The organism is Agromyces salentinus, assembly GCF_009749395.1.
In the GTDB taxonomy this organism is placed as follows: domain Bacteria; phylum Actinomycetota; class Actinomycetes; order Actinomycetales; family Microbacteriaceae; genus Agromyces; species Agromyces salentinus.
Window position 1 is genome coordinate 169,518 of the sequence record NZ_WBIR01000007.1, and the last position, 44,986, is coordinate 214,503.

The 44,986-nt window shown below is 68.3% G+C and carries 41 protein-coding genes and 1 pseudogene (1 of these 42 running past the window's edge); 10 read left to right on the forward strand and 32 right to left on the reverse strand.

From position 1 onward, the window contains the following. Positions 1–1,330: the 3' portion of a pectate lyase family protein gene (locus GQQ95_RS09415; protein WP_157427411.1), read on the forward strand. The gene continues 317 nt to the left of window position 1, outside the view; only the last 1,330 of its 1,647 coding nucleotides appear in the window; its start codon lies beyond the left edge, outside the window; the stop codon is at positions 1,328–1,330. 13 nt (positions 1,331–1,343) lie between these two features. Here GQQ95_RS09415 and GQQ95_RS09420 read toward each other — a convergent pair whose 3' ends face one another. The 11 genes from GQQ95_RS09420 to GQQ95_RS09470 form a co-directional block, all read right to left on the reverse strand. Beyond that, on the reverse strand, positions 1,344–1,925 hold the full coding sequence (locus GQQ95_RS09420; RefSeq protein WP_170297028.1) for a YdcF family protein: 582 nt from the start codon (positions 1,923–1,925) through the stop codon (positions 1,344–1,346). Between the two features lie 35 nt (positions 1,926–1,960). After that, positions 1,961–3,064, reverse strand: a complete 1,104-nt coding sequence (locus tag GQQ95_RS09425) for an acyltransferase family protein (protein WP_157427413.1) — start codon at positions 3,062–3,064, stop codon at positions 1,961–1,963. Next, positions 3,061–4,188, reverse strand: coding sequence for an acyltransferase family protein (locus tag GQQ95_RS09430; RefSeq protein WP_157427414.1), 1,128 nt, complete (start codon positions 4,186–4,188; stop codon positions 3,061–3,063). Before GQQ95_RS09430 ends, GQQ95_RS09425 begins: the two co-directional genes overlap by 4 nt. 16 nt (positions 4,189–4,204) lie before the next feature. Next, complete coding sequence (locus tag GQQ95_RS09435) at positions 4,205–5,290, reverse strand: glycosyltransferase family 4 protein (protein ID WP_157427415.1); 1,086 nt, start codon at positions 5,288–5,290, stop codon at positions 4,205–4,207. Continuing rightward, the gene (locus tag GQQ95_RS09440) at positions 5,287–6,423 is read right to left on the reverse strand and encodes a hypothetical protein (protein WP_157427416.1); all 1,137 of its coding nucleotides are present in this window, start codon (positions 6,421–6,423) and stop codon (positions 5,287–5,289) included. The genes GQQ95_RS09435 and GQQ95_RS09440 overlap by 4 nt, the downstream gene beginning before the upstream one ends. After that, entirely contained in the window at positions 6,420–7,409 is a 990-nt protein-coding gene (locus GQQ95_RS09445; RefSeq protein WP_157427417.1) for a glycosyltransferase, read from the reverse strand. Before GQQ95_RS09445 ends, GQQ95_RS09440 begins: the two co-directional genes overlap by 4 nt. A gap of 155 nt (positions 7,410–7,564) precedes the next feature. Continuing rightward, positions 7,565–8,539 carry a glycosyltransferase family 2 protein gene (locus tag GQQ95_RS09450; RefSeq protein ID WP_157427418.1) on the reverse strand — a complete coding sequence of 325 codons (975 nt, stop codon included), beginning with the start codon at positions 8,537–8,539 and terminating at the stop codon, positions 7,565–7,567. A gap of 13 nt (positions 8,540–8,552) precedes the next feature. Beyond that, complete coding sequence (locus GQQ95_RS09455; protein ID WP_170297029.1) at positions 8,553–9,044, reverse strand: acyltransferase; 492 nt, start codon at positions 9,042–9,044, stop codon at positions 8,553–8,555. Positions 9,045–9,046: 2 nt separating this feature from the next. Beyond that, the gene (locus GQQ95_RS09460) at positions 9,047–10,342 is read right to left on the reverse strand and encodes a polysaccharide pyruvyl transferase family protein (protein WP_212275371.1); all 1,296 of its coding nucleotides are present in this window, start codon (positions 10,340–10,342) and stop codon (positions 9,047–9,049) included. Positions 10,343–10,350: 8 nt separating this feature from the next. Further along, the gene (locus GQQ95_RS09465) at positions 10,351–11,994 is read right to left on the reverse strand and encodes a lipopolysaccharide biosynthesis protein (RefSeq protein WP_212275373.1); all 1,644 of its coding nucleotides are present in this window, start codon (positions 11,992–11,994) and stop codon (positions 10,351–10,353) included. Further along, positions 11,991–13,049: a glycosyltransferase gene (locus GQQ95_RS09470; RefSeq protein WP_170297030.1), complete on the reverse strand. Its 1,059-nt coding sequence runs from the start codon at positions 13,047–13,049 to the stop codon at positions 11,991–11,993. Before GQQ95_RS09470 ends, GQQ95_RS09465 begins: the two co-directional genes overlap by 4 nt. Positions 13,050–13,269: 220 nt before the next feature. Here GQQ95_RS09470 and GQQ95_RS09475 point away from each other — a divergent pair, with 220 nt between their 5' ends. Then, positions 13,270–14,586, forward strand: a complete 1,317-nt coding sequence (locus GQQ95_RS09475; RefSeq protein ID WP_157427420.1) for a UDP-glucose dehydrogenase family protein — start codon at positions 13,270–13,272, stop codon at positions 14,584–14,586. A 72-nt stretch (positions 14,587–14,658) separates the two neighbouring features. Here the strand turns inward: GQQ95_RS09475 and GQQ95_RS09480 are convergent, their stop codons facing one another. From GQQ95_RS09480 to galU, 4 genes are all read right to left on the reverse strand, one after another. Next, a complete protein-coding gene (locus GQQ95_RS09480) occupies positions 14,659–15,600 on the reverse strand; it encodes a nitroreductase family protein (protein WP_157427421.1) in 942 nt (313 codons plus the stop codon). A 71-nt stretch (positions 15,601–15,671) separates the two neighbouring features. Next, positions 15,672–16,574 (reverse strand): hypothetical protein, encoded by a 903-nt coding sequence (locus tag GQQ95_RS09485; RefSeq protein ID WP_157427422.1) that lies wholly within the window; start codon positions 16,572–16,574, stop codon positions 15,672–15,674. 120 nt (positions 16,575–16,694) lie between these two features. Beyond that, positions 16,695–17,525: an HAD-IIB family hydrolase gene (locus GQQ95_RS09490; RefSeq protein WP_157427458.1), complete on the reverse strand. Its 831-nt coding sequence runs from the start codon at positions 17,523–17,525 to the stop codon at positions 16,695–16,697. Between the two features lie 65 nt (positions 17,526–17,590). Continuing rightward, positions 17,591–18,484, reverse strand: a complete 894-nt coding sequence (galU, locus tag GQQ95_RS09495) for a UTP--glucose-1-phosphate uridylyltransferase GalU (protein WP_157427423.1) — start codon at positions 18,482–18,484, stop codon at positions 17,591–17,593. Between the two features lie 77 nt (positions 18,485–18,561). Between galU and GQQ95_RS09500 the strand changes: the two genes are divergently transcribed. Next, on the forward strand, positions 18,562–19,041 hold the full coding sequence (locus GQQ95_RS09500; protein ID WP_246205343.1) for a VanZ family protein: 480 nt from the start codon (positions 18,562–18,564) through the stop codon (positions 19,039–19,041). Here GQQ95_RS09500 and GQQ95_RS09505 read toward each other — a convergent pair. The 3 genes from GQQ95_RS09505 to GQQ95_RS09515 form a co-directional block, all read right to left on the reverse strand. After that, positions 18,977–20,107, reverse strand: coding sequence for a DUF418 domain-containing protein (locus GQQ95_RS09505; RefSeq protein ID WP_157427424.1), 1,131 nt, complete (start codon positions 20,105–20,107; stop codon positions 18,977–18,979). The genes GQQ95_RS09500 and GQQ95_RS09505 overlap by 65 nt on opposite strands. 55 nt (positions 20,108–20,162) lie before the next feature. Then, the gene (locus GQQ95_RS09510) at positions 20,163–20,666 is read right to left on the reverse strand and encodes a hypothetical protein (RefSeq protein ID WP_157427425.1); all 504 of its coding nucleotides are present in this window, start codon (positions 20,664–20,666) and stop codon (positions 20,163–20,165) included. Positions 20,667–20,760: 94 nt separating this feature from the next. Continuing rightward, a complete protein-coding gene (locus GQQ95_RS09515; protein WP_157427426.1) occupies positions 20,761–22,488 on the reverse strand; it encodes a DUF4012 domain-containing protein in 1,728 nt (575 codons plus the stop codon). A 578-nt stretch (positions 22,489–23,066) separates the two neighbouring features. Here GQQ95_RS09515 and GQQ95_RS09520 point away from each other — a divergent pair. The 5 genes from GQQ95_RS09520 (at position 23,067) to GQQ95_RS19810 (ending at position 28,800) form a co-directional block, all read left to right on the forward strand. After that, positions 23,067–24,284 carry an acyltransferase family protein gene (locus GQQ95_RS09520; RefSeq protein WP_170297031.1) on the forward strand — a complete coding sequence of 406 codons (1,218 nt, stop codon included), beginning with the start codon at positions 23,067–23,069 and terminating at the stop codon, positions 24,282–24,284. Between the two features lie 218 nt (positions 24,285–24,502). Further along, entirely contained in the window at positions 24,503–25,963 is a 1,461-nt protein-coding gene (locus GQQ95_RS09525) for a lipopolysaccharide biosynthesis protein (protein WP_157427428.1), read from the forward strand. A gap of 2 nt (positions 25,964–25,965) precedes the next feature. Continuing rightward, positions 25,966–26,874: a glycoside hydrolase family protein gene (locus GQQ95_RS09530; RefSeq protein WP_157427429.1), complete on the forward strand. Its 909-nt coding sequence runs from the start codon at positions 25,966–25,968 to the stop codon at positions 26,872–26,874. A gap of 92 nt (positions 26,875–26,966) precedes the next feature. Continuing rightward, positions 26,967–27,674, forward strand: coding sequence for a polysaccharide pyruvyl transferase family protein (locus tag GQQ95_RS09535; protein WP_170297032.1), 708 nt, complete (start codon positions 26,967–26,969; stop codon positions 27,672–27,674). A gap of 124 nt (positions 27,675–27,798) precedes the next feature. After that, a complete protein-coding gene (locus tag GQQ95_RS19810; protein ID WP_425482566.1) occupies positions 27,799–28,800 on the forward strand; it encodes a glycosyltransferase in 1,002 nt (333 codons plus the stop codon). Between the two features lie 56 nt (positions 28,801–28,856). Here GQQ95_RS19810 and GQQ95_RS09545 read toward each other — a convergent pair whose 3' ends face one another. From GQQ95_RS09545 to GQQ95_RS09580, 8 genes are read right to left on the reverse strand one after another with little or no spacing between them, the layout of a single operon-like run. Then, positions 28,857–29,858, reverse strand: coding sequence for a glycosyltransferase family 2 protein (locus tag GQQ95_RS09545; protein WP_170297033.1), 1,002 nt, complete (start codon positions 29,856–29,858; stop codon positions 28,857–28,859). Positions 29,859–29,872: 14 nt separating this feature from the next. After that, positions 29,873–31,123, reverse strand: a complete 1,251-nt coding sequence (locus tag GQQ95_RS09550; RefSeq protein ID WP_157427433.1) for a hypothetical protein — start codon at positions 31,121–31,123, stop codon at positions 29,873–29,875. Beyond that, complete coding sequence (locus tag GQQ95_RS09555; protein WP_157427434.1) at positions 31,120–32,184, reverse strand: hypothetical protein; 1,065 nt, start codon at positions 32,182–32,184, stop codon at positions 31,120–31,122. The genes GQQ95_RS09550 and GQQ95_RS09555 overlap by 4 nt, the downstream gene beginning before the upstream one ends. Then, positions 32,177–33,097, reverse strand: a complete 921-nt coding sequence (locus GQQ95_RS09560; RefSeq protein ID WP_157427435.1) for a glycosyltransferase family 2 protein — start codon at positions 33,095–33,097, stop codon at positions 32,177–32,179. The genes GQQ95_RS09555 and GQQ95_RS09560 overlap by 8 nt, the downstream gene beginning before the upstream one ends. After that, positions 33,094–34,566 (reverse strand): sugar transferase, encoded by a 1,473-nt coding sequence (locus GQQ95_RS09565; RefSeq protein ID WP_157427436.1) that lies wholly within the window; start codon positions 34,564–34,566, stop codon positions 33,094–33,096. The genes GQQ95_RS09560 and GQQ95_RS09565 overlap by 4 nt, the downstream gene beginning before the upstream one ends. Further along, the gene (locus tag GQQ95_RS09570; RefSeq protein WP_157427437.1) at positions 34,560–35,492 is read right to left on the reverse strand and encodes a beta propeller repeat protein; all 933 of its coding nucleotides are present in this window, start codon (positions 35,490–35,492) and stop codon (positions 34,560–34,562) included. The genes GQQ95_RS09565 and GQQ95_RS09570 overlap by 7 nt, the downstream gene beginning before the upstream one ends. Next, positions 35,482–36,093 (reverse strand): arsenate reductase/protein-tyrosine-phosphatase family protein, encoded by a 612-nt coding sequence (locus GQQ95_RS09575; RefSeq protein WP_212275375.1) that lies wholly within the window; start codon positions 36,091–36,093, stop codon positions 35,482–35,484. The genes GQQ95_RS09570 and GQQ95_RS09575 overlap by 11 nt, the downstream gene beginning before the upstream one ends. After that, complete coding sequence (locus GQQ95_RS09580) at positions 36,090–37,571, reverse strand: tyrosine-protein kinase domain-containing protein (protein ID WP_157427438.1); 1,482 nt, start codon at positions 37,569–37,571, stop codon at positions 36,090–36,092. The genes GQQ95_RS09575 and GQQ95_RS09580 overlap by 4 nt, the downstream gene beginning before the upstream one ends. A 57-nt stretch (positions 37,572–37,628) precedes the next feature. On the opposite strand from GQQ95_RS09580, the gene GQQ95_RS09585 reads away from it, so the two are divergent. Continuing rightward, positions 37,629–38,411, forward strand: coding sequence for a CPBP family intramembrane glutamic endopeptidase (locus GQQ95_RS09585; protein ID WP_157427439.1), 783 nt, complete (start codon positions 37,629–37,631; stop codon positions 38,409–38,411). A 76-nt stretch (positions 38,412–38,487) separates the two neighbouring features. Here the strand turns inward: GQQ95_RS09585 and GQQ95_RS09590 are convergent, their stop codons facing one another. The 5 genes from GQQ95_RS09590 to GQQ95_RS09610 all read right to left on the reverse strand — a co-directional run bounded on the left by GQQ95_RS09590 (position 38,488) and on the right by GQQ95_RS09610 (position 44,230). Next, positions 38,488–39,102: a thymidine kinase gene (locus GQQ95_RS09590; RefSeq protein WP_157427440.1), complete on the reverse strand. Its 615-nt coding sequence runs from the start codon at positions 39,100–39,102 to the stop codon at positions 38,488–38,490. A gap of 39 nt (positions 39,103–39,141) precedes the next feature. Further along, the gene (locus GQQ95_RS09595; RefSeq protein ID WP_157427441.1) at positions 39,142–40,305 is read right to left on the reverse strand and encodes a hypothetical protein; all 1,164 of its coding nucleotides are present in this window, start codon (positions 40,303–40,305) and stop codon (positions 39,142–39,144) included. Beyond that, positions 40,302–41,516 carry a sensor histidine kinase gene (locus tag GQQ95_RS09600; protein WP_157427442.1) on the reverse strand — a complete coding sequence of 405 codons (1,215 nt, stop codon included), beginning with the start codon at positions 41,514–41,516 and terminating at the stop codon, positions 40,302–40,304. The genes GQQ95_RS09595 and GQQ95_RS09600 overlap by 4 nt, the downstream gene beginning before the upstream one ends. Before the next feature lie 141 nt (positions 41,517–41,657). Then, complete coding sequence (locus GQQ95_RS09605; protein WP_157427443.1) at positions 41,658–42,713, reverse strand: Rv2578c family radical SAM protein; 1,056 nt, start codon at positions 42,711–42,713, stop codon at positions 41,658–41,660. Between the two features lie 194 nt (positions 42,714–42,907). Then, positions 42,908–44,230 (reverse strand): FAD-dependent oxidoreductase, encoded by a 1,323-nt coding sequence (locus GQQ95_RS09610; RefSeq protein ID WP_246205346.1) that lies wholly within the window; start codon positions 44,228–44,230, stop codon positions 42,908–42,910. A 95-nt stretch (positions 44,231–44,325) separates the two neighbouring features. On the opposite strand from GQQ95_RS09610, the gene GQQ95_RS09615 reads away from it, so the two are divergent. Continuing rightward, positions 44,326–44,670 carry an ArsR/SmtB family transcription factor gene (locus tag GQQ95_RS09615; RefSeq protein WP_157427445.1) on the forward strand — a complete coding sequence of 115 codons (345 nt, stop codon included), beginning with the start codon at positions 44,326–44,328 and terminating at the stop codon, positions 44,668–44,670. Positions 44,671–44,861: 191 nt separating this feature from the next. Here GQQ95_RS09615 and GQQ95_RS19645 read toward each other — a convergent pair. Next, a pseudogene (locus GQQ95_RS19645) lies at positions 44,862–44,986 on the reverse strand (IS481 family transposase); the annotation flags it as partial.

The window sequence follows — 44,986 nt, forward strand, 5'->3', positions numbered from 1 at the left end:
CGCATTCTGGCGCGACAAGACGACGAAGTGGGCGTTCTACCCGAACACGAGGCGACAGGCGTGGAGCCCGGCCGCGGGCGCCGTCGCGGTGACGCAGGCCAATCGTGCGACCGGCACCTCGGTCGGGGCGATCGTCAGCCTCGTGCTCAGCGACGGCGCGGTCTCGGGAGGCGGCGCGAACGTGGGGCTGATCTTCTGCAACCGCACCGCCGTGCGCCTCGAGAACGTCGTGCAGTACGGCGTTCGCGCCATGCTCTCGTGGACCGACTACTGCGACGGCAACATCCTCATCGGCTGCTACAACCGGTCGGGCGGACCCGAGGGGTCGGTGCTCGTCGAGCAGATCTCCAACGGCGACGGACTGCTCATGCTGGGCTGCAAGGCGGACTCCCCCGTCGGGCTGGCCCGCCTCAAGTACTGCCGCGGTGCCGAGTTCACCGCCATCGTCTCCGGGCGGATCGAGCTCGACGCGTGCTCCGGCATCCACCTCCGCGCGGTCCACGAGGAGGGCCAGAACGCGAAGGGGCCGATGCTCGTCATCCGCAACTCGCACGTGCACGTCGACACGTCGATCTTCTACACCCCGAGGACGACGGATGCCGCGGTCCATCCCTCGATCTCGATCGACGACTCGAGCGGGGAGTCCCACTCCGAGCTCACGCTCGAGCACTGCATGGAGATGCGCTACCCGAACTCCGGCGACCAGACGTTCGGCTCCTTCATCGGCATCACCGGCGCCATGCCGAACACGCGCGTGACGGCGCACGACCTCTCGGTCCAGCACGTGACCGCCGGCACGGCCGGCGTGTGGACGGCGACCGCGGGGCCGCGCATCTCGGGCGACGGCGACCTCGGCACGGCGCTCGCGGCGTCGAACGCGGCCGTGGCGAGCGGCTCCTTCTCGATCGAACGCCGGGGCGGCGCGTGGCGGGTCATCGGGCTCGACGGCGATCGCGGGCACGCGTCCGCCGCACCGCCCGTGCCGGCCGTCGAGGCGCTGAGCGGTGCGACCGAGGTCACCGGCGCGTCGATCGCCGCCGGCACGCGTCCGTCCTACCGGGTCGCGACCCGCAACGTCACCGGCAACCGCAGCGCGGCCTCGGCCCGGGCGAGCGCAGTGGTCTCCACCCGGGGCTCGGTGCGGCTGAGCGTCACGGCCGACGCAGCTCCCTGCGAGCTTCTCATCTGGCGGTTCGCGACCACCACCTCCACCTCGCCCCAGGCCTTCGTGAGCGTGCCCTGCGGTCGCCCCGAGATCTCGCTCCTCGACACCGGTGCCCGGATCAGCGGGTACGCCTGGCAGACCTCCGGGATCCCGTCCGTCTCCTGACGACGGCCGGGCCTCAGCACTCCGTGGTCGTCAGCACCTTCGCGAACGCGGCGGTCTGGTAGGCGTACTCCCTCGCCCATCCGGCGAGGGTGATCGGCTCACGCGAATCGATGACCGCGAGGTCGCCGTCGAAGCACCGGTCGAACAGCACGCGCGTCCGGACGATGTGCGGCGTCCGCGTGATGACGATGACGCGCTCCCACCCCTGCTCCGCGGCGAGGGAGGCGAGCATCCGGGCCTCGCCCCGCGTCGTCGACGGTTCCGCGTCCACGCACGTGACGTCGCCGCCCGGGAGGTTGCAGTTGCGGTATCGCCCCGTCTCCCGGGGAGACTCGAGGACGTCGGCCGGGACGGACACGACCATCCGGTCGACCACTCCGTCATCGATCAGCTGCCTGGCGAGCTCGAATCGCTCCGCACGGGCGGGACCGAGGATGAAGACCGCGTCGGCACGTTCCGGGACGGCCGCGACGGGCGGGAAGACGTACACGGGGGCCCCGATGCCGGCCACGAGCGCCGCAGCCCCGAGGAGCGAGACGAGTGCGATGAGCAGTCGACGCCGGATGACCGGGTTGCCCGTGGCTCGCACGCTCACGCGAGTGGGCGGCGGCGCCACGGCCGCCGAACCCCTCACGCACCCTCCCGCACGCGGCCGGCCGCCGGGTCACCGGGCGCGCTCGAGCGCGCCCGCCACGGCTTCTGGCCGAGGAACGCCCAGCTCACCCACCGGATGCGCCCGAGGGTCACCTCGAACAGGATCGGCAGGCCGAGCGCGGCGACCATGCAGACCACGAACACCGGGAGTTCGCCGTCGATGCCGAACCGGCCGAGCGCCAGGCGAGCCGCCGCGGACCCGAAGACGTGGAGCAGGTAGATCGCGAAGGCGAACTGTCCGAGCCAGGCCAGGAAGCCCACGCGTATCCAGTTGCGAACGAGGAGGAGGAGCAGCGTCGCGGCGAGGCCCACCGCGATCCTCGAGGCCCGCTCCGCGGCATCCGCCGGGTCCACCGCACCGACGATCTCGAGGACACGGAGCACGTAGGCCCCGACGAAGACGACCGCGACCGGAAGGATGATCCCGGCGGGCGCCGGGTTGGGGACGTAGCGGTGCACGCCGTAGCCGAGGAGGAAGAAGGGCAGCAGTCGGATGGCGCCGTTGACGCTGAACACGTCCCAGGCGTCGGGCAGCAGCACGAGGACGTAGAGCACGGAGGTCGCCGCCACCGCGATGATCCAGTTGCGTCGCGTGCGGAGCAGTCCCCAGAGGTCGAGCAGGCCGACCGCGAGGAAGATGAGGAAGATGGCCTGGAGGAACCAGAAGTGGCCGGTGCCGTACACGTAGACGCGCCAGATCTCGCTCGGAGCCCCGGCCCCGTTCGTGCCGGGCACCATCGACTGCAACAGGAAGAACGCGGTACCGACGGTCACCAATGGCACGAGGAGCCGGCGGACCTTGCCGGTGACCATGCGTCCGTAGCCCGGGCTCGTCGAGACCGGGCGGAACGCGTAGACGAACCCGGAGAGGGCGGCGAAGAGCGGCATCCGGATGTCCTCGAGGAACACGTAGGACAGGCGCCACGGGGAGTCGTCGGCGACGGTCATGCCGCGCGTGGCGTCGCCTCCGATGACGTGGCCGGCGACCATCAGCACGATCGCGAGACCGCGGAGCGACTCGATGGCGAGGTCGCGGCGGATCGCGGTCCGCGGGGACGCCGCGGTGCCGACGGCCGTCACGGGGTGTCCCCGGTGGGTCGCGCGGGCGCGGCCGTGACCGGTCGACCGGAGCGGTATCCGGCCGTCCCGGCCACGCGCGAGCCACGTCGACGGGTCATCCAGGTCGGCGGCACGTAGAGCCAGCGGGCGCGCGAGGTGAGCCTGGTCAGCAGGACGGATGTCGCGATCGCGACCGCCATCACCGCGAGCTGGACGAGGATGCCGACCCACCTCGGCACGTCGATGCCGATCGCCGCGATGATCGCGGAGATCACCACGATGACGTACAGGTGGAAGAGGTAGATCTGCAGGCTGGCCGCGCCGAGCGTGGACACGAACCCGAGGGGGCGCACCCGCACCAGGTAGGTGGACAGGAGGATGCCGAAGATCACCGCGGCGACCTGTCCGAGCAGGACGCCGCCGGGCACGGCGCGCAGGCCGAAGAGGATCAGGCCCGCGACGATTCCGGCGAAGGCCAGGAACGCCACGAGCAGCATCCACGGTCGCGCCCGGTTCACCAGCTCGAAGAGCTTCCTCGAGTACAGCGCGCCGACGACGAAGAAGACGAAGAGGCCGCCCACGCGGTTCCAGCCGATGTTGTTGGTGTCGAGGATGCCCGAGGTGACCAGCGCCGAGAGCACCGCGGCCGCACCGATCTGCAGGGCGGGCGGAACCTTCCGGAGCAGCCACACGCCGAGGGTGAAGAGGAAGAGCGCGTAGATGAACCAGTAGCTGCTGCTGGGCCAGACCGCGATGAGCAGCAGGCCGATGGGGTTCGTGGCCGGGAACTCCCCGAGCTCGCCGTTCACCCCGGGGACGACGAGGTAGAACACGAACCGGATCACCGACCACAGCACGTACAGGTACAGCAGCGGCAGGAGCCGGCGCCGCCACAGGTCAGCGAAGCCCCACGTGCCGAGCCGATTGCCGAAGAGCCCCGCGATCAGGAAGAACGCGGGCATCGGGAACAGCTCGAGGGGTGCCTTCACCAGCCACGGCGCACCGGCGATGCCGGCCGCCTGCAGGTAGAGGGCCGTGTGGTAGTAGACCACCATCACGATGGCCGCGCCCTTGGCGAAGTCGACCCAGGCGCGCTTGCCGGTATCGGGCGCGATGAGCCCTCGTCGCGGCGTCTCCGTGGTCATCGGTCCCCTCCTTCGATCACACTGCGGTACTGCCGGACACGAGTGATCGCGTCCGGCGGCCGTTGATCGCGTCGAGCCACAGGGACTCCACGCGCGGGAAGACGGCGCTCGCCGAGAACCGCTCCTCGAAGACCCGCGAGCCCTCGGCGGCGATGGCGTCGAGCCGCTCGGGGTCGCCGAGCACCGACCGGAGCGCCGCCGCGAGCGCGTCGGCGTCTCCGGGCGGCACGACGACGCCGGCGCCGTCGCGGAGCACCGCCTCGATGCCGCCCACGTCGGTGGAGATCACGCAGCAGCGTCGGGCGAGGGCCTCGAGGATGAACATCGGCATCGCCTCCTCGCGGGAGGGCAGCACGGCCACGAGGGACGTGTCGAGGAGCGTCATGAGCTCGTCGTGCGGCAGCGAGCCGACGAACTCGACGCCCTCGGCATCGCGGTCGACGAGGTGCTCGTCGCGAATGGGCCCGGCGATGACGAGCCGCCAGCCGCGCTTCGCGGCACCGAGGTCGGCCCAGGCCCGCTGCAGGACGTCGATGCCCTTGCGGTACCCGACGACGCCGCCGAACGCGACGATCGGCTGCTTCGCGCTCGGCAGGCTGCCGGCGATCGCGTTGGGCACCAGTTCGATGCGCTCGCGCTCCACGAAGCGGGCCGCCACCTCCGAGCTCTCCTCCGACAGCGAGATGACCCGGTCCGAGGCGCGCAGCACGCCGCCGACCACGCCGGGCCTGCGGTCGGCGAACTCCGCGAAGGAGCTCCCGTGCAGGTGCGCGATCGTGGGGATGCCGCGAGCCTTCGCCATGCGCAGCAGCGACCCCTCGCGCAGGAACGACCCGCCCTCGGAGAGATGGCCCACGATGACCTGCGGCGTCGAGCGTCGCATGCCCGAGATCTGGACCGCGGCCCTCGCCGCGAGACGGGCCGCCGCGACCGAGTCGCCGGGGTCGCCCCTGGTGACGATGACCCGGGTGTCGACGTGCTCGAACGGCCATTCGAGGTAGCCGTTCACGACCTGGGTCATGCCGCCGGCGACCTCCCCGCCGCGGCCGAGGTGGTGCACGATCGGCCGCGAGGCGGTCGAGGCTGCGGTGGCCGCGCTCACGGGAGCGCCATCTCCGTCGGAGCTGCGGCATCGACCGGAAGCCCGGCGGATGCCGCGCCGCGCAGCGTCTCCTGGACCTGCATCCGCCGCTCGACGAGCCGCGCCCGGGCGTCGCCGAGCCGCTCGAACATGTCCTCGCGGCGGGCGGCGATCGATTCGAGCGCGGTCACGATCTGCTCGGCCGACATGTCGCGGGTCGCCAGGGTGATGTCGGTGATCCCGATCGTCGCGAAGTGGCGTTCGATCTTGTCGGAGGCGTCGACGAGCGACCCCACCGGGATCGCGCCCTCGGTGAACGCGGCGATGATCACGTGCAGGCGGTCGCTGAGGGCGATCGCGGTGCGCCGGTAGAGCTCGCGGAGCTTGGCCTCCTGCACGTCGTGGCCGGAGAGCTCGTCCCAGGCGAGGACCTGGCCGCCCAGGTCGCGCGCGAGGCGATAGCTCGTCTCGTTGTCGACCTGCACCTGCGTGACCGCCCAGATCTCGAGCCCGTGGCGCTCGGCGTAGCCCCGCACGCCCTCGATCCACTCCGTGGTCGGGTAGGGACGTGCCGCGTCATCCGCTCGCATGGAGACGACCATCACGTCGCGGTCGCCGTCACCGGCCGCGAAGCCCGGGAGCAGGTCGTCGGGCGCGCCCTCGCCGAACGCGAGGTCGGGCATCGCCTCGCCGCGGCGCATGTAGGCCGCCGTCGTGACGTCGCGCCAGAGCGTGAGGTCGGACAGGGCGATCGAGGGTCCCATGATGGCCCGGGGGACGGGCGCGTAGTTGCGGGTGCCGACCCCGGCGCGGACCGCGCGACCGCCTCGGAGGCGGATCGTCGCGAGCAGCGGGAGCATGGAGACGTGCTCCTTCATGCCGATGAGGGTCAACTGGATCTCGCCCGGCTTGAAGACGTAGGACGCCTCGCCGGCCACGGCTGCGGCCATGGCCGCGCGGTACCAGGACGTGAAGGACCGGTAGACGACGTCGTCGGGCGCGAGCCCGAGTCCCTCGTCGTACCCCGCGGGCGAATGGCCGACGTAGACGTGGAGCTGGCCCAGCGGACGCACCCAGTCGAGCAGGGGACGCCGGAGGATGATGTCCCCCACGTTCTCGTACTGCCCACGGCCGACGGCGAAGATCTTGTTCATGCGGGTTCGAGGTCCTTCTCGTCGGCGGTGGTGGGCGGCATCGCGTAGTCCACGATGCGTCGTTCTGCGGCGAAGCGGATGGCCTCGGCATCGAGGCGGTCGACCTCGACGGCGTGGCCGACGCCGAGGCGGTTCACGAGCTCGGCGATCTGCAGCTGGTGGTCGTCGACGTGCTCGTCACGGTGCATCCGTCGTGGCACCATGACCGGGTGGATGCCGTTGCCGAGCAGCCCGATGAGCGTGCCGACACCGGCATGGGTGATGACGACGCCCGCCTCGCGCGCGTACTGCTCGAACTCGTGCGGCGCGATCTGGCCGAAGACCCGCCCCGGCAGGTCGCGCCGGGTGGTGGAACCGAGTTGCCACACGGTGTTCTCGTTCGCCGAGCCGCTGGCCAGCACCGCGTCGATCACCGAGTCGAACCGGTAGCCCTCGATGGTGCCGAGGGTGACGAACAGCCGCTGGGTGTCGGTCGGCACGTCGCGCGGCGCCGAGGCGTACGTCGCGAGCACGCTCGGCTGGCTGCGCCAACGTCGGCCAGACCAGGACTCGTGCTGGGTCCGGAGCGAGATGGACGGCACCGCCTGGAGCACCCGACCGGTGGTCGAGGGCCCGTCGACGCGGCACACACTCTCGATGTAGGTCGCCGGCATGCCGCGCATGCGGGCGACCGGCAGCACCGACAGGGCGATCGCGGCCCCCGTGCTGACGGCTCCGTCGAAGCGTTCGGCCCCCAGCGCCCGGTTCACGATGCCCACCGCACGGACGACGCCGACGTAGTCGCGGGGCCGGACGTAGGGCACGTAGAGCACACGACGCCCGGCGAGCAGCGATTCGCTCTGGGGCGTGCGGAACGTGATGAAGAGCGAGTCGTCGGATGCCGCGAGGAACGGCAACTGCCGGACGAGTTCGACCAGGTGACCGCCGGTCGACGCGGCCAGGACGAGCTTTCGGCCTGCGCGACCTTCTCCGGATGATGAAGCCATGGACGTCCCCCTGCTCACGATTTCGAGATCTTGATTCGGAATCGAAAGACGGCGGTGGCCTTCTCGCGATGAGACTAACCCGGGCCTTCAGCGGCCGTCTCGCGGTTTACAGAGACGTAACCCAGACTTCATGCGTGCGCTCCGCCGGCCCCGGGTCAGCGTTCGGCGAGCTGCAGCAGACGCCGGTAGACGGGCTTCGACCAGCGCGCGGAGGTGGCCAGCGCCAGGCGGCGGAGGTCGCGACGTCGGGCCAGGACGAGCAGGTCGCGGTTCGTGATGCGGCTGCGCATGCCCTCGTAGAGTCGGCGGCCCTCCGCCGGCTCGTAGGGCGCCAGCACCGCGTCCTTCGTACCCGAGAGCACGATGTAGCGGCACACGAAGTAGCGATGGTCCTCGCCCTCGACGAGGCTCGGCGAGGCCCGCCTCGCCGCGGCCGTCACCGCGTCGCCGACCAGGGCGAGCGATTCCGCACGCCGGCTGCCCGACGTGATGATGGATCCGCTGCGGAGCCGGTAGTCGTAGACGTTCGTGTCGAGGAATGCCACCGATCCCGCCCGGGAGAGGGCGTCCGCCACCATGGCGAGGTCGGAATGCACGCGCGCGGGCACGAGGGCGATCTGCTGCATCAGGTCGCGGCGGAACAGCTTGTTCCACAGGTGCCCGGTGATCCGGCCCGAGAGGAGCATCGACATGGCGCCGACGTTGTCGACGGGCGGCGAGTCCGGCACCGGGATGGGCCGGGTGGACGTTCCACCGTCGTAGACGAAGCGAGCGCCGGCGACCACGACGTCGAAGGGCCCGGCATCCGCCGCGGCCACCAGGTGCAGGAGCGCCCGCTCGTTCCATCCGTCGTCGGCGTCGATGAACCAGAGGTACTCGCCGCGGCTCTCCTCGACGGCCCGCCTGCGGGCGCGGGCCACTCCCCCGTTCTCGGGCATGCGGATGAGGCGCGCCCTGGGTTCGGTGCGCGTGAAGGCCTCGGCGAGCGCCGCGGTGTCGTCCCGCGAGCCGTCGTCGACGATGACGATCTCGATGTCCTCGAACGTCTGCGTGCGGGTGTGCTCGAGGGCCGAGGCGATGAAGTCGGCCGCGTTGTACACCGGCACGATGATGCTGACTCGGGGTGACATGCGTTCCTCTCGATCAGAGCGTGCGCAGCAGCTTGGCGGGGGTGCCGCCGTAGAGCCCGTCGGGCTCGCAGTCGCGGGTCACGACGGAGCCCGCCGCGATCACGCAGCCGTCGCCGATGTCGACGCCGCCGAGCACGATGACCCCGGCGCCGACCCAGCTGCCGCGGCCGATCCTGATGGGGGCGCTCGTCGTCGCCCCCGCGCGCTGCTCATGCTTCCCGACCTCGTGCGTCGTCGGGATGAGTTGCACGTTCGGGCCGATCGAGGCGCGTTCCTCGACGACCACGTCGGCGTTGCCGCCGACGAGCAGCCCGACGTTGATGAAGGCACCGGACTTCACGTTCAGGCGGCTGGGCGACCCGACGAAGCGCACGTAGGGCTGGATCCGCGCGTTGCCGGCCAGCCGGACTCCGGAGAACCGCAGGATCCTCCGGCGCACGGCATCGGACCAGATCGGGCTCCCGCCGACGAGGGAGGCGAATGCCGCGGCTGCGCGACCCGCCACGCTCAGGCCACCGCCACGTCGACGGCATCGCCGTCGGTGACCGCGACCGCGTCCGCCGCCGGCGCGAGCCCGGCCAGGTTGAGGCGGGCGAGGTCCTTCACGTGCGGGAGGGCAGCGGCGATCGCCGAGCGCACGGGCGAGTCGTCGGGCAGGACCTCGTCGATCACCCGCACGACCTCCTCGCCGAACCCGGCCTTGGGCTCGACGCAGAGGGCGGGGGTGCCGAGGAGCCGCATGAGCCCCTCGACCTTGCCCTGCGTGGCGAGCGTGATCGCCGGCTTGCCGCTCCAGATCGACATGATGGCCAGGTGCATGCGTCCGGTCACGACGACCGAGGCCCCGTCGGCGAGACCGCGGATCGAGGCCGGCGTGCCGAGCGTGCGGATGAATCGGACGGGCGTGCCGTCGAGCCGGGCGACGACGGCCTCGCAGGCGGCCAGGTCGTCGGCGTCGGGCCGGGAGACGTGCGGCAGGACGACGACCTCGAGGCCGCGGTCGACGAGGTGTCGGATGATGCGCACGTACTCCGCGCCCTGGTCGACCTGGCCGCCGATGAGCCCGCTGACGTTCACGATCGCGAACGGCCGGCCGAGTTCGCCGAGCCCGTCGAGGAGCGAGCGGTCGGAGGTCGTCGCCGAGAAGACGATGTCGGCGACCTCGCTGATGCCGACGACGCCGTCGCGCGCTGCGCGTTCGGCCGAGATCGGGTCGCGGAGCATGGGGACGGCGCCGTGGCGGCTGGCCTTGACGAGGGCGCGGCGGGCCGCGACGCGGGCCTGGCCGTTCCAGCTGAAGCCGAGGATGCGCGAGTCCACCCCCGCTGCCGCAGCGGCCCCGGCGAGCGCGGACCGCCGCACCGACGGACGGAGCACGTACCGCCCGTCCATGATGTCGGCGCCGACGACCGAGAGGCTCGCGGCCGTGCGCAGCAGCTCGCCGAACCTGGCGACGTCGGCCGCATGCGCGCCGCGGGCGCCGTAGACGAGGTCGGGCAGCTCGAGCACCCGCACCCGCCCGGCATGCGCGTCGGGCACCGCGACCTCGGAGGCCGACCTCACGATGACGGCGACCGGTCCGCCGGTGCCCTCCAGGAAGGCCTCGAACATGGCCTGGTCTCCGATGTTGCCGCCGCCCGGCGCGGCGAGCAGGACGTGCTCGCCATCGGCGGGGGCATCCGCCCGGCGCCCGGCGCGAGCGGTCCGCACGATGCGGGCGTGGTCGATCCTGGACGGCACGCCGCTCGTGAGGTAGGCCTCGCGCAGGACACGGCGGAGGCGGCGGATGGTTCGATCGATCATGGTTCCTCCTAGGACGGTTCGCGCGCGGCGACGGGCTCCGACGCGTCGGCATCGGCCCGAGTCGCGGATGTCACGGGGTCGGCGGATGCCGCAGGGCCGGCGGATGCGTCGGGTTCAGTGGGTGCCGCAGGGTCGGCGGATGCGGCAGGGTCGGCGGATGCGGCAGGGTCGGCGGACGCCGCACGGCGGCCGAAGTGCCGCCGCGCCTGGGCGAGGGTCACGAGGTCCACCCGGAACCTCGGCCAGATGAGCGCGATGAGCACGACCCACCCGAGCAGCGACGAGAGCCCGACGACGAGGCGCAGGACGATCGCGTCGGCGGGCAGGGCGAGGGTCGACGCCCACGAGACCCCGGCGCCGAATCCGAAGACGAGCAGCATGCGCACGCCGTTCAGGAACATCGCCTTCGCGGGCGCGTCGGAGACCCGGGCGATCCAGAGCAGGCCGACGGGCCAGATGAGCACGATCGACGCGGTGTAGGCCACGGCGACGCCGCCGACGCCCCAGTTCGCGCCGAGGATGATGAGCACGATCATCGCCGGCCGGGTCGCGAGCGCGTAGTGGAGGTTCGCCCTAGCGAGGCCTTTGGAGAGCATGACCCAGTACACGGCGTAGCTCGAGGCCTGGAAGAAGCCGGCGACGAGCAGCACCTGGAACAGCGGCACGACCTCGAGCCACTGGCGCCCGAGCGCGAGTTCCACGACGGACGACGCCTGCGCGCCGAGGAACGCGAACGTGAAGCTCACGGCCATCAGGAGGATGGACTGCCCGAAGGAGATGAACGCGTTGAACCGCTCCCGCTGGTCCTGCAGGCGCGACAGCACGGGCAGCGCGACGCGCGTCGAGGGCGCGTTCAGCTGCGTGAGCGGCAGCATCATGAGCTGGAAGGCGCGGTTGTAGAAGCCGAGCGCGGTCGCGCCGAACCGGGATCCGATGACGACCGAGTCGACGTTCGCCGCGGCGTAGCCGAGCAGCTGGGAGCCGAGCAGGTTCGCCCCGAAGCCGAGGAACTCGCGCATCGGGGTGCGCCGGTGCATCCAGCCGGGGAACCAGCCGGTGAGCACGAGCAGCATGACGAGCGCGATCAGGCTGATGGCGAGCTGCTGCGCGGCGAGCGCCCAGTAGCCGAAGCCGAGCAGCGCGAAGGCGACGCCGGCGACGAACCCCACGGCCTGCGCCACGCTGTCGACCAGGGCGAGCCGGACGAACAGGAGCTTCCGGGTGAGGTCGGCGCGGAACTGGGTCGAGATGCCGTTCAGGAGGAAGGTCGCCGAGAGCACGATCGTGAGCATCTGGAGGCGCTCGTCGCCGTAGATCGAGGCGACCACGCCCGACAGCGCGCAGGCGAGCCCGGTGAGCACGAGCCCGATGCCGGTGTTCAGCCAGAAGAGGTTGTCCTTCTGCTGGCGGCTCACGGACTTCGCCTGGATCGCGGCGCTCGACAGGCCGAAGTCGCGGAAGATCTCGCCGATGCCGATGATCGCGGTGACCATGGCGATGAGTCCGTAGTCGGCGGGCGTCAGCAGCCTCGCGAGCACGACGATCGCCGCGAGCTGGATCGCGAGGCGCACGCCCTGCCCGCCCATCGTGACGAGGGCCCCGCGCGAGGCGTTCGCGCCGAGGCTCCGCGACGCGGCGGCGCCCTCGGTCATGCCCGGAGCCGATCGATCGCCTGCACGTACCCGCCGAAGAGCTGCCGGCCGATGTGGTCCCAGTCGCGCAGGCCGAGCTCGGGCTCGACGCCCGCGGGGATGCGCCGGGCCGCGGCGAGTCCGTCGAGGAGCTTCGCGGGGTCGAGGTCGCCCTCGTACTGGATGATCCACTGCTCGCCGACCTCGTCGGCGAGTGCCTGGTTGGTGGGCGACGCGGGCACGAGCACCGGGCGGCCGAGCGAGAGCGCGGCGAGGAGCACGCCCGAGTTGTGCATCTGCTCGCGGTACGGCAGCACCACGAGCTCGGAGCGGGTCACCTCCTCGACCACGACGTCGTCGTCGACGAACTCGAGCCTGGCCGTCACGCGGTCGTCGGCACGGGTCGCGGCCTCGATGAGCTCGCCCTGCCCTGCGTGCGGCTTGCCGACGATGCGCAGCGAGAGGTCGCGGTCGGGCAGCCCGGTGAAGCAGTCGATGAGGTGCGGGACGCCCTTGTAGGGGCGGATGATGCCGAAGTAGAGCAGCCGGCCCGGCTCGATCGCGGCGGCGGGGTACGCCGAGAGCGTCGACCGGTAGTGGCCGTGCAGCACGGTGATGACGGCGGCCCCGTGGGGCGGCACGGTCGTCGGGTTCAGTCGCACGACGAGGTCGATCGCCCTGGTGAACCGGGCGAGCGAGCGGCGTTCGCCGGCCGAGCCCTGCTCGTGCGGCTCCATGTTGTGCGCCGTCCAGACGAGCGGGATTCGCTGGAGGCGCAGCCGGAGCAGGAGCGCGTCGAGCGCACGCCGCAGCAGGAAGCTCCGCACGCGGCTGCGCCGGCGGATGAGCAGCTCCGGCCAGTGCACGTGGAACACGTCGTACCGTCCGGTGAGCGCCGTACGCCACGAGAAGAACTCGATGCGCACGTGGTCGGGCGCCCCGTCGACCATCTGGTCGACGAACTGCGTCGTGCCGTCGGGCGGATGCAGCGAGTGCAGCACGGTGAGCTCGCGGGCTCCGGCGTGGAGCTCGCCGGACGAGCGGCCTTCGGTCGTGGAGTCGACGGAGATCGGCACAGCGCGACACCCCCAAGAGTCAGCAGTTGAGCGGGAACCAGGGAACGACGGTGAACCTGAGCACGACATTAGCCGCGATGCCCGGCCGCCCGGAGAGGGTTCGCCTGAACGACACCGAGATGTAACCGGTGGGAAACAACCCTTCGCGGGCCTCTGCTAGAACTGGGGCAGGGCCGGTGGGCGTTCCATTCACCGGCCCACCATGATGAAAGGCGGCGATGTGCGAATCTCAGTGATCGGATGCGGTTACCTCGGTGCGGTCCATGCGGCGAGCATGGCGGAACTCGGCCACGAGGTGGTCGGCATCGACGTGGATGCCGCGAAGATCGCCCGTCTCGCGGCGGGCGAGGCGCCGTTCTTCGAGCCCGGCCTCCCCGAGCTGCTCCGCTCCGCGGTCGCCTCCGGACGGCTCACCTTCTCGACGGACATGGCGGATGTCGCGGGCGCCTCGGTGCACTTCGTGGCGGTCGGCACGCCGCAGCTCAAGGGCTCGTACTCGGCCGACCTGACGTACGTGAACGCCGCGGTCGAGGGCCTGCTCGAGCACGTGACGGCCGGCGACCTCATCGTCGGCAAGTCGACGGTGCCGGTCGGCACGGCCGAACGCCTCGCGGCGCAGATCGACGAGAGCGGCACGGGCGCGATGCTCGCGTGGAACCCCGAGTTCCTCCGCGAGGGCTTCGCCGTCAAGGACACCATCAGCCCCGACCGGCTCGTCTACGGGGTGCCCGTCGACGCCGAGGCCGCGGCGACCGCGGAGGCCATGCTGTCGGAGGTCTACGCCACCGCGCTCGAGGCCGAGACGCCGCTCATCGTCACCGACTACGCGACCGCCGAGCTCGTCAAGGTCTCGGCCAACGCCTTCCTCGCGACGAAGATCTCGTTCATCAACGCGATGGCCGAGATCGCCGAGGTCACGGGCGCCGACGTCACGCAGCTGGCCGACGCCATCGGGCTCGACGTGCGCATCGGGCGCCGGTTCCTGGGCGCCGGCGTGGGCTTCGGCGGCGGCTGCCTGCCGAAGGACATCCGGGCGTTCACGGCGCGTGCCGAGGAGATCGGGCGCGGCGAGTCCGTCGCCTTCCTCAAGGAGGTCGACGCGATCAACCTGCGGCGGCGCCAGCGGGTCGTCGACCTGGCCGTCGACGCGCTCGGCGGCGAGGTGCTCGGCAAGAAGGTCGCCGTGCTCGGGCTCGCGTTCAAGCCCTTCTCCGACGACATCCGCGACTCCCCCGCCATCGACGTCGCGGTGCGCCTGCGGGGCCTCGGCGCCGACGTCGTGGCGATCGACCCCGAGGCGATCGAGAACTCGAGGCGGCTGCATCCGCAGCTCGAGTTCAGCGACGACCTCGAGACCGTGCTCGGCGGCGCCGACCTCGTCGTGCTCGTCACCGAGTGGAACGAGTACCGCCACCTCGACCCCGAGTGGGCGGGCGCCCTCGTCGGCACCCGCACGATCATCGACGGCCGCAACTGCCTCGACCCGAAGGCCTGGCGCGCCGCGGGCTGGACCTACAAGGGCCTCGGCCGCCCCTGACCCCCGGCACCACAACGGCGGATGCCGCGGGCGATGGTTCGCCCGCGGCATCCGCTTCGTTCGGGGTCGCGGTCAGTGCGTGGTGAGCACCTGGCCGACCGGCCGACGCGGCGAGCGCGCGACGCGGAAGCCCTGCTCGGGGGCGTACCCGATCGCGATCATGCAGATGATGTCTTCGCTGTCGGGGATGCCGGCCTCACGGCGCAGCGCATCGGACTGGGCGTTCGTCATCGACCAGTTGAGCATGCACGAGCTCACGCCGAGGCCGTGCAGCGCCCACACGAGCGTCATGGCGAACAGGCCGCCGTCGACCCAGCGCTGGTTGCGCTCGGTCGCGCCGGCGAAGAGCCCGCGCTCGACGGTGACGACGAGGACGGAGCGCACCTGGTCGCGGAACCCGGCGTTGCCGTTCTGGTGCACGAGGATGCGCGCCGAGTCGGCGGCGCCGCTGAAGGCGTGCACGCGGCCGGCCTGCCGGTTGCAGACGGAGGGCGTGTAGGTCGTGAGGCGCACGGCCTCCTCGATCGTCGCTGGCTCGACGGGACGCGTCTCGTCGAAGTCGCGCACGCTGTGCCTGGTGGCGAAGAAGCGGTCCATCTCGACGGCGCCGAAGAGCGGCGCGGGCATGGCCTGCGGGCTCACCTCGTCGTCGACGGCTCCGCCGCCGTTCCAGTTGCCGAGGGCACCCTTGGCGTCCTCGGCGAACCGGAGGTACGGCGCTTCGGCCGCCTGGGCGCCGGCCACGGGGATGAGCATCGCGAGGCGCTTCTCGACCGCGGCCCCGAAGGGCTGCTTCGGCTGCCTGAGGCTCAGGCCCTTCTCGACGCGGTGGTAGTCCTTCGTCAGCTGCGCCTCGAGGTTCACCCCCGAGACGACGTCGGTCACGGCGTCATCCGACGGTGCCGCCGAATCGCGGTACCTGCGGTAGTCCCGCAGGAACTCCGAGTACATCAGCCAGCCCCGCTTGGCGCGGCGCACGGGTCCGCGCAAGGGCTTCTTGATCGTGTCGAACATGAGCCTCCCCTTCTCGTGTATCGGTCCGGTCGTCGTGATCTCGTGATCGCGACGAGGTCGCTGGCGGTCGGCTAGCCCTCGGCGAGCCACCGCCGGAACGTCTGGATCATGTCGGTGCTCGTCCAGTCGGGCACCCGGTGCCCGCCGTCGTGGTACTCGACGCTGGTCTCCCGCGCCACCGGCTTCGCCTTCTCGACCAGCGCGAGCGTGTGCTGGAGCGGCGGCACGAGGGGATCCGACATCGACACCACGGTGCGGATGCGCGTACCGGCCCACGACGACTGGGGCAGCCGCGCGGGGTTGGTGGCGACCGCGAGATCACGGTTGTAGCCGTACACCGGCGGGATGCGCACGGGGTCGCGGTCGTACAGGTCCTCCATGTCGTACGCGGCGCTGGCGAGGTACATGCCCCGCACCGCGGGGACCATCCGGGTGCCGTACGCGTAGCTCATGAGCGGCCCGCCGCCGGAGTTCGCGCGCATGAAGCTGACGGCGATCCGCCACACGTTGCTCATGTACTTCGTCGCGCTGGCCTGCGCCGTCAGCGAGGGCTGCGAGGTCCAGAGGCTTCCGCCGTAATTGGCGCAGATGCACACGGCGCCCGCGTCGACGGCCATCATGGCGCTCCACTTGTAGACGTTGGTGAGCGACGTGTAGTCGCTCCCGTTCGAGTGGTAGTACCAGAGCACGCCCACGGAGGCCTTGGGCGGCGAGGCGTGCGGCACGAACAGGCGGAGGCGATCGCCGGCGTAGACGACGTCGATGGCCTCGTACTTCTTCTTGCCGATGCTGGTGACCTGGGTGTCGAGGCGCGAGACCTCGTAGGGCAGCTTCGGGATCGGGGAATAGGTGGGTGCCGCGATGGCGGGCGCGGCCGCGGAGGCGGCAGCGGTCACGAGGCCGGCGGCGGCGCCGATGATGATCGTTCGACGACGAACGCCATCATGCCCAGTGGTGGAATCTTCAGTGTGCACGCGTTGTCCATCTCCCTCGCTCGAGCCGAGGGCCGACGACGTCTTCGTGCCCCCGTTCCTTGGAACGTACCTCCGCCGTCGCCGGCCGGAGCCGGGCGGTCGCCAGAGTTAACACGATCTTCATTCCGCCGCCGGGCCCGCAGCGCGGCCTTCGACGGGGCCACCGACCAGCCGTTCGATGACGACCAGCGTGTCGGGCCAGCCCTCCACGGCGACGCACGGCACCCCGGTCGCGATCACCGGGAAGTCGTTGCCGGCGGGGTCGAGGCGGTCGCCGACGAAGAGCATGTCGGCCGCCGGGATGCCGGTCGCCTCGATGAGGCGGCGGACGCCGTAGGCCTTGTCGACGCCCTTGCGGGTGATGTCGATCGAGGTCGAGCCGCCCGAGCGCACCTCGAGGTCGGGCAGGTCGGACTGCACGACCTCCTGGAGCGCCGACTTCTTCGACCCGGTGGGGTCCCAGCGCTGCTTGACGTCGACCGGCGCCGCCTGTCCGAGCGCCGAGAACGTCACCTGCGATCCGCGGTGCTCGATGCGCGGCCCCCACGTGTCGCCCTCGGCGAACCCGAGTTCGGCCGACCGGCGCTCGAGCGAATCGGTGGCCCGTGCGGCCTCGTCGTCGGTGAGGTCCTCGGCGTAGACCTCGCGCCAGGCCCCGTCCTCGTGCCGGAGGTACCTCGTGCCACAGGTGGGCATGAGGTGCAGCCGGTCGAGGTCCGCGTCGAGGCCCTCGAGCGCCTCGACCACCTGGCCCTGGAACTGCGAGAAGTGCCCGCCCGAGATGATGCACACGTCGGCATGCCCGAGCAGCCGCACGAGCGCGGCGGCCATCTCGGGCTCGACGCGGCTCTTCGACGGCGCGAGCGTGTCGTCGAGGTCGAACGCCACGAGCCGCGGCGCCGTGCCGGGCGTCGGCCGGCTCGCGGCATCCGCCCGGCCCGGCGCATCCAGGCCCGGTGCATCCAGGCCCGCGGCATCCGTCGCCCGCACCGGCCGCGTCACCTCGACCGCCTCGGTCACGGCAGGCCGGCGGCGAGCGGCTTCAGCCAGGCCGCGAGGTCGGGGCCGAGGTCGTCGCGGTCGAGCGCGAGCAGCAGCACGGACTTGATGTAGTCGAGCCGGTCGCCCGTGTCGTAGCGGCGACCGCGGAACACGACGCCGTAGACGCCGCCCGCGATCTGCTCGTCGGCGGCGAGCACCTGCAGCGCGTCGGTCAGCTGGATCTCGTCGCCCTTGCCCGGCGGCGTCTCCTCGAGGACGTCGAAGATCTCGGGGCGCAGCACGTAGCGGCCGATGATCGCGAGGTTCGACGGGGCATCCGCCGCCGCCGGCTTCTCGACCAGGCCGGTGACCCGGACGACGTCGGGATCGTCGGTGGGCTCGACCGCCGCTGCACCGTACATGTGGATCTGGTCGGGCTCGACCTCCATGAGCGCGATGACGGTCGCCGCCCGCTCGGTGCTCTCGTCGATCATCTTGGTGAGCAGCGGGTCGCGGTCGTCGATCAGGTCGTCGCCGAGCAGGACGGCGAAGGTCTCATTGCCGACGTGCTTCTTCGCCCGGAGCACGGCGTGCCCGAGCCCCCGCGGATCGCCCTGCCGCACGAAGTGGATGTCGGCCAGGCTGCTGGAGTGCATGACCCGCTCGAGCTTGGACGCGTCGCCCTTCGCCTCGAGCGTGTGCTCGAGCTCGGTGACGCGGTCGAAGTGGTTGGCCAGGGCGTTCTTGTTGCGGCCGATGATGACGAGGATGTCATCGATGCCCGCGCTCACCGCCTCCTCGACGACGTACTGGATGGCCGGCTTGTCGACGACCGGCAGCATCTCCTTCGGCATGGCCTTGGTGGCAGGCAGGAATCGGGTTCCGAGGCCTGCGGCCGGAATCACGGCTTTCATCGTTGTTCTCCCCATGCGGTGACCGTATCCGTCCTGTGTGAAGCGGGGATGACGAACGTGGGACGATCTCGTACGTCACGTACCCTGACTGCATGATGGTGAAACGGATGCCGCCGCGCGTCGTGCTCGCGGTGCGCTGGCTGTTCGCCGCCTATCTCGTCGTGCTCGCGCTCATCGTGTTCCTGCCCGCATCGCAGGCCGGTCAGGTCACGGGCGTGCTCGGCTGGGCGGCGCGTGTCGTCGGCGACCTGACGGACGTGCCGGTCCAGGCGGCCTACGTCGTGCTCGAGTTCACGGCGAACATCGTGCTCTTCGTCCCGTTCGGCGTGCTCGCCCCCCTGGCCTTCCCGCGGCTGCGCCCGCTCGCCGTCATCGCCCTCGGCTGCGCGACGAGCGTCGTCATCGAGCTCGTGCAGTTCACGATCCCGTCGCGGTACCCGACGGTGTCCGACGTCATCGCGAACACCCTCGGCACGGTGATCGGATACCTCGTGGTGGCCGCCGTCGTCAGGCGGCGGGCTGCTCGGGCGCAGGTCGTGAGTCGGCCCGAGCCCGTCCGCTCGCCCACCTGAGCAGCCACTCGAGCGGCCCGCGGCCGATGAAGCGGCGCCAGAGCCAGGCGAAGAGCATGGACCCGACGACGAGGCCGACGAGCAGCGGCCACGAGTCATCCGTCACCGCACCCGTGCCCGGCTCGGTGCGCTTCGCGAGCGAGATGACGACGAGGTGCAGGGTGTAGATCGTCAGCGGCATGCCGCCCATGGCGGCGATCGGCGAGGTCACGGCGACGGTCGCGCGGCGCACGCCCGCGGCCGCGAACAGGGTGAGCGCGAGCAGCACTGCGACGACGGCGGCCCCCACGCCCGTGTTGCCGAAGGTCTCGAGCGAGGCGCGGAGCGGCACTGCCCACGAGGCCTCCGCGACCATCGTCGGCGGCGGTAGGAGCGACGCCAGGGGCAGTGCGATGAAGGCCGCCGCCGCGCCGACGAGGCCCGTCACGGTGACCGTCACCCGCGACTCGAGGTCGAGGCGCGCGAGCGCGACGCCGATCAGCATGACCGGGACCCAGATGACGGCGGGATACGCGCCGCTCACGACCCAGTCGGAGAGGAACCGCAGCGGCGTGAGGCGCGCCTGCTCGACGAACTCGGTCGTCGAGGCCATCGCGGCGAGCGCGGGCATGACCGCGAGCAGGCCGATGCCGAGCCCGAGCGCCACCCGCGGCGGCAGGAAGAGCAGCGGCAGCATCAGCAGGAACGCCACCCCGTAGACGTCGAGGATGATGAAGACGAGCGGATGCAGCGTCGCCGCGATCAGCACCCCCAACGCGATGAGGATGATCGCCCGGATCGCGACCTGTCCGCGCAGTCGGCGGCGCCCGCGCGGATCGGCGGTCGGTCGGATGCCGCCCGAGAGCAGGCCCAGCCCGATGCCGGCCGTCAGGGCGAAGAGCAGGCGCGGGCGCTCGTCGGCCACCGCCATGAGCGCGGCGACCCCCTCATCGGGCACCATCGGCGCGACGTGCGCGACGAACATGCCGATGAGCGCGAGGCCGCGCGCGATGTCGACGCCGACGACGCGGCTGGGCGCCCGCGATGCGGCGGCACGCCGAATGCCCGGATCAGCTGATCCGGGCATTCGAGGTGTCGTCACCGCGTTCGAAGGGGCGTCGCGGTCCGACGCTCCATGGTGATCAGGACTGGTTGCGTGCGCGGCGAACGGTGGTGAGCACGACGATCAGCGCGGCGCCCAGCAGGAGAGCTCCACCACCGATCCAGAGCCAGAGCACCGGCATGTCGTAGCCGGTGTCGGCGATGCCCGTTGCGGTGCCGCCTGCCGTGTCGGCCGGTACGACCGTGAGCGTGCCGGTCGCGACCGAGTCGCCCGCGGTCGCCGTGATCGTGTAGGTTCCGGGCGTGTTCGACGAGACCTGGTACGACACCGTACCCGTGGCATCCGTCGGTCTCGAGGCGGTCGACGCCTTGAGCACGCCGAGCGTCACGAGGTCGTCCGCGGTGGCCGTCGACGGCGTGCTCGCCGTGAGGCCGCTGAACGTCATCGTTCCCACCTCCCCGACGGTGAGCGTGACATCGGTGCCCTGGCCGACGTACCCGGCAGGTTCCGCATTCGCGGCCCCCGGAACGGCGAACAGCGCTGCCGCGGCGACGGCGACGGTTGCGAGGATCTTTCGGATCATGATGGCGTTACCCCTCGTAGTGCTTCATGAACACCAAGGGACGCATTTCGGAAGTCCCCCGGAGGTGTCGCCCTTCCGAAGAAACGACACTTGCTCACCATAGGGCAGATTCACAGGAAAGCGCGACCCCCAATGTTTCGGGCGTGTAAACCAATGGCGTTGACTCGAGGCGCGTATCCTTCTCGCCCGCGCTCCCGCCGAGGAAGCCGAAGCGGTACTCGGCGCTCTCGCCCGGTGCCAGCATCGAGACCACCTTGCTCAGGGTGTACCCCGTGTCGGAGGTGGGGTGATAGCCGGTCGGCTCGCCGTTCAGCATGACCCCGAGGTTGTACGTGCCCTGTGCGCTGTAGACGTGCACCGAGGTGCGGATGCTGCCCGGCGGGGTGCCGTACTCGCCGCCACCCGTCACGTACGTCGGAAGGCTGGTCGCGGCATCCGCCGGCGCCGTGTTGGTGAGCTTCACGACGATCTCGTAGTTCGGCAGTCCGTCGTTGCGGCAGGTGACCGTGCCCACGCCCAGCTGCACGTCGAGGTAGGGGTCCATCTTTGAACCCGTCATGTCGTTGAAGTAGACCCCGAAGTTCTGGGTCTGCTCGTCGCTCACGGGAAGGCCACCGGCGAGGGTGGTGTCGGCGAGGATCGCCTGCTCCTGCGGATCTGCGTTCCAGATCAGGATGCGACGTTCGGTGCCCGCCTGGGCCAATGCCTCGATGAGGGCCTTCGAGTCGAGCCCGCCCGCCGTGAGCGCTGCGAACGTCTTGGCCGCGGCGTCGGCGAAGACCGAGTCCTGCTGCCCGACCGCGTAGTTTCGGTAGACATCGCTCAGGAGGAACTGGACGGCGTTCTCACTCGAGAGCACCTCGCCGGTCGTCAAGGTGATCGGCCCGGTGGCGCGCAGCAGGTAGCTCAGCGTCACGGGGTCGACGGCGACGACGGACTGGACCTCAGTGCCGAACTGGCGCTTCCACATCTCGCGGGCGATCGTCGCGGCGAGGGGGAACTGGGGGGTGAAGTTCACGTCCTGGATGTAGCTGGCCGTGTTGTCGCCCCAGAGAGCCCGCGTCTCGATCGGCAGTTCCACGACGGTCGGCGAGAACTTCGGGAAGTCGCCCGAGTCCGCCTGCTGGACCATCGAGACGGTGCCGCCGTCCGCGTGCACCAAGGCGAGCGCCGAGGGCGATCCACCCAGTGAGCGCAACTCCGCGTTGTTCTGGAACAGCAGGAGCGTGTCCCGTGATCCGCTTGCGCCGAGCATCGCCGGAAGCAAGCGAACGGCGTTGTCGAGGGCGGTGACGGTCGCGCCGCCATCGGCGACCAGCGCGGTGAGCTCATCACGGGCGTCCGCGAGCGGCCCGATGACCGGCGCAGAGGCCACCGTCGCAAGCGCCGCGTCGGCGCTGTCGAATGCGACCCGCGCGCCGTGCATCGGCTGCTGCAGGTCGACCATGGACTGCAGGTCGACGGCACCGTTCGTCGGCGCGAAGGCGGCCAGGTCGATGCTGCCCGCAGAGCTCGCCAGCGGCACCACGGCGTCGCGTGCGATGCGGTCGACCGACGACGACACCACGCGCATGACCTGGAGGTTCGGCCCGATGCCGGGCAGCACCTCGGCGCCCCGCCAGATCGGGTCGCCCGTCAGTGAGGCAGCGGATGCCGCGTGCCCGGCGAGCTCGTCGGCGGACTTCTGCGCCGCCTCGGCGTCTCCGGCGACCACCTGCTTCTGGGCCGCCTGCGCGAGCGGCACGGCGGCCTGCAACTCCCCCACGGCCAGGAAGCCGCGAATGCCGACCCAGACGACGGCGAACACGAGCAGGGCGAGCACGCCGACGATCGACCAGACGATGATGCGCTTGCGGCGCTTGGCCCGCCGCGCCTTGCTCGAGCGATGGTGATGGTGCGAGCGGCCGGAGCCCGAACCTGAACTGCTCGAACCTCCCGTGCCCGAGCCGCGCGACCGGCTCGAGCTCGAGCTCGACCGCTGCGACCCGCTGGAGCCCGAACTCGGTTCATTCGAACGGCTCGACTCATGGCGCCGATCGGATGCCCCATCCCCATGGTTCCGACCCGACGACTCCGAACCCCCGGTAGACGGCGTCACGATCAGTAGCGTAACCCTCGGCCCTCTCGCGATTGATCAACACTCTGGGCAAACCGTCTCGCGATGGTTACGATCGCAAAAAGAGACGGTAGCGCGCTGGGGGGCCGAATGACCGAATTGACGCCGGGTTTGACGCTCGAGCGTCATTTACGGGATCTTTCAGTCTCCCCGACCAAATCCGACCACGCGCTCGTTAGCTCGAGATTTGGACTCTTGTCCCGCTCCACTACTCGTTGCGAGACCCGGCCATGAGCGCCCGACAAGTCGCTTTCGCCCCATCTTGGGGAAGACGAATCGTCGGGATGGAGGGCTTCCGCGCTATCGCCGCGACCGGCGTTCTTGTCGGACATGTGCGTGCCCACATGGCGCCGGACTTTAGCTGGGGCGCCGGAGCTCCCATTATCGGACTGCTCCTAAATGGGTTGACCCTATTTTTCTCGCTCTCTGGGTTTCTACTGTTCCGCCCCTTCGCATTCGCGCTGGTTACGGGCTCCGGCTTTCCAAGGATCGGGCGGTATGCGGGAAACCGAGCGCTGCGAATCTTCCCGGTATACATCGTGATCACCGCGCTCGTTTCGCTTGTACTTGGCTTGGCCTACCGAACGCCGTATCTCGAGACAACGAGAGAAGCCGCGGATCTGGTGGGTTATATGTGGGATCCCGCGCTCCTGCTCCTGAATTTCTCGATGCTTCAAACCTTTTTCCCATTCAGCATCAAGACCGGCATCGGAGTGGCATGGAGCCTTTCAGTCGAACTGGTGTTCTACGTGGCGATGCCTCTTCTCGCGGCCGGAGCGATGTACTTGCGACGGCGAAAAAGACTGGGGGGCGTCCTTTCTGCGCTTATCCCAGTGGCGGCGATTTTCGCGATAGGCCTCGGCGGCAAAGTCGTCAGACACCTAGTTTTTCGGGAATTACCAATGGGCAACGAGTTCGTGAACGCATGGGGCGGCACGTGGACAGCAGTGCTCGCGCGCGCCTTCCCTGTCCATGCGGATCTCTTTGCATTTGGCATGTTGGCCGCGGCAGTGGTAGCGGTCTTCGAGGCGGAACGACTGCCACAGCAGCGGGCAGCACTCATTCGGAAGTTGGCGCTCCTGGTAGCACTGCTGGCGGCCGTCGCGTCGATATATGGCCCGGTCGCCTTCCGTAGCACCTTGATGGCGGTCGTGTTCGGAGGTGTCATCCTCTTCGTGGCATTGCCAGCCAGAACGGGCCGAGCTGGAGTGACAGCCGCGCTCCTTGATGCCTTGCCGTTGAGGTTCGTCGGTTTGGTGTCATACAGCCTCTATCTGTGGCATGTGCCGGTTATATGGATGGTCGTACGTCTCGGGTGGGCGGGACCCGCGACGCCCGCCGGGTTTGTCTGGGACGTGGCCGTCGTGTTCTCGATCGCTCTCGCGCTCTCGACGTGCACGTATTTCGCCATCGAGCGCCCTGCTCTTGCACTGAAGCGTCTGACCGGGCGCCGCAAACCTCAGACCGACCTTCAGTTGCCGCCTGCTAACGGTGTTCGATGAGTAACTGCGGCGAAGCGCTGATCCGACGAGGCCGGATTCGCGCCTCACGTGTGTTCCTAGCCCCCACCTCGGCGACTGCAACCAACGTGCCCGCCGGCCCAATAACCAATTGACCGATATCGAACTAAGAGGACATGATGAACAGGAAAATGCGCGGGCCTCTCTTGCACGATCCACCAAGGCTTGGAGCGAGTCCCGTGAGTTCTGGAAGCTGATCGTTGGCTGACTACTCAGTCCCGAAACGCGCAGCAACTGGTGTCCTTTGGACGCTCGTCGAGCGGTGGAGCAGTCGCCTCTTAACGCTCTTCGTGATTGCCGTTCTGGCGCACCTTCTCGATCCAGCGAGCTTCGGGGTCGTCGCGATCGTGAGTTCCCTTATCGCGGTTGTCTCGGTTTTTGTCGAGTACGGCTTTGCTCAGGCGCTCGTTCAACGTGATCGAGTGACCGATGTCGACGTATGGACGTCCTTCTGGACATGCGTCATTCTCGGGCTTGTGCTATTCGGCCTGGTCTGGCTCGTGTCGCCGGCTATAGCCGGGATCTTCGGACAACCGGAGTTGATCTACTTGCTTCCGGTCGCCGGCGTCATGCTGATCTTCTCCGGCCTGTCGTCAGTTCCCGCAGCGATTCTCCAACGGGATCTGCTGTTCAAACCGTTGGCGGTACGACAGGTAATCGGCACTGTCGCGGGCTCTTCTATAGCGCTGCTATTGGCTTTTGGTGGGGCGGGTGTGTGGGCACTTGTCCTACAGCCTGTCGTGACGGCGTTCGCGAGCACCGTTGTGCTTTGGGCTGCCGCGCGTTGGCGACCTCGCCTCCAGTACTCATTCGCGTCTCTGCGGTCGAACTGGCGCTTCAGCGCTCAAGTCGTGCTCCTCGAACTCTTGAACGCACTGCAATCCAACATCGACAAGTTCATCGTCGGCGTTTTCTTTAGCCCCACGCAATTGGGCTTCTACTTTCTCGGTCAGCGGATCCTTACAGTCCTAATCGAGGTGTTCGCGTCTGTGTTGGCGCGCGTATCACTGCCAGCACTATCCCGGGTGCAAGGCGATCAGAGACGCTTCCTCGACTACTTCTACACCTTTACATTCGCCAGTTCCGCCGTGGCTTTCCCTGTCTTCGCGCTAGTGGCAGTATTTGGCTACCCACTCACCTCGTTCCTTTTCGGCGCAGAATGGGCGGAGGTAGTTCCCCTGATGTGGCTGCTGATGCCCTCGGCAGCGCTAGCCTCAGTGACCTTCTTTGACAAGAGTGCCCTATTGGCCAAGGGGCGAGGCGCAGTGTCCTTGGGTATCGCCACCGGTCAGTTCGCGTTCGGGACAGTACTGCTGCTGGCCGCCGTACCTTTCGGCCTTTATGTCGTCGCCGCAGGTCGAAGCCTCCGCCAACTTCTCTATTGGCCAGTCCGAATTGCCGCACTGAACAAGTACGCGGGTGTCAGGCCGCTGGCCTATTTGAGAAGATTCCTGACCCCGACCGTCGGTAGTGGGCTCATCATCATAGGTGGGCTGATCCTCAATGGCACGCCGTGGGCTGACGCCCCGACGCCCATCATCAGCTTTGTCGTTCCCGCAAGCATTACCCTCCTCGGCATCTACGCGCTCTTCATTTGCTGGGTGGAGCGCCGGGAGGTGCGACGTATCCTCGCGGTACTGCGAACGAGGGACGAGGAATAATCGTGACCAAACTCGTGCGCTTGTCAGGCCGACGGGATCTGCGTCTAGAAACATGGCTGAGCACGGTCTGCTCACGCTCCAACTTGCAGAATGTGTTTAATCCCAGCATCGCCACATTCCATGGCGATACCTTCATTTCGTTTCGAGCTGTGCCGCCCTCGGGTGGGCGGGTCAGAGCGTACCTAGTATCTGGTTCAGCCGAAGACTGGGAGCTCGTTGATATCTCTGACGAAGCTCAACAACAAGGAGCCCCGTTCATTGCCGACCCGAAGTTCGTCGAATTGAACGGCTCCTTGTACGCGACATTCAACACCGGCTACTCTGCCACGGCAAACAATGCGATATACCTGATGAGAATCGCCCCAACGCGCGGCTTGATACAAGAATGCGTAGTAAGTCCACGCCAGCGTGTGGAGAAGAACTGGGCTTTCTACATTGGTCCGAATGGCGCACTCATGGCGCTCTACAGCCTCTCCCCAGTCGCCGTCATCAAGTGCGTGGCCGGCAGCCTAGAAGACGACCGGCGTCAACTCCATTTCGACTACGGGTTCTCAGGCTCACCGAGCACAGCATCGCGAAAGCTGACTATCGGGACGCAGCTACTCGTAGAAGGCACCACGGGGCTACTGATCGCTCATCGCAAGTTTCATGTGGGGCCCAAGCGCGCGTACTTGGGCCGAGTGGCCAGAGTGGATCTTCGGTCAAGTGAGCATGACTTGACGCTTGGTACGAAGCTTCTGATCGACTCGTTCGGGCAGTTCGTTTCTCCAACAAAGAAGCTGAACCCAAATCTGTTGTCCGCCACGTACTTTTCGGGTCTTGCCCGCACCTGCGATGGCCTGCTGCTCGGCTATGGCATCAACGACGCGGAGTCGCGCTTCGCTCACCTCACAGAGGGAGAACTCTGGTGATACGCAGTTACTACTGGCAGCCCCGAACGGGTCCCTTCCAGTTCCGACAGTCGCCTCGATTCCGATATGGAAACGCAGGCGATTCTTTCAACGTGAATCTGATCGCTTCGCAGTATCCCGGTCAGCGTCTTCTCAATACCGACTCAGGGGGCCACCGACTGTTGTTGGTTGGGTCCACGGGACATCGTGCGCAGGAAGGCGACATCTTGTGTGGCGTTGGAGTGAAAAGCGAGGAGATTCCTGCGTTCGAGCTTCCCGACTCGATTACCGTGCGCGGGGTGCGAGGCCCCCATACGCTCAAAGCGCTATCTAGAGCCGGGCTCAACACGAGCGACGTGGCATTCATGGGCGACCCTGGGCTGCTCATCGGGCAGGTTTTCCCAGAGCTACAATCTGTTGCTCTGATCCCAGGGCGGATGTCCTTCATTCCACATTTCCGAGAACGGGCCCGATATCGCTCTAGTTCCGCTTGCCAGATCATCGACATCGATGCTCCAGCGGAGAAAGTCGGTCGGCAGATCGCAGAGTCGGAGTTCGTTTGTTCCTCTTCGCTGCACGGGTTGGTATGGGCACACGCCCTCGGACGACCGGCAATCGCTGTTGTTGGAAAGAGCGGCGAAAAGGCATTTAAGTATGAGGACTACTTTGCTTCTCTAGGCCTGGCATATCGACCGGCCGAAACGTTGGAAGCGGCGCTCGAGGCAGCACCAACTGCCCGAGTCGTCGATATTTCGTCTGTGATCCAGGGAATAAGTCTGCCTAGCCTCGCGGAACTAGAAGATCGGGGCGCGGTCGCATGACGATTCCCGCCCGCCTACGCGCCGCCAGAGGGTCGTCGTCGTGACAGCCACACAAAAAGGACGCTCCAACAGCAGTTCCTCCAAAGGTTGATAGGGCAACGAAGTCATGCGTATCCAGCTTTCCATGGCCCCGCCGGGCAACACGATCAAGTTTGTGGACCAGATAGTTTCCACTCCACGACCTGGTGACTCGTTTCACTATTACTCGTGGACCCGGTTCCTTCTAGGCAGGTATGACGTGCTTCATGTGCACTGGCCGGAACACCTCATACGCTCCCGATATCGAGCACTCGCCACCGTGAAAAGGGCCGCGCTCCGACTTCTGCTGGCCCGCCTTCGTCTCTTCTCAGTCGCGGTTGTTCGCACAGTTCACAACCTTGAGCCCCACGCACCGGTCAACGACGAAGAGAAACGGCTGCTCGATCTCCTCGATCGCCGGACCGATGCCTACGTGGTTCTCAATCCCACAACCCCAACGCCTGCCGATCGCCCGCGTTACTTGATCCCGCATGGGCACTATCTAGGCAAGATCGGTGATGCCGGCGTTACTTCCCGATTGGAGCGAACGACTTCTTTCATCCATGTCGGCCGAATCGAACCGTACAAAGGAGTGGATCAACTGCTCTCGTCCTTCGCGAAGCTAAATGTGCCGGATGCATCGCTGAGAATCGTGGGTCAACCGACCCGGGCTCTCCGGCTCACAATCGAAGGCGCCGAGAGCGAAGACAGGCGAGTCTCAAGCCGCCTCGGCTTCGTGAACGACGCAGACCTCGCTGACGAAATTCTCCGTAGTGAGTTGGTCGTGCTGCCATATCGCCAGTTGCACAACTCAGGGATCCTCTGGGTTGCGCTCTCTTTAGGGCGGCCCGTGCTCGTTCCTGATAACGCGGCCACCCGGGCAGTGGAGCACGAAGTTGGAGCGGACTGGGTGTTCCGGATGCAGACCTCACTTACGGCCGATGTTCTACGCGCGAGTCTTGACTGGGCGAGAAGCAGACCAGGCGAGTCCCCTCCTCGATTCGTTGCCAGAGATTGGCCGAGCATTGCATCCCGCCATCATGATATGTACGCGGCCACCCTGGCTGGGAAAAGAGCAGAGCGGCTGAGGAACGAGAGACCGATGTGAGGCGGGCGGGGCAGCAGCGCAATGCAAGTCGGCCGCAGTGCGCGGGGATCACGCGGTCAGTCCGCGACCCATCCCCGAGTAGACCAGCGATTGCGACCTAGGCGCCTGAAGAGATTCCGTGACATTGCAGGTGCGCACTTCGCGGCAGCGCACGTCAGAAACGTCCGCGGGTCCACTATTGAGCTCACCAGCTGTGCCCAGGTCAGCTGGCTATTGAACCTTCGGGTCTGATCGTTCGCCTCTGATGAATAGCGCCAATTCTCGCGTAGTGCTCTCCCAACGATGCCACAACGAAAACGTGCGCTAAGCCGTCGCGACCGTGCCGTATGAGGGACGGTATCCAGATGGTTCTTGGCGATCGAAAGTAGGGCCAGAAAATTCTCTGGCTGTCGTACTCCTCCGTTGCTGATTGAGCCATCACGTTGGACATAGGTATAGAGCACATCAGGAACGATAGAAACGAACTTCAGCATGGGCAACATCGCAAGAAGACCACCATGATCCGATTTCGAGCTGAGCGGTGGGAATGGTCGTACAAGGAGCGACGACCGCTTGAATAGTTTGTTCCACAAAGCTCCGGTTCCGAGCAGCAATACCTCGAGCGCATCCTCTCCCGCCAAGTCTCGCTTGCGGGATCGATAGCGAGCTACGAACTCTTTGCGCGATAGGTCCCGGCCAAACCGAAAAGCCGCCGAGCACACGACCACATCTGCTGCGTCCTCAAGCGCGGCGCGAAGCATCACCTGGACGAAGTCGCTCGACCACTCATCGTCTGCATCGACGAACCACACGTAATCGCCGCTGACCGCATCGAGTCCTACATTCCGCGCATTTGCTACTCCTTGGTTGACCGGCAACCTCACCAACTTCAGACGTGGATCGCCCGAGTACCGCATGATCTCGTCCACCGTCATATCCTCAGACCGGTCGTCGACGACCACGATCTCTATCAAGGCGTACGACTGTTCGAGCAAGCGTTCTATGGCACGGCCAATGTGCTTTTCAGCGTTGTATGTAGGCAAAACGACAGAAACAACCGGAGCGTCCGAGCCGTTCACCGGGCGGCCCTTCGTCACGAGATACCACCGGAGCGACTCGCCTCATGAGTGAACACAAGCGGCATGATCGCGAGGAGAGCAACGTAGGGCAATACCTCAATAGATTGGTAGATCATCGTTTGCAAGACGCAGGCCACGAGTCCCGCCCGGACCCAGGTATCGTCACGCGGAACTGCCCGGATGATGGCGACGAGTAGCCAATAGGTCGCAAATGCGCCGACGATCCCCAAGTTCAACAACTGCTGTAGAAGGCTCGATTCGACAACGCCAAGAGAGATCCCGTCGCCAAAGTTGCGGGAAATGTTGGTAACCAATCCTGTATAGCCTCCGAACAGAAGTGTCGAGTCCAACCAGGAAGCTATGCCATTGGCCCATTGCTCGACGCGGCCAACATTTCCGGCCGAACTGACATCGAGCGCGCTCACGGCTCTATTGAGAATGGGGTTGTCAGAGAAGGCGAGCAGGGCAATTGTCGACGCGAGGGTCAAGCCTATGATTGCCACGATTCTCGTCGCCACAGTACGACCCAGTAGGAGCGCGACCAGGATGGTCAGCGCGAGGATCATCATCCCTGATCGGGAGTAGCTCGTCAGAATTCCATAAATTGCAACGGCCGTAGCCAGGGCGAGCATCGAAGAGTGCTTCCGGACCCATCCCCCGAAGACCATGATCCCCAGCACCGAAAGCACCAAGGGGTAGTGAAGATAGCTCCCGGTCAGACCGGAGGGTCGCGCTTGGTCTCCAAACGTTCCGAAGTCGGTGCCCGACAGTTCCTCCCAGCCAAAATATTGTTGCCCCGTCGCCGCCGCGACTTGGACTAATAACACCCCCGTGGCCGCTGGAATCATTGCGATGATCGCATCCGAACGTCGATCTACATCAGAACCCCAGCAAAGGAGAAGCCCAATTGCCGTCAACGTTGCGACGTAGAGCAAGGGCGCGGTGGCTGAGCCCATGTTCCAACGATGAACAGTAAGGAACGTCGACACCAGTCCGCTGCACGCAAGAGCGTATACGGCAAGGTAATTCCCTGGCCGCCAGGTTCCTGGGATGATCGCAGCGCGGCGCCTGAGGAGAAGAAGCAGTGCGAAGGCGGCAGCCGCCTGAACGATGTACGCGGCCTGCTTTGCAACGACTAGCTCGAGCAAACCGCGAGACGTCAGCACTAAAAGCAAGACGAAGGCCAGCCCGCTAAAGTACCGGGGCGGACGTTCGGCGTGACGGCCAACAAGCGGCGTGAGCGTCCTTTCGCCTGAGGTGGTCATACCAACTCATCTCTGATCGAACACGACAGTTGACGTAGGCGTTCACCCGCCGCCTTCACCGCTTTCACGCTCTCAAGGCGCCCCCCCTCTAGGCCGTCGAGGTACGCGACCACAGACTCTGGAGTACTGATCGGCGCAGCGGCGAAAAGGTGGAGACCAGCCGCGCGAAGCGTTCGTCTTACCTTCAGGTCCGGATGGCCAAGGATGACAGCGGGAACGGCTCCGTCTACAGCGCCGAGAATCAATCCGTGAATACGATTGCCTAGCACGATGGAAGTTTCGGCGTACGTCGCGCGCACGAGGTGCTCCATCTGGATGAGGTTCGCACCCTCCCGGCCAATATGCGGAACGTTAAGCTGCTTCGCAAGCCTGCAATTTGCATGATAATCGCGGGAAACCTGGGTTACCACCAGAAGCTCTTTGCCTCGTTCTGCTGCCCAGCCGCCGACCGCCTGCAGTATTTCCAAGGATGGCAATGGCTTGTCCGACCGATAAATCAGGGCGATGAAGCGCCGATCATTGCCGGGGGGCCTGCCAGAAAGGGCGAAAGCCCAGTCCGGCGCTATGTCGCCACGACCAAATAGCTCGCTCGATGTTGCATCTCTCCAGACCGTTCTAGCCGCTAGCCTCGTCGCAGTCTCGTGACCGAGGCTCAGGGGGCGCGACTTGTCACGTGCTCCGATACCGAGCCGGTAGCCGGGATTCTGGAAGATCATCCCGATTGCCATGAGCACAGAACCGACGACACCCCAAAGGAACTCGATTCGGGTGGACGAGATCTCCCCAGGATTGGAAACGAACGCACTCCGCCGGAATCGCATCATTCCGATGCATGCCGCGAGGAACCAAACGACAAACGACCGATAAATCGTTGTTCCCCCTGGTAGCTCGAGGGACGCCACGTAGTCCGAGGGTGCCCCGCCCAAGTAGACGTGCCATGAACCGACGGGTCCCAGCTGCGCCATCATTCCGCGTCGAAGAATGGCGTCACCAAGATTGTCGTACTGCCCGGTTAAGTACGAGTACAACGCCCGCCCCTGGCTCAAGGCGGCGTCACCCATGCGAGCCCGCTTCGCGAGGGTCGCTAATTGCCCGGGTCAGCGCGTTGGCCAGCGCAGAGAGAACGAACCTCGACCAGATCGCGGCCACGACGAGCACATCGAGCACCGTGCTGCGGGAGCGAAGGTGGCGAAGGTAGAAGAGCGCCATGCTTCGATGGAATTGGTAGTTGAGGGCGACTCGACGCGGCCCATCCGAACTTCCACCCTTCAGATGGTGTGCGATCACCCGCCCGTCGTAGACGACACGCCAGCCCGCGTTTCGGAACCTCAGGCACCAGTCGAGATCCTCGGCGTACATCCAATATCGCTCGTCGAGTAAACCCACCTCGGCGAGCGCCGTCCCTCGCACGAGCATGAACGCGCCATTGATCGCATCGACGTCAGCGACCGCGTCGTCGGCGATATCTGGGCGTACGTAGTCCGAACCCGTGCGACCGAGCGCGCGAAGCACGAAGTACTTCGTTGCGGTGGCGACCGACGGAATGCTGCGCTTCGCCGCATGGTCCAGCGAACCATCGGCCGTCAAGAGACGGCACCCGACCATGCCGATGTCCTGCTCGCGCTCGAGAACCTCGATCAGGTGGTCGATCGTGCCGGGTTCGACGCGAGTGTCCGGATTGAGCAGCAGCGCGTAGGTGGCTTCGGATGCCCGAAGAGCGGCGTTGTTGGCCACCGCGAACCCGTCGTTCCCGGTGCGCCTCGTGAGTTGGACGCTCGGATACTCCCGTTCGACGACCTCGGCCGTGTCGTCGGGCGAGTCGTTGTCGACGACCTGAACCCGAGTCCTCACACCGGGCATCGCTGACGCCAGCGAATCCAGGCATGCCCTGACCAGATCGCTCCTGCCGTAGGTCACGATGATGATGTCGAGATCGAGAGTCGACCGGCTCGGTCCGGCATCCGGTTTGCTCATATGGCGCTCCCACCCGGGCTGACGACTGCACGGAATGTGCGCCAGAGGATCGCGAAGTCGCCGGTGATCGACCAGTTCTCCACGTAGTAGAGGTCGAGGCGCACGCTCTCCTCCCACGACAGCGTCGAGCGGCCGCTCACCTGCCAGAGCCCGGTCATGCCCGGCTGCACGAAGAGCCTGCGGCCGGCCGAACCCTCGTAGAGCGCGACCTCGGCGCGGCGCTGCGGCCTCGGTCCGACCAGGCTCATGCTGCCGTGCAGCACGTTGAAGAGTTGCGGCAGTTCGTCGAGCGAGTACTTGCGCAGCACTCGACCGATGCGTGTCACCCTCGGGTCGTTCGGCACCTTGAACAGCGGCCGCGTGTCGGTGCCATTCGCGGCGAGCAAGTCGGACAGCTGCGCATCCGCCCCGTCGGCCATCGAGCGGAACTTGAGCATCGTGAAGGGCTTGCCCTTGAGTCCGACACGCTCCTGCCGGTAGAACACCGGTCCCGGTGAAGAGGTCTTCACCATCACGGCGAGCACCGCGAACACTGGCGAGAAGACGACGACGAGCGCGAAGCCCACGATCAGGTCGAACACGCGCTTCGCGACGAGCTTGCGACCCTCGAACTTCGGCGTCTCCACGTGCATGAGCGGCAAGCCGGCGACGGGGCGGGTGTGAATGCGCGGACCACCGATGTCGATGAGGCTCGGGGCCACCACGAGGTGCTCCGCCCCGGGGATGAGGCCCCAGCTCAGCTCGCGCACGCGCTCCGGTCCGAGCTCGTCGGAGCTGGTGATGATCACCGTGTCGGCACCGAAGTCGCGCATCACGGCGAGCGCGTGCTGCATGCCGTACTCCACTGGGATGTGCGTGCCCGGCAGATACGGCTCGCCATGGCCGGGCAGGCAGGCGCCTGCCACGCGGTAGCCGGCGTGCGGCATGCGCTCCAACTCGCGGGCGATCAGCGCGACGGACGACGCGGAGCCGACGAGCAGCACCCGCGATGAGTACTCCCCGCGCTGACGCATGACGCCGAGCCACTGCCGCCACATCCAGCGGGAGAAGATCAGCACGAGCACGCCGAGCGGGAAGGCGATGAGGATGTATCCGCGACCGATGTCGATCTTGAAGAGGAACGCGACGATCGCGACCAGCCCGAAGAGTCGAACCGTGGCGTCGGCCACCGCTCGATACTCCTGCGTGCCGAGCCCCAGCACCCGCGGCGAGCGCGTGTCATAGAGCTCCAAGGAGAGCATCCACGCGGTCACGATCACGAAGGAGACGACCGTGTAGCTGACCGCGATGTCGCCTCGGGAACCGCCGTATCCCGGCGTGTTGTAATCGATGCCGACCCAGGCGATCTGCGTGCCGAAGACCACCCACAGCAGCACGAGCAGGTCGGTGATGCGCACGCGCGACGCGAGTTTCGACGACCACGCCGTGGTCGACATCGTGGCGGCCGCGTAGAACCTCCGCATCACCATGTGGCGCCCCCGTCCGTCGACCGCGCGAGCACGCCGCCCGCGTACGCCCAGACCGTGCCGTCGGACGCCACGTCGATCACGGTCGTGCCCGGCGTGAGGTCGGCTTCGAGGCAGGCGCCTGGCGCGGCATCGGATGCCAGCTTCGCGATGCGGATGCCGCGGCATCCGTCACCCGTCACCGCGACGAGGGTGAGCTCCGGGGTCGCCGTGATCGCGAGCGCGCCCGGCGGCAACTCGGTCACGGACCAGCTCGCGCCCGAGTCGTTCGTCACGACGGCCTTACCCGACTCGCAGAAGACCGTCGCCGTCTCGGTCGACGTCGCGGCGACCTGCACCGGTCCGTCGCAGGGAGTCGAGGCACCGGCGGGCCCGACGACCTGCGCGCCGTCGAGGTACCACGTGGGCTCGAGCTCGCCGGCCGGCTCCCAGTCGTCGCCCTGCACGAAGCTCCGGTATCCGCCGACGCCGCAGGACGTCGGGTCACGGGCGATCATGGTGACGATGTCGGCGTCGCTCGGGTCGATCGACTGAAGGTCGGTGAGGCCGGCCGTGTACGCGGGCGTCCAGGTCGCCCCGCCGTCGACGCTCACCTCGAGGGCGGCGGCTGCATCGGGGCACCGCCCCACCACTCCGCGGTAGGCCAGGTTGGCGTCGAGAGCGGCGAGCACGACGGTCGGGCGTACCACCGTGGGCACGGCATCCGCATCTGCGGCCGGCGATGGCGATGACGTCGGTTCCGACGGCGACTCCGACGCCGGCGGCGGCAGCGTCGGCAGCACCTCCCCCTGCGGCGGACTCGCGTCGGAACGCACCGAGGTGATGGCCCACCAGACGAGGGCCGCGTCGACGAGCACGAACACCACGATCGCCGCGACCGCCCACGGGGCGGCCACGAAGCGCGTCGTCGGCGTCTCGCTACGTGGCACCGGGACCGCCCGACACCGACGGAGTGACGAGGGCCGAGACGAGCTGGTCGATGGACTGGTCGATCAGCCTGCCCGCCTCGTCGTAGACCGCGTCGGGCGCACGGTACGGATCGAGGATGTCGTCGTCGTTCGGGTCCGACGGCGGTGGCGCGAGGCCACGGGATCGAGCTGCGGCATCCGTCGCCCGTTGCAGCGGCGACCGTGAACTCGGGTCGGGGAGGCCGGGGTCGTCGAGGTCACCCTCGGCGGCGAGGAACGCGAGCACCCTCGCGAACTCGCGGAGCGTGTAGGCGCGGCGGGCCGCCCGTGGCACGAGCTGGGCGACCTCGGCCCGATGGGCTCGGGTCGCGGTGAGCACGAGGTCGGCGTCCTGCACCATCCGCTCGGTCAGCTGACGCGCCGAATGCGCCGCCGGATCGGCGCCGTAGCGCACCGACTGGGCCGCCGCCTCGGGCGTCATCGGGCGACCGACGAGGGCACCGGTTCCGGCGCTCGACACGTGCACGTCGTGCATGCCGGCTGCGGTGAGGCGCTCGATGAGCATCTGCTCGGCCATCGGGGACCTGCAGACGTTGCCGGTGCAGACGACGAGCACGTTCACGCTCCACCCACCGGCTCCTGCTTCGGTTGCAGGTCGGCCCGCTGCTGCGGCGGCTGCTGTTGCTGCTGCTGCGGCTCGGGGGCGGGCGCGTAGCCGTACCCGTAGCCGTACCCATAGCCGTACTTGCCGTAGCCGTAGGCGTCGGCGCCCTTCAACGGGAGCATCGTGAGCACGATGCCCGAGACCTTCGCGTCGACGTTCTCGAGCACCGAGAACGCGCCCTTGACCTGCCCCTTGTGCGCGCGACCGACCGCCACCACGAGGATCGCGCCGCCGGCGGCGCGCGAGAGCACCGCGGCATCCGTCACCGGCAGCAGCGGTGGCGCGTCGAAGAGCACGACGTCGAACGCGCGGTTGAGCTCGGCGATGGTCTCGGCCATCGCCGAGGAGCCGAGCAGCTCGCTGGGATTCGGAGGCACGCGACCCGCCGGCAGCACGTACAGCTGCCCACGACCCCAGGGCTGGATGACGTCCTGCAGTTCGGCGCGGCCGATGAGCAGGTCGGTGAGCCCCACCGCACCCTCGATGCCGAGGTAGGACGCCACCTTCGGGCGACGCAGGTCGGCGTCGACGAGGAGCACCCGCGCACCCGCATCGGCCAGTGCGATCGCGAGGTTCGCGGCCGTCGTCGACTTGCCCTCGGACTCGATCGAGGAGGTCACCACGAACGAGCGCTCGGGCCTGGCCGCATCGAGGAACTGCAGGTTGGTGCGCAGCGCGCGGAACGACTCGGCCCGCGGCGAATGCGGGTCGGCGTGCACGATAAGCGGCCGGTCCTTCGCCTTCGGATCGAAGACGATGCCGCCGATGACCGGGGTGTCGGTGAGCAACTCCACGTCGCGCTCATTGCGGATGCGTGTGTCGAGGGTCTCGCGCAGCACGGCCGCGCCGATGCCGAGCGCGAGGCCGATGAGCCCGCCGAGAACGACGTTCAACATCACGTTGGGGCTCACGGGCTTCTGCGGCACCGCGGCGTGCTGCACGAGGGTCAGCCGCACCGGCGAGGCCTCGACCGGATTGCCGTCCGCATCGGTCGCACCCGTCGTCTCGATCGAGGACACCACGGTCGTCAGGCTCTCGGAGACGGCGGTCGCGACCTGGGCTGCGATGGCGGGATTCCGATCGATCACCGTGATCTCGATGAGGGAGGTGTCGGGCAGGCTCGTCGCCGTGACGCCACGTGCAAGCTCCTCGCTCGTCATGTCGAGCTTCACGTCGGCGATGACAGGCAGCAGCACGATGGGGGTAGACGCGAGGTCGGCATAGGTCTTGACACGGTTCTGGGTATACGTGTTGCCCTGCGTTCGCTCACCGATGCTGTCACCGCCCGAGGTCGACACGAAGACCTTCGCCGACGAGCTGTACATCGGCGTCTGGGCGATCGAGAAGGCGGCACCGCCGGCGATGCCGAGGAGCGTGAGCAACACGATCAACACCCAACTCTGCCGCAGGATGCGGATGTAATCGCGAAGCTCCACGTCGTTCAGTCCCCGTCCCCCGACCGTGCTGAAAGTGTCACGGATACGCTGGGCACCGTGGCACCCTCTCAACATGCCCCGCGGAGTGGGGGCCTGTCAACAACCGACACTCCCCCATTCGGAGTCTTCGACGCCGCGAATCAGCGCTGGGGCGTCGCGGATGCCGCGATCGGCGTGCTCCTCGCGACCGCATGCTCGCTGGGCTGGGCCTGGCTCACGCGCACCGTCGTCATCGACGAATGGCTGCAGGTGCTCGGTGCGTTCCTCGCCGTCTGGGTGCCGCTCCTGCTCGTGCTGTGGATCGCGGATGCCGCGCGCGGGCGTCGCTCGCACTGGCGCGACTTCGGGCTCCGCATCACGTGGCTCGACCTGCTCTGGGGTGCCGGCGTCGGCCTCATGGTGCGCGGGGCGGTGACCCTGATCGAGCTCGGCGCAACCGGACGCACGTCGCTCGACGGTGGAGTGCTCGCCCTGCCGACCGGCTTCACGTTCTGGTTCGGCGTGATCCTCGCCCCCGTCGTGCTGGGCCCGATCATCGAGGAGACGTTCTACCGGGGGCTCGTGCTGCGCGCCGTCGCCCGGGCCACGGCCCGGGCTGGCGGTACGAAGCGGGTCGCGGCATCCGTCGCGGTGATCGTGAGCGCGCTCGTCTTCGCCCTCGCGCACCTCGTGGGCGGCGGCGTGATGTCACCCGCGGTGGCGACGGTGACCTTCGTCGGAACGCTGCTCCTCGGGCTCGCGACCGGCGTGCTGGCGGCGACGACCGGCCGGCTCGGCGGCGCGATCGTCGCGCACGTCGTGTTCAACGGCACGCTCGTCGCGGCCGTGCTCGCCGGCTGACGCCGGGCTGCGGCATCCGCTCGGCATGCCGCTCAGCGCGGCGGGCGGCATCCGCTCGGCCCGCGGCATCCGATCGTCAGTGGCGGCCGTTGAGCACGCCGCCGGACTCCTCGAGGTAGCAGACGCCGCAGAGCGACTCGTAGGTGACGGCCTCGCCGTCGATCGCGACCTGGTCGCCGTCGAACACGAAGCGGCCGTCGATCGTGCGGCCGTTGAAGATGGCCTTGCGACCGCAGCGGCAGATGGTCTTCAGCTCCTCGAGGCTGTGCGCGATCTCGAGAAGGCGACGGCTGCCCGGGAAGGCCACCGTCTGGAAGTCGGTGCGGATGCCGTAGGCCAGCACCGGGATGCCCTCGATGAGCGCGATGCGCAGGAGGTCGTCCACCTGCTCGGAAGTCAGGAACTGCGCCTCGTCGACGAGCAGGCAGCTGACATCGCGGCCGGTCTCGGCGGCCTCGACCGCTCGACGCTGCTCGAAGAGCTCGCGCACGTTCGCGTCGGGCGCGATCACGAAGTCGACCGCGCGCACCACGCCCAGGCGCGACACGATGTCGCCGTCGCCCTTGGTGTCGACCGCGGGCTTCGCGAGCAGCACGCTGTGTCCGCGCTCCTCGTAGTTGAAGGCGGCCTGGAGCAGGGCGGTGGACTTGCCGGAGTTCATCGCGCCGTAGCGGAAGTAGAGCTTCGCCATCACGCGACCCGGATCGGGGTGCCCGTCGCCGGGCCGGACTCAACTGATCTCATGACGCAACTCCACCCTGACATTCTCCACCGTGACCTCCGACACGGCGACCATGCCCACCGCGCGCGCCACCGACGCGAACCGCTCGACGACGCGGCGCTGCGGGGGCTCGGCCCCGAGACGGCCGAGCACCTCGATGACGACGACGCGACCGTGCAGCGGTCCCCGTTCCGGGCGAACCACCGCGACGTCGACGTGCACGACCTGCGCCCGGCCATCGCCGGTGAGCCACGAGAGCAGTGCGGTCAGCGCCGCCCGCTGACCCTCGTTCAGCTTCGAGGCGGCCGAGTCCGGGTCGGCCACGAGGACCGCGATGCCGTGTTGGCGCACGAGCTCGCCGGCCAGGTCGCCGAGCCACGTCGAGGCGATCTCGCTCTTCAGGGTCGCCCGCAGGGCGTCGGCGAGGTGACGTGCCCGGGCGGCATCGGCGACCGAGACCCGCTCCTGATCGAGCACGCTCGCCAGGAAGGGCAGCACCTCGCGCCGGAGCACCGCGACGCGGCCGTGGTCGCCCGAGCGGGCCAGTCCCGCCCGAAGCTCGGTGTCTCGCGCGAGGACGACCCGGTTGGCCGTGCGCTGCCATTCGAGCGTCACCTGGACGATCGCCCATGCGTAGCCGGCCGCCGCCGCCGACGCCGTCAACGTGGGAGCCACGTACACGAACATCTTCGACGCGACCGGAGCCTCGTTCCACGTCGGGTTCGCCGCCCCCGCGATGAGCACCGCCAGCACGCCTGAGGCGAGCACGCCAGCCGTGAGCAACGAGAGCCAGTTGCAGAAGGGCGCGAGCGAGACCACCAGCACGCCGATCACGAGCGGCCCGAAGTCGTCGTAGATGTAGCGGTCGTTGCCGATGGTGCTGAGGTACTCGGCGACCGCGGCGCCGACCCCGATGACGACGACGATCCAGAGCCTCTCGGGCGTGACCGGAGCCCGCGAGGGCCGCGTGGCGTACGTCGCGTAGGCTCCCGCGATCACCACGAGCACGATCGCGGCGCCCGCGGCGAGCGGCGACACGACCTCCGACCAGTGCGCGACCGTGAACGAGACGGAGATCGCCACGGCCACGAGCGCGCCGAGCGGCGTGATCGCCGCTGAGGCGACCCCCGACACCGGGTCGATGTCCTGCTGCGTCAACCGACGGGTGCTCATGCGCCGCCCTCCGGGACCGTCAGCACGACGGTCGTCCCGATGCCGATCGCCGACCACACGCGCGCCGAACCACCGTGCCGCTCGAGCCGCTCGCGCACCCCGAAGCGGATGCCGCGCCGGTCGGCGGGAACGCGCTCGGGATCGAAGCCCACGCCGGCGTCCATGACGGCGACCGTGACTTCCCGGCCCCCGTTGCCGATGATCAGCTCGGCCTCCCGCACGTTCGCGTGCCGCGCGACGTTGCGCAGGCATTCGGCGACGGCCTCGTCGATGTCGGCCGCCCGCTCGGGGCCGAGCGCGCCCAGCACGGCCAGGTCGCCGGTCATCTGCACGTCGAGACCCTCTTCGGCAGCGGTGGTGAACGCATGATCGAGGGTCGGGAGGGCATCCGCACCGCCCACGGCGACGGGCGTGTGGATGTCGGAGGGGTTCGAGGAGCCCGCGCCGTGCGCGTCGACCCAGTCGCGGCCGATGACGAGCTCGAGGTCCTGGCGGATGTCGGCGCGCCGACGCTCGTCGATCGGCCCCGAGCCCGACGCCGCGATCGCGAGCAGGTGGCCCATCGCGATGTCGTACAGGCTCGTGATCGCCTCGAGCTCGTGATCCCGGCGGGCGACCGCGGCGTTGGCGCGCACGCCGGCGCGCACGAGCCCGGTCTGGCCGCGCACGCCGACGCGTCGATTCAGGCCGTCGAAGGTGCGGATCATGATGACGAGCCCCGCCGCGCCCACCGCCGCGAGGTTCACGACGAACGGGGCTCCGACGACCTGGGCGCCGATCCACACCGCGATCTGACCGACGACGAGTCCGGCGAGCGTCCAGGCGATCGCGGCGACCGAGCCCGTCCCGGCGCCGCCGACGAGCACGAGGGCGACGCACGGGATCGCGACGATCGCGTTGTTCGTGGTGCCCAGTTCGTACACCGGCTCCATCGCGACCATCGTCATGCCTGCCGTCGCGACGCCGCCGACGACGAGGTAGGTGAGGGTCGTCGCCACGGTGCGGCGCACGGCGACGAGCACCAGCAGCACGGCGATCGCCGCGGTCAGCGCCACCGCCGCCCAGGAGAGGGCGACGCCACTCAGCGCCGATGCGAGGGAGGCCAGGCCGCCCGCGCCGAGGTACACCCAGGCGCCCACGTGGCCGGCGTGCACGATGGCACGGCCCACGGAATCCCTCGAGAGGTCGCCGCCCGGAAGGCCAAGCGTCATGGTGTCCTCCGGGTTCGCGCCGGTGCGTCGGGTTCGCACGGGTTCTTCCGGATTATGACAGCTTCGGGCTCCCCCGGCGAAAGCCCCTGATCACGGGGGTACGCCGGGCGTCATCCGCCGGGTCGGTGGAGCGCGTGGGCGTCAGAACAGCGCCGACGGGTCGGCCGGGAACGCCGCCTGCGGCGCCGTCCGCTCGAAACTCGTCGCCGCCGACCGGACTCCACCGGTGACCGGGTCTTCGCGCCCGCGTTCGAGGCCGTGCGCGCGTACCAGCGGCGCTACCCGTGCGGCGAGCCAGGTGCGGTACTCCTTCGGCGCGTAGCTGTTCTGCCCGTAGTACATCGAGCGGTACTTCTGCTCGAGCTCGGGGTGCTCGCGCGCGAGCCACTGCATGAACCACGACTTGACCCCCGGTCTCAGGTGCAGGGCCGAGTACACGACACTCGTGGCCCCGGCCGCCTTGACCTGGCGCAGCGCCTCGTCGAGATGCGCCCTCGTGTCGGTGAGGTACGGCAGGATCGGCATGAGGAACACGCTGCAGTCGAGACCCGCCTGGCGCACGGCCGTGACCGTCGCCAGCCTCGCCTTCGTGCTCGGCGTGCCCGGCTCGATCGCCTGCTGCAGCTCGTCGTCGTACACCGCGATCGACATGGCGAGGTCGACGGGCACCTGCCGCGCGGCATCCGCGATCATGGGCAGGTCGCGGCGCAGCAGCGTGCCCTTGGTCAGGATGCTGAACGGCGTGCCACTCGACGCGAACGCGTCGATGATGCCCGGCATGAGCCGGTATCGGCCCTCCGCCCGCTGGTACGGGTCGGTGTTCGTGCCGAGCGCCACGGCCTCGTGCCGCCACGACCGCTTCGCGAGCTCGGTGCCGAGCACCTCGGCCACGTTGACCTTGACGATGATCTGCCGGTCGAAGTCGTCGCCCGCGTCGAGGTCGAGGTAGGTGTGGGTCTGCCGGGCGAAGCAGTAAACACAAGCATGGTTGCAGCCCCGATAGGGGTTCACCGTCCACGTGAACGGCATCGACGACGGACCTGGAACGTGGTTCAGTGCCGACTTGGCGAGCACCTCGTGGAAGGTGATGCCGGCGAACTCGGGCGTCTGCACCGAGCGGACGAGGTTGTTGAGTCGGGCGAGTCCGGGCAGCGTGCCGGCCTGCTCGACCCCGAGTTGCTGACCGCTCCACCGCATGTGCCTATTCGAACACATGTTCGAACGATCGACAAGCCGGCTCGCCCGCGGTGCGACATCCGCTCGGTGTGCGAAACGACGGAGATTCTCGCCGACACGCGGACGGATGCCGCGCCGAGCCGGCGTGGCGCCGAGAATCTCCGTCGTTTCGCCGGTCGCCAAAGACGAAGCAGTTCGGCAGCAGCAGCAGCAGCTCAGCCGCAGCAGCTCCCCGCACCCGCCGCATCGCCGACCGAGAGCCCCGTCGAGCACACGCCTGTCGCGGGCAGCACGAGTTCGACGCTCGAGGCCGACGCGAGGTCGCCCGCGAGCCAGGCCGTCACCGAGCGCACCTGCTCGTAGCCGGTGGCCAGCAGGAACGTCGGCGCACGCCCGTAGGACTTCATGCCGACGATGAAGAAGCCCTGCTCCGGATGCCGCAGCTCGGCGAATCCGTGCGGCTCGACGGTGCCGCAGGAGTGCAGGTTCGGGTCGATCAGCGGGGCGAGCCGCCTGGGCGCCTCGACGACCTCGTCGAGGTCGAGCCGGATCTCGCGGAGCGGATCGAGGTCGGGCCGGAACCCGGTGGCGTTGACCACGAGGTCGCTCGCATGCGTCACGAGCTCGCCGCCATGCTGACCGACCAGTTCGACGCCCTCCCCGGCGCGGCGAGCGCGCACGATCTCGAATCCGTCGACGAGGGCGATGTCACCCCGGCGCACGGCGGCGTCGACGCGACCGCCGAGCCTCGCCCGGTCGGCCAGCTCGTCATCGTCGGAGGAGGACACGCGCACGGCCTGCGCGTTGCGGATGAGCCAGGTCACGCGCGTGCCTCGCTCCTCGCGGACCAGTTGCACGAGCCCCAGGAGCGTGTTCGCCGCGGAGTGACCGGCGCCGACGACGGTGGTGTGCCGACCGGCGAACGTCGCGCGGTCGCGCCCGAGCACGTCGGGGAGCGCCGGGTGCACGAGCTCAGCGACCTCGTCGAGCCCGAGGAGCCCGAGCCCGCTCGAACCGAGCGGGTTCGGCGTGCGATAGGTGCCCGAGGCGTCGATCACGGCCCTCGCCGTGAGCTCCTGGACCCCGTCGGCCGTGCGCACCCGAACCACGAACGGGGCCGCGGCACGGCCGGTGGTGCGCGTGCGATCCATGCCCTCGCGGCTGACCGCGACAACCTCGACCCCGGTGCGGATGCGGGACGCGATCGCCTCGACGCGAGAGAGCGGGAGCAGGTACTGCTCGACGAGTTCGGTGCCCGACGGAGCACGCTCGGGCGAGGGGATGCTCCAGCCGGCCTCGGCCTCGAGCAGTCGCGCGCTCGCCGGGTCGACGAGGTGCTTCCACGGCGAGAACAGCCGGGTGTGGCCCCACGCCTGCATGCTGTCGGCGATGCGGTCGCCGGCCTCGAGCACCGTGAAGTCGATGCCCCGCTCGACCAGGTTGGCGGCCGCGGCGAGCCCGATGGGCCCCGCCCCCACGATTACCACGGGGAGCGTCGCCAGGCGATCACCCGTCTGCACCCTCGGCGTCAGATCCACCAGCGTCACCATGACCTCCAGAACATTGAAGAACTTCGATGTCCTGAGTATGCCCAGATCTATCGAAGGCTGTCAATATCGAATATGATCGATATATGACCCTCCTGAACGTCACGGACATCAGTTCGGCCGCGTGCTGCGCGCCGCTCGAACGCGAGCCGCTCGGTGCCGACGAGGCCGTCGCCCTCGCGAACACCATGAAGGCGCTCGCCGACCCGACGAGGCTCCGGCTGCTCTCGATCGTCGCCGCCTCCGCCGACGGCGAGGCCTGCGTCTGCGACCTCATCGAGCCGGTCGGCCTCAGCCAGCCCACCGTCTCGCACCACCTCAAGATCCTCACCAACGCGGGCTTCCTCACGCGCTCCAAGCGCGGCACCTGGGCGTACTACCGGCTCGTGCCCGGCGCCCTCGGCCGGGTCGGCGACGTGCTCGGCGCCTGACACCGGCCGCCAGGCGGCGCCGTCGCGTGCGGGACCGGTGCCGCGCGCACACGAGATCGAGCGGATGCCGCGTCGAGCGGACGCCGCGTCGAGGCATCGCCCGCCCGCGGCATCCGCTCGTCGACTTGGCGCTGCAGCGCCGGCATCCGCTCGTCGACTTGGCGCTGCAGCGCCGGCATCCGATCGGCGGCCTAGCTGTACTGACCTCGACCGTTGTTGATTCGGTCGATGGGGGTTTTGCCTCCGATGCCGAGGTGGGTTCTGTCTAGGTTGTAGTGGTCGAGCCAGGTTGGCAAGGCTGCTGCGCGTTCCGTGT

Excerpts from the sequence above, each read along its gene's own strand:
- GQQ95_RS09550 (WP_157427433.1), bottom strand. The coding sequence starts at position 31,123 with ATGACCACCTCAGGCGAAAGGACGCTCACGCCGCTTGTTGGCCGTCAC.
- GQQ95_RS09590 (WP_157427440.1), bottom strand. The coding sequence starts at position 39,102 with ATGGCGAAGCTCTACTTCCGCTACGGCGCGATGAACTCCGGCAAGTCC.
- GQQ95_RS09445 (WP_157427417.1), bottom strand. The coding sequence starts at position 7,409 with ATGGCTTCATCATCCGGAGAAGGTCGCGCAGGCCGAAAGCTCGTCCTG.
- GQQ95_RS09615 (WP_157427445.1), top strand. The coding sequence starts at position 44,326 with ATGACCCTCCTGAACGTCACGGACATCAGTTCGGCCGCGTGCTGCGCG.
- GQQ95_RS09555 (WP_157427434.1), bottom strand. The coding sequence starts at position 32,184 with ATGGGTGACGCCGCCTTGAGCCAGGGGCGGGCGTTGTACTCGTACTTA.
- GQQ95_RS09505 (WP_157427424.1), bottom strand. The coding sequence starts at position 20,107 with ATGCCCGGATCAGCTGATCCGGGCATTCGGCGTGCCGCCGCATCGCGG.
- GQQ95_RS09465 (WP_212275373.1), bottom strand. The coding sequence starts at position 11,994 with ATGACCGAGGGCGCCGCCGCGTCGCGGAGCCTCGGCGCGAACGCCTCG.
- GQQ95_RS09430 (WP_157427414.1), bottom strand. The coding sequence starts at position 4,188 with ATGACCACGGAGACGCCGCGACGAGGGCTCATCGCGCCCGATACCGGC.
- GQQ95_RS09500 (WP_246205343.1), top strand. The coding sequence starts at position 18,562 with ATGATGGTGAAACGGATGCCGCCGCGCGTCGTGCTCGCGGTGCGCTGG.
- galU (WP_157427423.1), bottom strand. The coding sequence starts at position 18,484 with ATGGGGAGAACAACGATGAAAGCCGTGATTCCGGCCGCAGGCCTCGGA.
- GQQ95_RS09510 (WP_157427425.1), bottom strand. The coding sequence starts at position 20,666 with ATGATCCGAAAGATCCTCGCAACCGTCGCCGTCGCCGCGGCAGCGCTG.
- GQQ95_RS09560 (WP_157427435.1), bottom strand. The coding sequence starts at position 33,097 with ATGAGCAAACCGGATGCCGGACCGAGCCGGTCGACTCTCGATCTCGAC.
- GQQ95_RS09600 (WP_157427442.1), bottom strand. The coding sequence starts at position 41,516 with ATGACGCTTGGCCTTCCGGGCGGCGACCTCTCGAGGGATTCCGTGGGC.
- GQQ95_RS19810 (WP_425482566.1), top strand. The coding sequence starts at position 27,799 with ATGGCCCCGCCGGGCAACACGATCAAGTTTGTGGACCAGATAGTTTCC.
- GQQ95_RS09565 (WP_157427436.1), bottom strand. The coding sequence starts at position 34,566 with ATGGTGATGCGGAGGTTCTACGCGGCCGCCACGATGTCGACCACGGCG.
- GQQ95_RS09595 (WP_157427441.1), bottom strand. The coding sequence starts at position 40,305 with ATGAGCACCCGTCGGTTGACGCAGCAGGACATCGACCCGGTGTCGGGG.
- GQQ95_RS09480 (WP_157427421.1), bottom strand. The coding sequence starts at position 15,600 with ATGTTCGACACGATCAAGAAGCCCTTGCGCGGACCCGTGCGCCGCGCC.
- GQQ95_RS09450 (WP_157427418.1), bottom strand. The coding sequence starts at position 8,539 with ATGTCACCCCGAGTCAGCATCATCGTGCCGGTGTACAACGCGGCCGAC.
- GQQ95_RS09520 (WP_170297031.1), top strand. The coding sequence starts at position 23,067 with ATGGAGGGCTTCCGCGCTATCGCCGCGACCGGCGTTCTTGTCGGACAT.
- GQQ95_RS09605 (WP_157427443.1), bottom strand. The coding sequence starts at position 42,713 with ATGCGGTGGAGCGGTCAGCAACTCGGGGTCGAGCAGGCCGGCACGCTG.
- GQQ95_RS09440 (WP_157427416.1), bottom strand. The coding sequence starts at position 6,423 with ATGAACAAGATCTTCGCCGTCGGCCGTGGGCAGTACGAGAACGTGGGG.
- GQQ95_RS09460 (WP_212275371.1), bottom strand. The coding sequence starts at position 10,342 with ATGATCGATCGAACCATCCGCCGCCTCCGCCGTGTCCTGCGCGAGGCC.